General features: G+C 68.2%; 31 protein-coding genes and 1 tRNA gene. 20 read left to right on the top strand and 12 right to left on the bottom strand.

Annotated elements, in window-relative coordinates; all coding sequences use genetic code 11:
* From AB1824_06360 to rimP, 3 genes are all read right to left on the bottom strand, one after another.
* Positions 1-765 (bottom strand): translation initiation factor IF-2 N-terminal domain-containing protein (locus AB1824_06360; protein MEW5764584.1); only part of this gene is annotated, 765 nt, incomplete at its 3' end.
* A gap of 2 nt (positions 766-767) precedes the next feature.
* Entirely contained in the window at positions 768-2,063 is a 1,296-nt protein-coding gene (gene nusA / locus AB1824_06365; protein ID MEW5764585.1) for a transcription termination factor NusA, read from the bottom strand.
* 23 nt (positions 2,064-2,086) lie between these two features.
* Entirely contained in the window at positions 2,087-2,554 is a 468-nt protein-coding gene (rimP, locus tag AB1824_06370) for a ribosome maturation factor RimP (protein ID MEW5764586.1), read from the bottom strand.
* A gap of 141 nt (positions 2,555-2,695) precedes the next feature.
* On the opposite strand from rimP, the gene tpiA reads away from it, so the two are divergent.
* The 14 genes from tpiA (at position 2,696) to AB1824_06440 (ending at position 18,785) form a co-directional block, all read left to right on the top strand.
* Positions 2,696-3,430 carry a triose-phosphate isomerase gene (gene tpiA, locus AB1824_06375; protein ID MEW5764587.1) on the top strand — a complete coding sequence of 245 codons (735 nt, stop codon included), beginning with the start codon at positions 2,696-2,698 and terminating at the stop codon, positions 3,428-3,430.
* Positions 3,431-3,532: 102 nt separating this feature from the next.
* Positions 3,533-4,837: an adenylosuccinate synthase gene (locus tag AB1824_06380; protein ID MEW5764588.1), complete on the top strand. Its 1,305-nt coding sequence runs from the start codon at positions 3,533-3,535 to the stop codon at positions 4,835-4,837.
* Positions 4,834-7,080, top strand: coding sequence for an alkaline phosphatase family protein (locus AB1824_06385; GenBank protein MEW5764589.1), 2,247 nt, complete (start codon positions 4,834-4,836; stop codon positions 7,078-7,080). Before AB1824_06380 ends, AB1824_06385 begins: the two co-directional genes overlap by 4 nt.
* Positions 7,077-8,207, top strand: coding sequence for a peptidoglycan DD-metalloendopeptidase family protein (locus AB1824_06390; GenBank protein MEW5764590.1), 1,131 nt, complete (start codon positions 7,077-7,079; stop codon positions 8,205-8,207). The genes AB1824_06385 and AB1824_06390 overlap by 4 nt, the downstream gene beginning before the upstream one ends.
* On the top strand, positions 8,197-9,354 hold the full coding sequence (locus AB1824_06395) for a S41 family peptidase (GenBank protein MEW5764591.1): 1,158 nt from the start codon (positions 8,197-8,199) through the stop codon (positions 9,352-9,354). Before AB1824_06390 ends, AB1824_06395 begins: the two co-directional genes overlap by 11 nt.
* Positions 9,355-9,595: 241 nt before the next feature.
* Entirely contained in the window at positions 9,596-10,267 is a 672-nt protein-coding gene (locus tag AB1824_06400) for a divergent polysaccharide deacetylase family protein (protein ID MEW5764592.1), read from the top strand.
* Positions 10,264-11,943, top strand: coding sequence for a protein kinase (locus AB1824_06405; GenBank protein ID MEW5764593.1), 1,680 nt, complete (start codon positions 10,264-10,266; stop codon positions 11,941-11,943). The genes AB1824_06400 and AB1824_06405 overlap by 4 nt, the downstream gene beginning before the upstream one ends.
* Entirely contained in the window at positions 11,927-12,553 is a 627-nt protein-coding gene (locus tag AB1824_06410; protein MEW5764594.1) for a hypothetical protein, read from the top strand. Before AB1824_06405 ends, AB1824_06410 begins: the two co-directional genes overlap by 17 nt.
* Positions 12,550-13,458 carry a 4-(cytidine 5'-diphospho)-2-C-methyl-D-erythritol kinase gene (gene ispE / locus AB1824_06415; protein MEW5764595.1) on the top strand — a complete coding sequence of 303 codons (909 nt, stop codon included), beginning with the start codon at positions 12,550-12,552 and terminating at the stop codon, positions 13,456-13,458. The genes AB1824_06410 and ispE overlap by 4 nt, the downstream gene beginning before the upstream one ends.
* Entirely contained in the window at positions 13,455-13,790 is a 336-nt protein-coding gene (gene spoVG / locus AB1824_06420) for a septation regulator SpoVG (GenBank protein ID MEW5764596.1), read from the top strand. The genes ispE and spoVG overlap by 4 nt, the downstream gene beginning before the upstream one ends.
* A gap of 291 nt (positions 13,791-14,081) precedes the next feature.
* A tRNA-Gln gene (locus AB1824_06425) sits at positions 14,082-14,156 on the top strand.
* 26 nt (positions 14,157-14,182) lie between these two features.
* The gene (locus AB1824_06430) at positions 14,183-15,124 is read left to right on the top strand and encodes a ribose-phosphate pyrophosphokinase (protein ID MEW5764597.1); all 942 of its coding nucleotides are present in this window, start codon (positions 14,183-14,185) and stop codon (positions 15,122-15,124) included.
* A 47-nt stretch (positions 15,125-15,171) separates the two neighbouring features.
* The gene (locus AB1824_06435) at positions 15,172-15,843 is read left to right on the top strand and encodes a hypothetical protein (protein MEW5764598.1); all 672 of its coding nucleotides are present in this window, start codon (positions 15,172-15,174) and stop codon (positions 15,841-15,843) included.
* 122 nt (positions 15,844-15,965) lie between these two features.
* Positions 15,966-18,785, top strand: coding sequence for a TonB-dependent receptor (locus AB1824_06440; GenBank protein MEW5764599.1), 2,820 nt, complete (start codon positions 15,966-15,968; stop codon positions 18,783-18,785).
* Positions 18,786-18,858: 73 nt separating this feature from the next.
* Here AB1824_06440 and queG read toward each other — a convergent pair whose 3' ends face one another.
* Positions 18,859-19,941 (bottom strand): tRNA epoxyqueuosine(34) reductase QueG, encoded by a 1,083-nt coding sequence (gene queG / locus AB1824_06445; protein MEW5764600.1) that lies wholly within the window; start codon positions 19,939-19,941, stop codon positions 18,859-18,861.
* A 518-nt stretch (positions 19,942-20,459) separates the two neighbouring features.
* Complete coding sequence (locus AB1824_06450) at positions 20,460-24,359, bottom strand: carboxypeptidase regulatory-like domain-containing protein (GenBank protein MEW5764601.1); 3,900 nt, start codon at positions 24,357-24,359, stop codon at positions 20,460-20,462.
* A gap of 647 nt (positions 24,360-25,006) precedes the next feature.
* Between AB1824_06450 and AB1824_06455 the strand changes: the two genes are divergently transcribed.
* On the top strand, positions 25,007-25,489 hold the full coding sequence (locus tag AB1824_06455) for a DsrE/DsrF/DrsH-like family protein (GenBank protein MEW5764602.1): 483 nt from the start codon (positions 25,007-25,009) through the stop codon (positions 25,487-25,489).
* A gap of 3 nt (positions 25,490-25,492) precedes the next feature.
* On the opposite strand, the gene AB1824_06460 is transcribed toward AB1824_06455, so the two are convergent.
* Both AB1824_06460 and AB1824_06465 read right to left on the bottom strand, forming a co-directional pair.
* On the bottom strand, positions 25,493-26,284 hold the full coding sequence (locus AB1824_06460; GenBank protein ID MEW5764603.1) for a histidinol-phosphatase HisJ family protein: 792 nt from the start codon (positions 26,282-26,284) through the stop codon (positions 25,493-25,495).
* Positions 26,285-26,489: 205 nt separating this feature from the next.
* Positions 26,490-29,141, bottom strand: coding sequence for an OPT/YSL family transporter (locus AB1824_06465; protein MEW5764604.1), 2,652 nt, complete (start codon positions 29,139-29,141; stop codon positions 26,490-26,492).
* A 215-nt stretch (positions 29,142-29,356) separates the two neighbouring features.
* Here AB1824_06465 and AB1824_06470 point away from each other — a divergent pair, with 215 nt between their 5' ends.
* Complete coding sequence (locus AB1824_06470) at positions 29,357-31,216, top strand: M3 family metallopeptidase (GenBank protein ID MEW5764605.1); 1,860 nt, start codon at positions 29,357-29,359, stop codon at positions 31,214-31,216.
* A 23-nt stretch (positions 31,217-31,239) separates the two neighbouring features.
* Positions 31,240-31,824 carry a TIGR00730 family Rossman fold protein gene (locus AB1824_06475; protein MEW5764606.1) on the top strand — a complete coding sequence of 195 codons (585 nt, stop codon included), beginning with the start codon at positions 31,240-31,242 and terminating at the stop codon, positions 31,822-31,824.
* Positions 31,825-31,940: 116 nt separating this feature from the next.
* On the opposite strand, the gene AB1824_06480 is transcribed toward AB1824_06475, so the two are convergent.
* The 3 genes from AB1824_06480 to AB1824_06490 form a co-directional block, all read right to left on the bottom strand.
* Entirely contained in the window at positions 31,941-32,294 is a 354-nt protein-coding gene (locus AB1824_06480) for a PilZ domain-containing protein (GenBank protein MEW5764607.1), read from the bottom strand.
* Between the two features lie 133 nt (positions 32,295-32,427).
* On the bottom strand, positions 32,428-34,038 hold the full coding sequence (locus tag AB1824_06485; GenBank protein ID MEW5764608.1) for an aspartyl protease family protein: 1,611 nt from the start codon (positions 34,036-34,038) through the stop codon (positions 32,428-32,430).
* A gap of 27 nt (positions 34,039-34,065) precedes the next feature.
* A complete protein-coding gene (locus tag AB1824_06490) occupies positions 34,066-34,767 on the bottom strand; it encodes an endonuclease V (GenBank protein MEW5764609.1) in 702 nt (233 codons plus the stop codon).
* Between the two features lie 121 nt (positions 34,768-34,888).
* Here AB1824_06490 and AB1824_06495 point away from each other — a divergent pair, with 121 nt between their 5' ends.
* Positions 34,889-35,077, top strand: coding sequence for a DUF2892 domain-containing protein (locus AB1824_06495; protein MEW5764610.1), 189 nt, complete (start codon positions 34,889-34,891; stop codon positions 35,075-35,077).
* 150 nt (positions 35,078-35,227) lie between these two features.
* Entirely contained in the window at positions 35,228-36,052 is an 825-nt protein-coding gene (locus AB1824_06500) for an NYN domain-containing protein (GenBank protein MEW5764611.1), read from the top strand.
* A gap of 113 nt (positions 36,053-36,165) precedes the next feature.
* Here AB1824_06500 and AB1824_06505 read toward each other — a convergent pair whose 3' ends face one another.
* Entirely contained in the window at positions 36,166-37,554 is a 1,389-nt protein-coding gene (locus AB1824_06505; GenBank protein MEW5764612.1) for a polysaccharide deacetylase family protein, read from the bottom strand.
* A gap of 846 nt (positions 37,555-38,400) precedes the next feature.
* Positions 38,401-39,957 (bottom strand): tetratricopeptide repeat protein, encoded by a 1,557-nt coding sequence (locus tag AB1824_06510; GenBank protein MEW5764613.1) that lies wholly within the window; start codon positions 39,955-39,957, stop codon positions 38,401-38,403.
* A gap of 302 nt (positions 39,958-40,259) precedes the next feature.
* Here AB1824_06510 and AB1824_06515 point away from each other — a divergent pair.
* Positions 40,260-40,655 (top strand): ABC transporter permease (locus tag AB1824_06515; GenBank protein ID MEW5764614.1); only part of this gene is annotated, 396 nt, incomplete at its 3' end.

A 40,655-nucleotide genomic window follows, 5' to 3' on the forward strand; every position in this document is an offset into this window, starting at 1 on the left:
CGGGGGGGCGGCGGGAACGGGCCGGGCCGCCGGGGGCGGGAAGGGGCGGGTGTGGAGCATGGGTGGCCGCTTCATCCCGGGGGCCGGCGCCTGAACCGGGAGGGTCTGCGCGGCGGGGACGGAAGGCGGCAGGGGTTCCGGGCGGGCCTCGGGAACCGGCGCGTGCTCCGCATCGGGGCCGGCGGCCGCTGGCGCCGCGGCTTCCGAGAGGGGTGCGTGGGTCTCGACCTTCCGAGGGGCGGGTGGTGGCGGCGCAACCGCGGCGGGAACGACCTCCGAGCGAACGGGTTCGGGGGCCGGAGGCGCCACGGGCGGTGCGGTCTTCTCCGCCTCGGGCTCGGGAGCGGGGGGCGGAACGGGCGCGGCGGGCTTGGCCGGCGGGAGTTTGGCGCCGATGGAGGACGCGGGCCGGTGCAGGATGGGCACCATGGACCGCGGCTTGGGCGGCGGAGGCGGCTCCGGGGCGGGAGCCTTGGGAGCGGGCGCCTGCTTGGCGTGCGCGGGCGACGGTTTCACCGCCGAGGGCCGTGCTGCCGCGGGGCTTTGAGCCTGCGGCGGGGCCGCCTTGGAGGGGGCGGCCTTCGCGGTCTTGGCGGGCGGGGACGCCGCGGGCTTCTTCTTCTGCTTCAGGAGGTCCAGGACCTCCTCGTCCACGGAGCTGAAGTTGGAGGAGGCCTCCACCCCCCTTGCCTGCAGGTCTTGCAGAAGGGTGGCGGCCGGCACCCCGATCCTCTTCGCGAGTTCGTAGATCCTGACCTTCGCCATGCTCAGACCTCCCCCTGCCCGTCCGTTGGCGCCTTTTCCCCGGCAGGGGCCTCGCCGGCGTCCTCGTCCGCCTCCTCACCGGACGTCTCCCCGGCCCCGTCCTCCGGGCCAGCCCCCGCTTCAGGGCGCGCCCCGTCCTCCGAATCCCCCTCCTGGGGCTCGAGCGACTCCTCCTCGGGAACGACTTCCCCGGAGGATTCATCGTACTCCTCCGAGGAGCCCATCATGGAGGACATGGCGGCGAGGATCTCCTGCTTCTTGACCTCCTCGCTCTTCACGTCCAGCTCCCACCCGACGAGCTGGCCCGCGAGCCGGATGTTCTGGCCCCGCTTGCCGATGGTGAGGGAGATCTGGTCCTCGGGGACCACGACCTCCATCCGCCGGGCCTCCTGGTCCACGATCTGCACTCGGGTGACCATGGCCGGAGCGAGGGCCGCCTTGACGAGATCCTGCAGGTCCTCCTTGTAGGGGATGATGTCGATCTTCTCCCCCCGCAACTCCCGGGTGACCGCCTGAACGCGCATGCCGCGCATGCCGATGCAGGCGCCGATGGGGTCCACGTCCCGATCCTTGCTCACCACGGCGATCTTGGTCCGCTCGCCCGCCTCGCGGGCCACGGCGCGGATGGCGACCGTACCGTCGTAGATCTCCGGGACCTCCGCCTCGAAGAGCCTCACCACGAACTCGCCCCTGGCGCGGCTGAGGATGATCTGGTTGCCCTTGGCGTTTTCCTTGACTTCGACGATGAGGGCCCGGATCCGGTCGTTCTGCAGGAAGCGCTCGCCTCGGCTCTGTTCGGACGGCGGAAGGAGGGCTTCGGTGCGCCCGATGTCCACGATGATGCTCCGCTTCTCGATGCGCTTGACGACGCCGTTGATGATCGTCCCGACGCGGTCCTTGTACTCCTTGTAGATGATCTCCCGCTCGGCCTCGCGGATCTTCTGGGTGAGAACCTGCTTGGCCTGCTGGGCGGCGATGCGCCCCATGTTGGGAGGGGTCTCCTGGGGGAACTCCAGGATGTCGCCGGGGAGCACGTCCTTCCGGTACGTCTGAGCTTCCTGGAGGGACATTTCGATGAGGGGGTTCTCCAGCTCCGAATCCTCCACCACGCGCTTCACGGTGGCGATGGTGAACTCGCCCGTGTCCCGGTCGAGGTGGCAGACGAACACCTCCTGGGAGTGGAGCACCCGCTTGGCGGCCGCGGCGTAGGCGTCCTCCAGGGCGGCGATGACCACGTCCTTCTCGATGCCTTTTTCGCGTCCCACCGCTTCGATGGCCTGCAACAGTTCGTTGGACATTTGCCGTGTCTCCAGAGAATCCTTTACGGGAATTCAAACACGAGGCGGGCCGACTTGATCCTCTCCAGGGAGAGCCGCCGCACCTCCTCGCCCTTCTGCACCAGCACGTCGCCGCCCTCGGCGCCCAGGGACACGGCGTCGAAAGCCTGCCCCGCATCGTCTCCGCCCGGCCCCAGGACCACGTGGATCTTCTTCCCCCGGAAGCGCTCGAAGTCCTTCGCGGACCTGAGGGGGCGCTCCACCCCCGGCGAAGACACCTCCAGTTCGTAGGCGTGGGGCACCACGTCTTCGGCGTCGAGCTTCAGGGAGAGCGACCTCGACACCTCCACGCAGTCCTCCAGGGAGACGGTCCCCTCGGTCCGGTCCAGGGTGACCCGGAGCCACCACCGGCGGCCCGTGAGTCTGGTCTCCAGGTCGAAGAGATCCAGGCCGCGCTCGGCGGCGGCGTCTTCCGCGAGCAGTCTGACCCGATCCAGCCACGGAGCGGCCACGGCGCCCTCCCTGAAAGAAAAACGTGGGCTACCCCAGCCCACGTAAGACAAACATAACACAAAGATCACAGACGCGCAAGGGCATGGTATCCTTGGGCAAAGGCCCGCTCCGACTTGGAAGGGGCCGCCCGAGGAGACACGATGCCGCGCCCGCTCGTCGCCGCCAATTGGAAGATGTACAAGACCCCGGAGGAGGCCGCGGACTACTTCAGCCGCTGGGCCTCCATGGCCTTCCCTCCGGACCGCGAGGTGCTGTTTCTGCCCCCGTTCCCCCTCCTCGTCCAGGTCCGCGGCGCCCTCCCCGCCGGCCAGTCCCTCGGGGCCCAGAACCTCCACGAATTGGGCGAAGGGGCCTTTACAGGCGAGGTGTCACCGAGGCTCCTGAAGGCCGTGGGGTGCCGGTACGCCCTGGTGGGCCATTCGGAGCGTCGCCACCTCTTCGGCGAGACCGACGGGCGGCTGGGGGCCAAGTTCAGGGCCGCCCTGTCACACGGTCTTCGGCCCGTGTTCTGCGTGGGCGAGCGTCTCGAGGAACGGGAGGAGGGCCGGACCCTGGAGGTGGTCCTGGGGCAGTTGGCGGCGGGCCTGGGCGGAAGCCCGCCGGACTCCGGCTTTGACCTGGCCTACGAACCCGTCTGGGCCATCGGGACGGGGAAGGTGGCCCGACCCGAGGACGCGGCCGAAGTCCACGCCTCCATCCGGGCCTGGCTGGCCGGCCGGGGCGTTTCGCACGACGTGCGCATCCTTTACGGCGGTTCGGTGAAGCCGGACAACGCGGCGGACCTCCTGGGGACTCCCGGAGTGGGAGGACTCCTCGTGGGAGGGGCGAGCCTCGATCCGGAGTCCTTTCACGGGATCCTCACGGCGGTCTCCTGAGTGAGAGGGTGGCCGGGGACGCGCGACTCGGCGCGGGCCCTCTCGGCCCCCCGGGCCTCCCCGCGGTGGTATACTCCCTAACCGTTTGCGGAGGGGTGAGTCATGAAGATGCCGATGGTCATCGTGGGCGGCCAGTGGGGGGACGAGGGAAAAGGCAAGATCGTCAACCTCCTCTCCGAAGCAGCGGACCTCGTGGCCCGCTACCAGGGCGGCCACAATGCCGGCCACACGGTCACGCTGGGCAGCAGCCGCTACGCCCTCCACCTCGTGCCGTCGGGAATCCTGGCGGCGGGAAAGCTCTGCGTCATCGGCAACGGGATCGTGATCGATCCCGAAGCCCTCGTGACGGAGATCCGGTCGCTGAAGGCGGCGGGGATCGACGTGACCGGCCTGAGAATTTCGGACCGGGCCCACTTCATCCTTCCCCACCACGTTCTTCTGGACCAGCTCCGGGAGGCGCGCCGCGGGAGCGGGAAAATCGGAACGACGGGGCGCGGCATCGGCCCCTGCTACGAGAGCAAGTACAATCGGGAGGGCGTGCGCGCCATCTTCCTGAGGGACCCGGAGCGTCTCAAGATCGAATTGGCGAGGCTGTCGGAGGCCAAGAACGCGCACCTGAAAGCCCTCTTCGGCCACGAGGGGATCCCGGCGGAGCAGGTCGTGGCGCGGTTCCTGGAGCTGGCGCCCGAAATCGAGCCCCTGGTGACGGACACGGCCGCCCTCATCCAGGGGTATATCCGAGAGGGGCGGCGCGTTCTGTGCGAGGGCGCTCAGGGCACCCTTCTGGACGTGGACCACGGCACCTACCCATTCGTCACCTCCAGCAACAGCACGGCAGGCGGCGCCTGCACGGGCCTCGGCATTCCCCCCAACCAGATTCGCTCCATTCTTGGCGTCTTTAAAGCCTACTGCACCCGAGTGGGCGAGGGCCCCTTCGTAACGGAACTCAAGGACGCCACGGGAGACCTCATCCGGGAGCGCGGCCGGGAGTACGGCACGACGACGGGTCGGCCGCGCCGCTGCGGATGGTTCGACGCGGTGGCGGCCCGGTACTCGGTGCGCCTCAACGGGCTCGACGCCGCCGCCGTCATGCTCCTGGACGTCCTGGACGCCTTCGACGAGGTGAAGGTCTGCGTGGCGTACGAGTTCGAAGGCCGAAGGATCACGGAGTTCCCCGCGGCCCCCTGGGTCCTGGAGAAGGCCCGGCCCGTCCTGGAGACGCTTCCAGGCTGGCGTTCGGCGACCTTCGGAACCACCGATTGGGATGCCCTGCCCGAAAAAGCCAAGGCCTACGTGGGCCGGCTGGAGGAGCACCTCGGGGTTTCGGTGGCCCTCCTTTCCACCGGGCCCGATCGGGCCCACACCGTCGTGCGCGATCCCTCCCTCAGGGCGCTCCTCGAACGATGAAGCGGAATGCCCTCGCGGCCTCCATCCTCCTGGTCCTCCTGGCGTCGGCCTGGCTCCTGGCGTCTTCGCCGAGGGCACCGAAGGTCGTCGTGCTGGGGTTCGACGGGGCGGACCCCGCCCTCGTCCGAAAATACATGGCCGAAGGCGTCATGCCCAACTTCGCCCGGCTGGACAAGGAAGGCGGCTTCCAGGACCTGCGCGTGACCAATCCTCCCCAAACGCCCGTCTCCTGGGGCGCGTTCATCACCGGCTGGAATCCCGGCCGGAACCAGGTCTTCGATTTTCTGGCGAGGGACATCGAGACCTACAAGCCCCGCTTCGCCCTGATGCAGGAGGGCTCCAGGCGCTTCCTTCTCGGCCGGCACACCAAGTGGGCCTTCGCCGCCATCGGACTGCTCGCGGGGCTGGCCCTGGGCTGTTGGGCGGCATGGCTCCTGCGACGACGTTCGGTCCCGGGAGCGCGTTGGGTGCCCGCGCTGGCCGGAGTGGCCCTCGCCGCCGGCGGGTGGGCCTTCTCGGTGAACTACCTTCCCCGGCGCGTCCCGGAAGCCATCAACCACCTCAAGGGGACGCCGTTCTGGGAGAGAGCCGCGTCGGAGGGGAAGCGCTGCCTCGTCTTCCGGGTGCCCGACACCTTTCCCGCCCAGCCCTACCCGGAGGGGCGCCTCCTCTCCGGGCTCGGGGTCCCGGACATCCGGGGCCGGGTCGGCACGCCCTACGTGTTCACGACGGACCCCTCCCTCACCGCCGGGGACAACGAGTTCAGCGTGGATATCGTCCCGGTTCCGCTGGACGGGCCCCAACCGGCCAGGGTCCACATCCAGGGCCCCTTCAACAAACCCTTCTACGAATACGTGGTGGATGACGCGGGGGGATGCGCCACGGACCCGGTGGTCCGCGCAAAGCTGAGGCAGAAGGAAGAGGAGCGGCTCAAGGCCAGAGGAATCGCCCCGACCGTGGATATCCCCCTGGACCTCACGTGGGACGAAGCGGCCGGGACCTGCACCTACGACGTGCAGGGGCAATCGGCCACCCTGAAGCGGGGCCAGTGGTCGCCCTGGGTGCGCTTCGACTTCGCCCTGAACCCGCTGGTCCACGTTCATGGCTTGGCTCGTTTCTATCTGCTCCAGGCCCCCCCCGACCTGCGGCTCTACCTCTCCCCGATCCACGTCCATCCGGAGGACCACGGCATTCCCATCTCGTACCCGAGGGACTACGCGGAGCAGCTCATGCGGCGCTTCGGCGTGTACAAGACCATGGGATGGGCCATTGACACGTGGACGATTTCATCGGGCCTGGCCGACGAAGGCCAGTTCCTCTCGGACGTGGAGAACACCGAGTCGGACTTCGAGCGGATGATGGTCTCTCTGCTTGAGGACGCGGACTGGGACCTCTACGTCCAGGTCTACGAGTTCACGGACCGGGTGGCCCACATCCTGTGGCGCTACATGGATGAGGGGCACCCCCTCTACGATCCGGCCAAGGCGCCGGCATACCAGGAGGCCATGCGGAAGGCCTACATCAAGATGGACCGCATCGTGGGAAAAGCCCTGGCGGCCATGCCCGAGGACGCCGCCCTTCTGGTCCTCTCCGACCACGGCTTCGCTTCCTTCCGGCGCGCGATCAATTACAACCGATGGCTGCTCGACCACGGGTATCTCTCGCTTCAGGCCGACACGGGCGTCATGACCCTGGAGGATCTCTTCGACGACGACCGGCTCCTCTTCAAGAACGTGGACTGGTCGAAGACGAGCGCCTACGCGCTGGGCCTCGGAAACATCTACATCAACCTGAGGGGCAGGGAGCGGCAGGGGATCGTATCCCCCGGTGAGGAGTACGATGCCCTTTGCCGCAGGCTTCAGGAGGAACTCCCGAAGATCGTGGACCCCGCCACGGGGGAACGGGCCGTTCACGCCGTGTACCGGCGCGAGGAGATCTACCGCGACTTCGATCCAGACGTGGTCCCCGACCTGAGGGTGACCAACACGCCAAACTACCGCGTTTCCTGGCAGACCTCCCTGGGCGGCGCGCCCGAGTCCCTTTTCGAGACCAACGAAAAAGCCTGGAGCGGGGACCACTGCTCCCTCGACCCCTCCTTCGTCCCCGGCCTGCTCCTTTCCAACCGCCCACTTCGGCCCAACCCCGACATGCTGGACCTGGCGCCGACCATCCTGGACCTCCTCGGCGTGCCCCCGAACCAGGACCTCGAGGGGCAATCCCTGGTTCGGCCGGACCGTCCATGAGAAAAGCCCTCGCCGCGGCGGCCGTCCTCACGGCCGCCCTCTGGCCATTCGCACTCCGCACCGCCGAGGAAGTGGAGGCCCAGATCCGGCGCTTGGCCGATCAGGTCGGGGACATCGCCGGAAAGCAGCGGGGCCTTTTGGATCAGGTGGATCTGCTGAGGCGGCGAATCCGGCTCAACGAGGCGGTCCTACAGCGCCTCGCCCAGGAGAGGGCCCGGACCGCCTCGGACCTGGAAGCCGCCCGTCGAACGCTGGAGGAGACGGAGCACCGGCAGGCCCGGGCCGAGGAGTATCTTCGGGCCCGGATCCGCCAGCAATACGCCCTCGGACTCCTGCAGGAGTATCGACTCTATTTCACCGTAAACTCCACCCAGGACCTGAGGGCCGCGGGCCTCTATCTTCAGGCCCTCACGACGCGGGACGCCGCCCGCTTGCGGGAGCTTCAGCGGGCGAGGCGCGTGCAGGAGGAAACCCGGTCCGAGCTGCAGGCCCTCACCCTTCGGCAAGAGGCGCAGGCGGCGGAAACGGTGAAGGAAAAGGCCGCTCTCGAAAGCCAGCAGGCGCGCCTGTCGGTGCTCCTGTCGCGACTGGACCGGGAGCGAAAGACGGCGGAGCAGGCCCTCGACGAATCCCTTCGGGCGGCGAGGGGGATGGACCGGTACATGGAGGATCTGGCCTTTCGGAAGCGGGTGGAGATCTTCACCAAGAACATGGCCGACGCCAAGGGGCGCCTGCCCGCGCCGTGCGAAGGCGCGCGCGGGCGAGGGTTCGGCGACTACGTGCACCCGCGCTTCCGGACCCGGGTGCCCCATCCGGGGCTGGATCTCGCCGCGCCCCTCGGCACGCCCGTTCGGGCCGTCTTCGACGGCGTTGTAGAATACGCTGGATGGCTCAGCGGCTACGGGTACACGGTCATCCTGAGACATCCTGGAGGCTATTTCACGGTGTACGCGCACCTGGACCAGATCACGGTGACCACGGGCCAGAGCGTTTTCGGGCGGGAGGGCCTGGGAACCGTGGGAGAAATCCCCTCCCTGGGGCGTACGGCGCTGTACTTCGAAGTGCGCGAAGGGGGACGCGCGGTGGATCCAGCGGCCTGGCTCGAAGGGGGAACGCATGACGACTAGGTTCTGGACGGGACGACTCCCCCTCGGTGCGGCCTCGCTCCTCCTGGCAGGCTCCCTCGCCCTGACGCACGGGGTGCAAAGCCGGCCCGACGAGACGCCTCTGGATTCCGAATCGTGGGACCTGTTCCGGCGCGTGTTCGGCATGATCCTCAAGGACTATGTGGACCCGAAGGCGCCTCGGGAGATCATCCGCGGGGCGCTCCAGGGAGCGGCGGCGGCGGCGGGCCCCGAGTCGGCCTACATCTCGCCGGAGGAGGTGGCGGCCTACCGGTCCCTTGGCGCTTCCACCGGGTCCCTTCCCCTCTACGTCACGAAGGGAGAGGATTTCGCCCGGATTCTGGCGGTGTACCCCGGAAGCCCGGAGACCCTCCGGCCGGGGACGATTCTCCGGTTCATCGGTTCGGCCTCCACCTACGACCTCACCTATCCGCAGGTCCTCTCGGCCCTCAGGGGGAAGCCGGGGGAGGCCGTCTCCGTGACGCTCATGGATCCGGAGACGTGGCAGTCCCAGACCCTCTCGGTCACCCGACAAGCGCCCCTGCCCCCCCGGGTCCTCGGCCTCCCGGGCGGAGCGGCGGCGCTGGTCCTCCCTTGCCTGGAGGCCGCCCCGTCGGACGCGGTTCTGCAGGCCCTGGCGAAGGCGACCGGGCCCGTTCTCGTGGATCTGAGACAGTGCGCCTCTTGCGACGGGGCCGCCGCCGCCCGCTGGGCCGGCGTTTTGCTCGGCCCCGGAAGGGGACCCCGCTTCAAGGGGCCCGGCGGCGGCGAGAGGCGCGAAGAGACCACCGGCCCTGGAGTGCTGGCTGGAAAGAAGATTCGGGTTCTCGTGGACGGCAGCACCGCAAGGGCGGGAGAGGCCCTCGCCGCGGCTCTCGTGGAGGCGGGGGGGCTCCTCGTGGGACAGCCGACGTACGGGACCGCCGCCCGGGTCGAGGAGTTCCCCCTGTCCGACGGCGGCCTCCTCCGCATGGCCACGGCCTACTACCTGGCGGCGGACGGCACCCTCCTCGAGGACAAACCCATGCACCCGGCCCTCGCGTTGACGCCCGCTCCGGGGGAGCCCCTCGAGCGAATCTACGCCGCGGCCCTGAAGGCCCCTCCGGCCCCGGAGCGCCCCCAGGATGGCCACCCGAAGCCGGGCACGTAAGCGGCCCCGGGGCTCCGTCCCACCCTGGGTTTTCCTCCTTCTGGGCGCACTCCTGGTCGGTGCCCTTCTCCTCCGCTCCAAAGTCCATCCCCCCCGGCCGCCGGAGGAGAGTCCGCCGCGGGACTCGTCCTACGCCGATCCTCCGAAGGGCCGATCTCCAAGGTCCGGAGAGGCGCGTCCTCTCCTCCGGAAACCGACCCCGTCCGGAACGGGAGTTCCCTCCGCTCCTCGCATCGGCAGGGTGGGCCAGGCGGTTCTGGCCGTCGTGCTCGACGACGTGGGCCAAAGCCTGGATCTCGCCGAAGCGGCCTCAGGGCGGCTCCCGGCCCCGGTGACCTTCGCCGTGATCCCCTTTCTGCCGGCCTCCGAAAGCTCCGCGCGGCTCCTTCACGGCCGGGGCTTTCCCGTCATCCTCCACGCGCCCATGGAACCGCTCGGTCCGCGCCGCTGGCGTGCCACCCCCGGCACCCTCCTGACGGGGATGGCCGCCTCCGAAGTGGAGCGGATTCTCCTGCGGGACATCGAGGCCGTTCCCCACGCGGAGGGCGTCAACAATCACATGGGCTCCCGCGCCACCCAGGATGCGGACCTGATGAGGGTCGTCATGGGGGTTCTGAAGGAGCGGGGGCTGTACTTTCTGGACAGCAGGACCTCGCCCCTCACGGTGGCCCACGAGGCCGCCCGGGAGGCGGGAGTCCCGAGCGCCTCCAGGGCCGTCTTCCTTGACGGAGAGGACGACGTGGGTGCTATCATGGCCCAGCTGGATACGCTCGTGGCCCGGTCGAGGAAGGAGGGAGCGCTCGTGGGCATCGGTCACCTTCGCCCGAATACGGTGGAGGCCCTCGCCCGGCGCATGCCTTACTGGTCTTCCCGCTCGGTCCGGTTCGTCCCCCTGAGGGAGGTGGTTCGGTGACGGCCCAGGGAACCCCGGGGACTCTCCCCACGGCCATCGGGAAATACCGCATCGAGCGCGTCCTGGGTCGGGGGGCCATGGGGGTCGTGTACCTGGGGCGGGACCCCACCATTGACCGCCCCGTGGCCATCAAGATCGTGGTCCTTCCCGACGGACTCGACGCCCACAAGATCGCCGAATTTCGGGAGAGATTCCTCCGCGAGGCGCGGGCCGCCGGCCGGCTCAGCCACCCCGCCATCGTGACCGTGTACGAGGCGGATGACGGCTCCGCTTCGGGCGTGCCCTTCATCGCCATGGAGTACGTGGAGGGGCTTCCCTGGAACTACAAGGTGCGCCAGGGCATCAAGCAGGATCCCGACGCCATCCTGCCGCTCTTCAGGGAGATTGCCTCCGCCCTCGACTACGCCCACAAGAACGGGGTCGTCCACCGGGACATCAAGCCCGCCAACATCGTGCAGACGCCGGACGGCCACGTGAAGCTCATGGATTTCGGCATCGCCAAGGTCCCCACCTCGGAGCTCACCCGGGAGGGCCAGTTTCTCGGAACGCCCGCCTACATGTCTCCCGAGCAGGTCATGGGCAGGCCCGTGGACGGCCGGGCCGACCTCTTCTCGCTGGGAACCGTCCTCTACGAGCTGCTGACCTGCAAGAAGCCCTTCCCGGGCGAGGACATCAGCACGGTCACCTACCGGATTGCCCGCGACGAGCCCGAGCCCCTCCTCGAGCTGAATCCGAGCCTCCCCCCGGAAGTGGTCCAGATGGTCCGCCACCTCCTCGAGAAGGACCCCCAGCGCCGGTACGCCACCGCGGGCGAATTCGTGGAGGACATCGACGCCTACATGGCGGGCGCGGCCCTCCCCCACGCGGGGACGGCCCTCGACAACGCATCGGCCGGAGTCGCGGAGCCGACCCTGGTGGCGAACGGTCCGAAGGCCCTCCCGCCGAAAGGGGCCCCGGCGCCCGTCCGAACCCCGCCTCCGCTCGCCCCGACGCCGCGGCGGCGTCTTCCCCTCGCCGTGGCCGTGGGCGGGGCCCTGCTGGGCCTCGTTGTTCTGGGGGCCGTGGTCCTCGGTGCGGCGGCGCTCTGGTCCAAGGCCCGATCGGGCGGACCGACCGGGCAAACGGCGGAGCCGGCTCCTGTGGCAAGCCAGACCCCCGCCACGACGCCTCAGGAAGCCCCTCCCGGTCCGGCCTCCCCTCCCGCGGCTCCCGCCTCCGGCGGTACCGTGCAGGAGCCAAAGGAGACCCAGCCGGTCCAGCCGGTGAAGCCCAGGCGGCCGCCCCCCCCGAAGACGGAGCCCAAGCCCGAGAACGCGGTCCCGGTCCGGCCCGCCGAGCCGGCGACGCATCCCGCCGTCAAGCCCCCGGAGCACGCCCTGGTTGCCTACACGTTCACGAGCAAGATCCTCAAGGGCGGGTTCAAGATCAAGGTGGACGGGAAGGACGTGGTGGCGCGGGACATCCAGCGGAAATTCACACTGAAGGACGAGACCTACACGGGGACCTTCACGGTGCCTCCCGGACCGCACGAAGTGTCCTTCGAGATTCAGACGGACATTCAGAACGTCTCGGGGTCCCACGCCGAATCCCGCACCTTCGAGGCGGGCCAGCGCCTCACCCTCAACATTCGAATGACCCGGCTCAACAAGGAGCTCAGTTTTGCGTGGGTGGAGTAAGGCCCTCGCCGTCTTCCTTCCGGTGACGCTTTTCGGCTGTTCGGCGAGGCTGGCCCCCCAGGACTGGCCCGCGGCGGGGAACTCCTGGTCGGGGCGGGGGAGGTTCATCCTGAGCCGGGGGACCCGCGGCTTCACGGCCCCGTGCGCCTTCGCGCTGGATCCCTCCTCGGGGGCGCGGGTGGAGGTCCGGGATCCCTTCGGGGCCACCCGTCTGCTCCTCTTCGTGGGCCCCAGCGAGGCCACCGTGGTGGATCCGGCCACCGGCCGGTTCGGACTGTGGCGGGGCTCCTCCGACGCCTTGCCCTGGTCCCCCTCGGACCTCTGGTCGGCCATGACCGGGCGGCCCCCTGCAGGAGCCCGGGTCCTCCGCCGGGAGGGCGGTCTGGAGGCTGCGTGGAGCGGCCGGACGGGAAGGATCAAGGCCCTCCTGCGGGAGCCCGTGGAGGGGACGGGGGAATCGGTGCTCCGGGCGCGTGGAGGAGCCGTGCTGACCTTCCGCGTGGAGGGGCTATCAGGCGCCCCCTTCGATCCGGCGGTCCTCTTGCCCCCCGGAGAGCTGTTGCAGACTCCCGCCGATCCGGCCGAACTGCTCTGGGGCCTCGCGCCGTGAGCCCCCTTCGGGTCCACGCCTGCGCCAAGTTCAACCTGGGCCTTGAGGTGCTGGGGAGGCGCCCGGACGGCTTCCATGAAATGCGGACGGTGATCCAGTCCCTCGCGCTGTCCGACGTCCTCGACGTCTATCCAGCCCCCTCGGGTCTCGCCCTGGAGTGCAGCGATCCGTCCCTTCCTTCCGGGGAGGAGAACCTGGTGATGAGGGCCGCCCGAATGCTTCAGGAGGCCTTCTCCTGCAGGAAAGGCGCACGCCTTCGTCTCCTCAAGCGGATACCCGTTCAGGCCGGCCTGGGCGGGGGGAGCGCCGACGCCGCCGCGACCCTGCTGGCCCTGTCGCGGCTGTGGAGGCTGCCCGGCCGTCCCGCGGACCTGATGCCACTGGCGGCGAATCTCGGGAGCGACGTGCCCTTTTTCCTCTGCGGCGGGACGGCGCTGGGCGTGGGACGAGGGGAGGAGGTCTACGCCCTGCCGGACGCCCCCCGCCTGGAGGTCGTGATCGCCCTGTCCCCCCGCGGGATGCCCACCGCGAGGGCCTATGAACAGCTCGACGGTCGGTTGACACGGGCAAACAGGGTCCATACAATACAAGAGATCGTTCAGGGCATCGCCGAAGGGAAGGTGGGAGAGGGGCTTCTGTTCAACCGCTTTGAGGAGGTGAGCGGGCAGCCGGAAGGGGACGCCGCGGCGCTCCGCCGCGCTCTGGAGAAGGGCGGGGAGGGGAGGCTGTTGCTTGCGGGGTCGGGTTCGGCATGGCTGGGGCTCTTCTCCAGCCGGGAGCCGGCCCAGGAATCCGTAAGGAGGATGTCGCACCAGGGCAGCAGGGGAATTCTCACGCACACGCTCACGCGGAAGGACTACTGGGAGTTGACGATTCCGAGCCAGGAAAAGGAGAGTCTGAGATGAAAATCACCGACATCCGGATCTTCCCAGTGGACGAGCCCAAACTCAAGGCGTTCGTCTCCATCATCTTCGACCAGAGTTTCATCGTCAGCGACATCAAGATCATCGAGGGCAACAGCGGCCTGTTCCTGTCCATGCCGAGCAAGAAGCGGAAGGACGGGACCTTCAAGGACATCGCGCACCCCCTCAATAGCGAGACGCGGAAAATGATGGAGGACGCGGTGATCGCGGCCTACAAAGAATCCGCGGGAAACAAGCCCGCCATGTCCGCTCACGCGGCCGAGGAGGCCTCGTTCCCGGAGGCGGATCCGGCCATGGCCTCGGAATCGCACTGAGAAAGCCAGCCAGGGGAAGGCGAGAGGGGCCCGCCGGGCCCCTTTCTTTTTTCCCCCCCGAGGTCCGTCGGCGATCCGCGCTCCTCCGACGCGGTCCGGCCCCGGCCGCCGGATCCAGCGCCGCCGTTCCTTCGCGTTTCGGGACGAGGTCATTGCCCGGCATGGGACCGTTCCTTCCTGGTACATTGGGGCGGGCTCCAAAGCGCCCCTCGCTCGCGGAGGTTTCCGCCCTCGCGTTGCCTCCGGAGAAGAATGTGGGTACCCTTGCCTTGGGGTAGGCTCCGACCGGTTTGGGGAGTCGCCAAGCGGTAAGGCACCGGTCTTTGGAACCGGCATGCGGTGGTTCGAATCCACCCTCCCCAGCCACCCTCACGTGGGAGAAGGGAAAGGCGATGGACGACAAGACCGTGGTCTTCTCGGGTCGTGGCAACCCCAAACTCGCGGACCGGATCGCCGATTACCTCGGCATTCACCTCGGGAACATCAAACTCACGGACTTCTCGGACGGGGAGAACTACTGCCAGATCCTGGAGAACGTGAGGGGGCGGGACGTCTTCGTGATCCAGCCCACGTGCCAGCCCGTGAACGACAACCTGATGGAGCTCCTGCTCATCATGGACGCGCTGAAACGCGCCTCCGTCCAGCGCGTGAACGCCGTGATCCCCTACTACGGGTACGCCCGCCAGGACCGGAAGGACAAGCCGCGCGTTCCCATCACCTCGCGGATGGTGGCGGACCTCCTCGAGGCCGTGGGGATGGACCGGCTCATCTGCGTGGACGTGCACGCGGCGCAGATCCAGGGGTTCTTCAACGTCCCCGTGGATCACCTCTTCGCGGCCCCGGTGCTGATCGCGCACATCGCCAAGATGGGCCTTCCCGACCTGACGGTGGTCTCCCCGGACGCCGGCGGGGTGGAGCGGGCCCGGGCCTACGCCAAGCGTCTGGGCACGCAGCTCGCCATCGTGGACAAGCGGCGCGAGGTGGCCAACGTGGCCGAGGTGATGAACGTCATCGGCGACGTGAAGGGAAAGAGCTGCTTCATCGTGGACGACATCATCGACACGGCGGGCACCTTGTGCGAGACCGTGAAGGCCCTCATGGGCAAGGGGGCCCGGGCCGTGTACGCCGCCTGCACGCATCCCGTGCTGTCCGGTCCGGCGGTGGACCGGCTCAACGCCTCGGAGATCACGCGCGTGCTCGTCACCGACACGATCCCCATCGGAGACAAGATCGTGCGCTGCCCGAAGATCGAGGTTCTTTCCGTGGCCCCCCTTCTCGGGGAGGCCATCCACCGCATCCACGACGAGTCCTCGGTTTCTTCTCTCTTCGTTTGATGCCGCCGCGACCCGCAGAGCGGGTCCCGCCTCGGGGGGGCTTCTGGATGACCGGTCGTACCGCCGCCGCGGGCGCCCTCGCGGCCTTCCTTCTCGGCGCCATGGCGATGGACGTCCGCGCCCGGGAGGGGAGCCCGGCGGAGGGGGGCCCCCACGGGGTTCGGATCGGCTGCGAGGGGCATGTCTTCCCCGGGTATCCCCTTCCCGTTTCCTGGGACCCCTTGCCGGCGGACGTGGAGGAATACGAACTCCTCCTCGAGTGCGGTTCCCCGGCCTGGGGAAGGTTCCGCCTCACCGAATCCGACAGTCCTCTCCAGACCCACCGGGTCCTCTCCCTCCCGCGCGTCCCGGGGGAGGTGGCCCGGATCGTCCTGCGCGTGGGGCGAGGCGGCCGGGAGGATACCTGGGCGACGAGCCGGGTCTTCCGGGTTGTGGGCGACCGCGAATCGCCGGCGGCCCGAGCGGTGTGCTCCAGGGGCGAACTCTGGCTCCAAACGGACGGCGCAAGACCTTCCGGCGCATTGGAATCCGCCGGCGCGGGGCGGATCCTCGACCCCTCTCCCGCCCTCACGGGCGCCACCGTTCTTCCCGGTCCGGGCGGCCCGCAGGACGGGCGGGAGGACCGGCGGCGCGCGGCCCGATCCGAGCGACGGAAAGCCGCCCTGTCGGCCCGCGACCCCGTCGGCCGAACCCCCCTCCTTCTCCCCCTCCGGATTTAGTATCCGGCCCGCTTCCCGCGCCAAGTCGTTTCCATCGAACCCGCGATCGGGGCGGACGGCCTTCCGCCCGAGACCGCTGGTATGGACTGCACACCGCCGAGAACACATGGGAGGAGGCGGTCATGATCCATTCCGCGCAAAGCGAGGCGGGGAAGGTCCGTTTTGTGGTCCTTCTCCTGCTTGCATTCATGGTTTTCCAGGGACTGGCGGCGCAAACCACCGTCGGTTCCTTGTCCGGATTCGCCTTTTCGCCCAACGGGACCCCGCAGCCGGGAGTAGTCGTCGTCTTGAGCGGGCCGGCGCTCCAGGGAGAGCGCACCGCCGTCACGGACGCCGGGGGCCGGTTCCTGCTCCCGAACTTGCCGCCCGGCACGGATTACCGTCTTTTGGCCACGGCCGAGGAGGGCGCGCGCCTCTCCCTCTCGGACATCGTGATCACCTCCGGGACGGCGAGCACACTGAACGTCTTTCTCGGAGCCGGGAGTACGGAGATCACCGTGGACGGATTTCGGCCGGTCACGCCCAGGCAGGCCGCCGTTCCCGCCACGCTCACGAGGGAGGAGACGGTATCCATGCCCGTTCTGGGCGAGTTTCAAGACCGCTCCTACCAGACCTTGCTCTATTTCGCGCCCACCGCCACCCACTCCCGCCTCTCCGGGAACCCGGCCGTGGGCGGGGCGACGGGCATCGAGAACGTGACCGTCATCGACGGCCTCACGCTCAACGACCCCGTGACCGGCACCTTCGGAACCCACCTCAACCACGCGTTTCTCTACGAATTGAGCACCGAGGCCTTCGGGGTGGAAGCCTCCAAGGGAACGTCCACGGGGGCCTTCATCAACCTGCTCACGCGGTCGGGAAGCAACGAGTTCCACGGCGAGGTGTTCGGCTGGACCACCGGGGCCGGCTGGACGGCGCGGGAGAATTCCAACGACTTCGAGATCACCGAGGGACGGCCGTGGCGGGCCGTGGACGCCGGATTCAGCGTTTCCGGCCCCATCGTGAAGGACCGCCTCTGGTACTACGTGGGCGCCAACCCCTATTTCAAGAACGAGGAGGACAGGGGCCAGGACGTCCTCCAGAACACCCGGGACGGCAGGGTCTTCGGGGTGGCCTACGACTACGACAAGACTTGGCGCACCACCACCTTTTTCGGAAAGCTGACCTACCGGCCGCGCGACGGCCACAGCCTGGAGTTGAGCCTCTTCGGAGACCCCTCCCGCCAGCACCTCAACGAGGGGACCGCCGTCACGCTCTTTCCTGAATCCCGGAAGAGCCGGAGGTTGCAGGGGTCCGCCAACGCGGTCCTCCGCTGGACCGCGACCCTTTCCCCGCGCCTCTTTTTGGACGCCCACGCGGGAGCGACGCACCGCCGGGACGATCTGAAACCTTGGGACTCCGGGGCCGATGGGTACGGCCGCCCTCTGTACGTGAGCCAGGACTGGGATCAGGATCTGGGTGTCTCGGCTGGCTTCGGACGGTTCACGATCGACGACCGGCGCACCCGGCAGATCGGCGCCGCCATGACCTGGACGCCCGAGGGCGGTCGGCTCGGATCCCACGAGTGGCTCGCGGGCTTCGAGGCCGACCTGGCCACCTGGAGCCAGACCAGCGGGTACACGGGCGGGTTCTTCGTTCAACTGAGAAAGCAGATCTCCCCGGACCTCACGGACCCGGACGCCTACCAGGAGCTGTACGTCAACTACCTCCAGGACCCTTCCATCCGGGAGAGGGGTTTCTACGGGGCCCTGTTCCTTCAAGACCGCTGGAATCCCGTCGAGGACGTCACGGTGACGGCGGGTTTGCGCTGGGAAAGAAACCGTCTGGACAGCGAGAGAGGGAACGATCTCTCCTTGACGAACCTCTCCCCCCGGGCGGCCGTCTCCTGGGACTTCACGGGCGATGACCGATCCAAACTGTCGTTTTCCTGGGGGCGCTACTACGAGCGCGTCCCCCTGTACCTGTCCAGGGTCCTCGACGCCGGCCACGCCACCTACAAGGATACGTACGTGAACGGCGTAAAGACCGCCCACGCCATCTACAGCGATGTCCCCGCCTTCGCTCTCGGGGGCGTGAAAAACCAGTCGCAGGACGAGTGGACGGTCACGCTCCAGCACCAATTCGGCTCCAACCTTGTCCTCGGGGCGCGGGCCGTGTACCGGGACCTCAACCGCCTTCTGGAGACCGTGGGCTACGTGGATCCCTCCACGGGGGCCATCCGGCTCATGGTCATGAACCCGGGCCACCAGAGCACCCCCCTTCTCGAGACCTGGAGGAGCGTCCTGCCTGACTACGTGCGGTTTCCGAAGCCAAGGCGGCGGTACGGGGCCCTGGAACTCCTCCTGGACAAGCGCTTCGCGGACCGCTGGTTTCTCCACGCGAATTACACGTGGTCCCGCCTGAGGGGCAACACGGCCGCGGGGTACGATCGCGGGATCCCGGAGTTGGCGCCCAACGCCACCAAAGAGTGGGACATCCCCTCCGCGGCCTGGATCGCCAACCGGTACGGTTACCTCCCGACGGACCGGACCCACCAGTTCAAGGCCGTGGCGGGGTACCGTTTCGACGGCGGGCTCCTCGTGGGGGGGACCCTGCGCTTCGACACCGGACGGCCCATGTACAAGATCTACGACTGGCCCAAGAAGGAGGTCGGGTACGGAAAACTGCTCCAGGTTCCGCGCGGCACGGCGGGACGCCTCCCCTCGGCGCTGACCCTCAACCTCCACGCCGAATACACCTTCCAGATCAAAGGCTCCACCCTCACGGCCTTCGTGGACGCCTTCAACGCGTTGAACGACCAGGTCGAATTCCGGGTGGAGGAGACGTACTACGACACGCGGAGCACCTATTCGGAGCCTCTCCGGCGAAACCCTGGCTGGGGCAAGACCAGGTCCCGCACGGAGCCGAGGGCGCTGGCCGCGGGCTTCCGCTGGGCGTTTTGAAAAGAAGGTGAGTAGGTGAGTAGGTGAGTAAGTGAGTAGGTGAGTAGGAAGGTCGGTAGGGGAAGGGGGGGGCTCAGGCCCCCCCGCTTCCTTTCTGGGGAACCGTTCTCCTCCGCGCCTCGGCCGAGAAACCGGGCGACGAAGGGGGAGCCCGTTCCTCGAGGATGCGCGCGGCGTTCCGTCGCAGTCCCTCGAAGCCGGCGCGGCGGAGGGCCGAGCCGGCGGACCGGGCTTCCCACTCGGAACGGTCGAAGCCGAGGACCTCCCCCGGCGGGGGCGCCAGGAGGCCCTGGTTGGGGAGAAACTCGGGCTCCTCTGCAAGGGGCGCCTCGAGGTTGAAGGGACAGACCTCCTGACAGCGGTCGCAGCCGAAGAGGTGCCCCTTGAGGCGGGGCGCCTCCCTCGGGAAGGCCCCCCGGTGCTCGATGGTCCAGTAGGAAAGACAGCGCCTGGCGTCCAGCACGTAGGGCGCCGCGAAGGCCCCGGCTGGACAGGCGCGCATGCACCGCTCGCACCCCCAGCAAACATCCGGCAAGGCCCCCGTGTCCTTCGTCGGCAAGTCCGTGACGATCTCCCCGAGGAAGAGGTAGGAGCCCCAATCAGGGTGGATGAGGCATCCGTTCTTTCCCACGAAGCCCAGCCCGGCCTTGACGCCGTAGGCACGCTCCAGGAGGGGCGCCGAATCCACGCAAATGCGGGTCCGAAAGCCGCGGGATTCGAGGAGTCGCGCCGCCGGACGGAGGCGGGAGACCATCACGCGGTGATAGTCGCGCCCCCACGCGTAGCGGGAGACCCAGGCGCCCCCCTTCCGGATGGCGTGGGCGGAGAAGGCTTTCGAGGTGTTGTAGGGGAGCGCCGCCACGAACAGGCCCCGGGCCCAGGGAAGCCACTCGGGGAGCGAGGCACGCCAGGCCGCCGTCCGGGCCATGTAGCCCATTCCTGAATACCGTCCCTCCGACACCCAGCGGTGCAGGGCCTCCCGGTCCCGGTCTGGAAGGTCCGGCGTTGCCGTCCCCGCCAGAGGCAGTCGCGATGATCTCAAAGTGGTGAGCACCTCTCGGATCAGACCTTCCATGAAGAAAATATAGGGCGCGTTGCGGCAGGAGGCGCGGAGGACCGGGGCCCGCGCCATGCACTCCAAGTGCCAGCCGGTCAAGAAAAAAGGCTCCTCTCGCGAATCTGTGCGTCTCGAAGGGCGGGGCATGCCGCCCAAGCGCTGGGTGCGCCTGGCTTTGGGCGGGAGGCGCCGGTCCGAAAGGCGTCCCCTGCTGCCCTCCTCACCAAGGGCCTCTTCGGAGGGCATCGCAGGAGGGCCATCAGGCGGTCTTCCCTGCGCCTTTCCTCCCGGCGCCTCTCCCGCCCGGCCGCCCTTCGGGCGGGCCGGCCTGCCTGGCTCGGTTCCGTTCGCCTCCCCCCCACTCTAATGAGCGCGCCGGCGGCGTCGGACCATCTGCTTTGTCAGGTTTCGCGGGCGGACACGCTCCACGTACCCAAGTACGAGTCGGTGTCCGCCCGTTCGCCTTTCGCGCATCTGGCTCACCGGCGCCGGGACGCCGCCATCCGCCTTCAGCGGACGGCGATTCAGCTCAGGGGCCTGCACAGATTCTCCAGACGAGCCAGAAAAAAAGGGGCGCCCCGAAGGGCGCCCCTTTTCCATTCAGGCGGAGGCGCGGTTTACTGCGCCACCACCGTGATGTCGTCGAGGTACATGTTGTTGCCGTAGGCGCTCGTGCCGAGGAAGGCCACGCGCAGGCTCGTCTGGCCCTTGTAGGAGGTGATGTCCACCGAGTGCTGCTTCCAGCCCGTGGAGCCGTCGTAGCGGTTGATGGCGGAGCCCACGTTCACCCAGGTTGTGCCGTTGGTGGAGACCTGGGGCTGAACCTTGTCGGCGTAGGTCGAGTAGCCGGTGTCGTGGTACATCCAGAACTTCAGGGTCACGGTCGTGTAGGACGTGGCGATCGCGAAGCCCGTGGTCCGGTAGTACCGCGTGGCCGAGCCGCTGGCCGCCGTATAGGAGTTGAACTTGGCCATATAGGTGCCGCCGTGAACCGAGCAGGTGGGATAGGTTCCGGAGGTCACGCGGGACCAGGTGCCCGCCGTGCCCGAGGTGTCCACCTGGGCCCAGCCGGTGCTGGATTCCCAGCCGTCGGAGAAGAGGGTCACCTCTCCGCCCGTGGCGGTGGCCGTGAAGTTCTTGCCGGTCTGGTTGGCGCCGCTGATGGTGACGGCGATGCTGGTGGGCGAGAAGGTGTAGCCGGACTTGCTCGGCGTCACCGTGTAGGAGCCGTTGGCGAGGCCGCTGAAGGTGTAGTTCCCGCTCGTGTCGGTGGTGGTCGTCGCGGTGGCGGCTCCCGTGAGGCTCATGGTCACGCCCGAGGCCGTGGCGCCGCTCACCGTGCCGCTGATGCTGTAGGTGGCGGAGGCGGTGGTCACCGTGGCCTTGACCGTGAAGGAACCGGCGGCGTAGCCGTAGGCGGCGATGTTCCAGGTGCCGGCGGCGGGGCTCGTGTGGGTCAGCAGTTCGCTGGTGGTGCTGCTGTTCCAGGAGCGGCCGGTGTAGCTCGACGTGGTGGGGTTGCCCAGGGTCGGGGAGCCCGTGTAGAGGTCCACGTCCGCCGTGAGGTTGTAGAGCTCCACCTTGAGTTCGGTGGCGCCGGTGGGCACCGTGATGTCGTAGTGGGCGTAGGCCTGGTAGGCCACGGAGCCGTTCACGGCCACGCCGCTGGTCAGGGGCGTGTCGCCGGCCACGGCGGTGGCGGTGAAGTTCTTGCCGGTCTGGTTGGCGCCGCTGATGGTGACGGCGATGCTGGTGGGCGAGAAGGTGTAGCCGGACTTGCTCGGCGTCACCGTGTAGGAGCCGTTGGCGAGGCCGCTGAAGGTGTAGTTCCCGCTCGTATCGGTGGTGGTCGTCGCGGTGGCGGCTCCCGTGAGGCTCATGGTCACGCCCGAGGCCGTGGCGCCGCTCACCGTGCCGCTGATGCTGTAGGTGGGAACCGCCGTGGCGGTGAAGTTCTTGCCCGTCTGGTTGGCGCCGCTGATGGTGACGGCGATGCTGGTGGGCGAGAAAGTGTAGCCGGACTTGCTCGGCGTCACCGTGTAGGAGCCGTTGGCGAGGCCGCTGAAGGTGTAGTTCCCGCTCGTGTCGGTGGTGGTCGTCGCGGTGGCGGCTCCCGTGAGGCTCATGGTCACGCCCGAAGCCGTGGCGCCCGACACCGTTCCGGAGATGCTGTAGGTCGCGCCCGCCGAAGGCGTGGCGCTCTTCACCGCGGCGAGGGCGCTGAAGCAGGAGGCGTTGGAGCCCACGGCCTGGATCGTGTAGTAGTAAGTGATGCCCGGGGCCACCGCCGTGTCCGTGTAGGAGGTCGTGGTGGGCTTGGAGATGATCGTGAAGCCGGCGGTGGAGGACATCTCGTTGCGCATCACGTAGTAGGTCGACGCGTTGGTCACGGCGCCCCAGGAGAGGGCCACCGATCCCGAGCCGGCGGTGGCCGTGAGGACCGGCTGGCTGAGGGTGGGGCAAGAGGAAGAGTTGGTGTTCACCACCGTGGAGCAGCCGATGGCGTGGCGGTTGAAGGCGGCGTAAATGGCGGCGGCGTGGGGCGTGCCGTTGGAGAGGTTGCCGTCCTCGTCGTCCACGACGCGGAAGACCGTGAAGTAGTGGGAGGTGCCGCACCCGTCCGAGGCGAAGGTGGAGGTGTTGCAGTAGAAGGCCGCGCCGGCCGTGGAGCGGGTGAGGTAGAAGAGCCGGTCCGCGATCTGCCAGGAGGTGGCCGAATCGAAGCCCGCCGCGGGCAGGTCACGCGCCGCCAGGTCCCAGATGGCCTCGCCGCCGATGTACCCTTCGCAGTGGCCTTCCTTGCCGCAGGGGCCCTTGTAGGTCGAGGAGGTGGGGCACTTCGTCTTGATGAAGTTCAGCGGGGTGTGGGGCGTCGCGGAGACGTGCTTGGCGTAGTCCACGTCGCGGATGCCCGTGCAGGTGGTGCAGGCGTCTCCGTAGCCGGAGCACTTGGAGCCGTCGGTGAAGAAGCCGGTCCCGATGCACGAATCGTGGGTCATCAGGAAGGCCACCGAGTCGCCGTAGGTCTCGCCCGTCCCTTTGTCGGGGGAGAAGCCGTTGCCGTCGTTCGTGTCCAGGCCGTGGCCGGCCTCGTGGAGGAACACCGTGGGGAGTTCGCCCGTGTTGGCGCACCCGCCGCCGGACTTGAAGAAGTTGACCGTGGAGCCGTCCCAATAGGCGTTGCAGGTCTGGTTCAGGTTGACCTTGTCGGTAAGCTGGGCCTGTAGCCACGTGTTGGAGGGAAGCCAGCCCTGGGCCTTCACCTTCCAGTTCGTGAGGTGGTAGTAGGTCGAGCGCGCGGCGTGGGTGTTGCCCGCACCGCCCACGCCCGGCGTGGTGCAGTCGGTCCCGGTGGACTTGGACCAGGCCAGGTCGCCGGGGGCCGTGGAGGTGCTCAGGGACGAGGTTCCGCAGGAGTCGGTGACCTTGATGTATTTGCCCGTGAGGGCCGCCGTCGCCGTGCCCGTCGTGAAGGCGTAGTTGCCTCCCAGGTCCGTGTACTTCGTCGTGCCGTTGGTCACGGTGATCCACGGCAGGGGCCGGATCACCTCGGTGTCGAGGTAGGAGTTGGGGTAAATGCCGCCCGTGACGGAGCCGTAGGCGTTCGCGTCCTCGAAAAGGAGGATCTCGCCCGTGTGGGCATCGATCTTGGCCTGCCACGTCCCCATGACGCCGGGGCGACGGAAGGCCAGCGTGTAGACGAGCCTCCAGGCGACGCCGTCGCCCGGCTTCCCGTTGAAGACGCCCTCGTCGGAAACGGGGGCCGCGGGAAGGATGCTCAGGGTTCCGTCGTTGACCCACTCGTCCCCGTCTTCAAAGCCGCCCACAAAGCCGGCCAGGATCTCGCGGGCCGTTTCGAGGGACACGTAAGGGGTCGTGTCGAGGGTGATGGGCCCGAGGAACTCCCCGCCGAACTGGACCAGGTTCCCGTGGTTGACGCGAAAGACAACGTACGACTTTTCCACCGGGAGTCCGGCGTAGGTGCGGTCAAACTGCACGAACCAGAGGTAGTCGGCCGGGTGAGAAGTGGCTCCCTCGTTGAGGACCAGTTCCTGATTGGGAACGGTGAGGAGTTCGGGATACCTCTCGAGGAAGGCCCGGGCCTGGCGAACCAGCGTCTGGCGGGTGACCTTGCCGTTGGCGCCGAGGATCTCGCGGATGTCCGATCGGCGGAGAGAGTTGCCCTGGCCGGGAATCCACGGGATTCCCTGCCCCTCGATGGAGGCGAAGGCACCGGTCCGGCGCTCCACATAGCCCGTCCAGGAGGTCCCGTTGTCCGAAAGGAATCGGTCCCATCCCTCGAACAGGGGGACAATGCCCGGCTCCGCCGCGAGGATCGGGTCCTGACGGACCGCGTCCACGGGCATCAAGAGGGGCTGGACATGGACCTGGCCGGCCGACATCTGAAGATCGTCCAGGTAGTGGTTGCCCTTCTTGAGGGCCTGGGCCGGGGTCCACAGGGCTGTGAGCAGCCCGACCGCCAAACACACGACGACTAGGATGCGACTCCTCCGCATGTGCCTTACCTCCCCTTTTTGACGCCACCTCTTGTGAATCGGAATGGTAGACTCCCCAACGCCGAAGAATAAGCAATGGGTGTGCCAGAGCGGGTGGCCGTCTAACCTGTTGATAGATAAAGAGGAAGCTCGCTTGGAGAAAGTTGGATGGTGAGAACGGTGTACGCGGGGCTCCGACCGGGTCCTTGAGTCCGAACCTAACAGGCTGAAAATAAACCGATTTGGGGCTGTGTCCGCAATTCACCCCGGAAAGTGTACGGGGTACACGGGAGGCCCAGGCCCCCAGACCAGCGTTTGCCCCAGGCTGGCGTTCGCCAGGGCAGATGGGCGCTCGGTGGCGCCAGAGCAGGTCCTCACCACAGGAATTCTTTTCGGCTCCTCCTGCGAGCCGTCGGGCCTGGAAGAGCTGAGCGGGCCACCCAAGCCCATCCCGCGTCGGGGTTCGAGCAGAGACGCCGTTCCGGCTCGTGGGCCCGCAAGACCTCTCCGGGCGAACCGCCCTTTCTTTTGGCAAAGGCTCACGCGCCGGACCAGGCTCGACCGTTTCCTCACGGAATCCGGGTTGGATCCGCGCCTTGTCAAAAGGGGCCGGGACCGGCAGAATCGGTGGCGCGGTCCGCGTTTCCCCGGTCCGCCCGGAGGTGTTCATGGAGGTCGCCCGACCGCCTCTTGTCCTGCTCGTCCTGTCCGGAGACCTCGAAAAGGGCCTCGCGGCCTGCAACCTCGCGCTGGCGGCGGCCTCCTCCGGGCGCCCCGTCTGGCTGTTCTTTTCCTTCTGGGGGCTTAACTTCTTGAAGCGTCCCGAAGCCCGGCCGTCCGGCCCCCTCCTCGCCCGCCTCCTGGGCCGGGTCAACCGGGATCACTCGGGGCGCCAGCGCATGGGCCGGTTCAACCTGGCCGGCTTTGGCCCGTGGGCACTGGGCCGGATCCTCGGGCGCCGAGGGGTCTCGTCCGTGGAGGAGGGGCTCCGCGCGGCCCGAGGACTGGGGGCCCGGGTCGTTGCCTGCTCCACAACCCTGGAACTCATGGGCCTGGACCGGACGGCTCTGATCCCTGAGGTGGACGAGGTGGCCGGGGCGGCCGCGGCCCTCAACGCAGGCCTCGGCGGGCAGATCATCACGCTGGGATGACGTTCAGACCACGCCGTTCCGCACGGCGAGGCCCCTCCGGGCCAGTTCCCGGACGACGGCCCCGTAGGCCGTCGCCACGTCGTCGGGGCGATGAGCGTCGGAGGAGAGGACCACCTCCCGGCCCCCCAGGTCCCGGTAGGCGTCCAGGATGGCCCATCCAGGGTAGGGCTCGCTGAATCCCTTCCTGTAGGCCCCGGTGTTCACTTCGAGAAAGACGCCCATGTCCAGGCAGGCCGTGAGGGTCTCGCGGATGGCCCTCCCGTAGTGTTTCATCCAGAATTCTCCCGTCACGACGTGCTTCCGCCGGGAATAGCCCTTCGGGAAATCCAGGTGGCCGAGGCAGTCGTAGAGATTGCTCTCCACGGTGCGCCGGCAGGCGCGGAAGTAGTCCGCCAGGCAGTCCTCCAGGGGGATCCCCTCGCCCTCCGCCCGGGCCACGAAGGTGCCGATCTCCTCGCGCCCCATGTAGTGCACCGAGCCGATGACCCAGTGGAAGCGCCGCTCATGGAGGAACTCGCGGATCTCGGGCAGGGCCCGATCCTGGTGGGTCACCTCGGCGCCGAACCGGATCTTCATGTCCGGCACGACGGCCACGGCCCCCTCCCAGGCCTCCCGCGCCCGGTCGTAATCGTAGGCGCCGAAGCCCGGGTCGAGGGGGTCGAATTCCACGTGGTCCGTCAGGACGAACCCGCCCACCCCCACGCGGCGCGCGGAGGCCACCAGGTCCGCCAGCCTCGACTCGCTGTCCCAGGAAAACCGGCTGTGTACGTGGTGGTCGACGAAGGCCTCGTACATGGCATCGAGTATAGCGGTGAAGGCGGGCGCGGGGAAGGGAGACGCGAAGAGATTCTGAAAGGTGGATTTCGGATTTCGGATTGAGAGGACAAATCAGCAAGACGGGAAGGCCTCCGGATGAGTGAATACCCGGATCGGGCTTCCCCCAGGATATCTCCACCTGAGGCGCAGCCGCCCTCGGTCGCGCCGGCGGGCCGCTTCGAAATCAGCCCATGAGGCCGAAGGCGATGAGCATGGCGACGCCGATGCCCGTGAGGCTCTCGCCGGCGATGAGCCCGGAGGCGACGGGAACGGTGTAGGCCTCCCCGAAGGCGGGGCGCCGCTTCTCCAGGATCCAGGCGATGAAGGCTCCCAGGAACATGCTTACGGAGTTGAAGGCCGGAATGACGAAGGCGATGCCCATGGCCGTCGGGGAGGGCATGAACCGCCGGGCCTTGGGGAAAGCCCTCTCCAGGAGGGTCAGGACGATGCCCAGCAGCCCCCCCCAGAACAGGCCCCAGCGGGCCGAGACCGGGAGGGCCTGGAGGCCGTTCGAGAGCAGGAGCGCCACCCCCGCCCAGGTCTGGGCGGCGGGCGCGGGCAGTTTGTCCGTGCCCAGGACGTCCGCGCTCGGAATCAGGAGATTGTAGACGGGCGCCGACACCAGCGAGCCGACGGCCACCCCAAGGAGCATGCCCAGGAATTGCTTCCGTGGGCTCGCGCCCACCATGAAACCGCACCGCAGGGCCTGAAGCAGGTCGGCGGAGGACGTGGCGGCGCCCGCCGTCACGTTCGCGGTCATGAGGTTGGCGCTCATGTTCCCGGGGGCGATGGCTCCGTACATGAGCTGGGTGATCTTGCCCATGGCGCCCACGGGCGTGATGTCCGTTTCGCCCGTGGCCCGGCAGGCGACGATGGCCAGGAAGAAGGACATGACGACGGCGAGGGCCCCCATCCACCAGTGGATTCCGAAGAACCACACCTGGAGAAGGACGGCCACGAGGCCGGCGGCGAGGAACCCCATCGCGAACCACGACCCGGGGACCTCTACCGACGCGAGGGGGTCGGATGGCCCCGAGGCCGCGCCCTTCGGCCGGAACATGGCCGCGAGCCCCGAGAAGGCCCTCAGGACCGTGCGCCACTGCATGAAAAAGGCGAGGAGGCCGGCCGTGACCATCATGGCCACCCCGGGCCACATGAGCCACCGCACGATGTTCCGGAACCCCCCGTAGGGCACGCGGTGGGCCTGTCCCGCCTCGAACCCCAGCAGGCGTCCCCCGTCCGTGTCCTGGGCCTCGATGGAGGCATCCCACGTCCGGAAAGCCGTGGCGCGGGCCACGAGACGCCCCCGCTCCATCTCCATGGCGATCTTCCCGTGAAAGGGGTTGTCGCGGCCGCAGGGGAGTCGCTCGGCGTTCAGGTCCGCCAGCAGGGCCTCTCCGCTCTCGTAGGTGCGGTCACGGTTCCAGCCGAACGTGAGGATCTCGGTGCGAACTGGACCTCTCGGGCCTTCGGCCTGGCCCGCGGCGAAGGCGAGCCTGGCGTTTGCAGGCACGGTCAGGGGAAATCGCAGGACGCGCGCGCCCGCTCCCGGTTCGAAGGCGAGGGCCGGTCTCTCCGTCGCCGCGGCGACGCGCAGAACCGCCGGGCCGGAAAGAGGGGAGGCAAGGGCCGCCCGGAGCCGGTTGGCGGTCCGGTCCAGCGTCACGGTCACCACGCCGGAGAGCGGATTGGGCCCGCCGTCGGCCAGGAGCGGCGCCGAGAGGTCCGCCTCCAGGGCGCGCGCGTCGCCATACTCCGAGGGAGCGGTCCACGTTCGCGCCACCAGGAGGGAGGGGCGGCCCGGCTCCTCGATCTCGAAGGCCAGGGTCTGTCCGGCCTCCACCCGGAGCGGGAAGACGGCGTCCTCCGAGGCGAGGATGGAGGGTGCGCCCTCGAAGGCCGCCGCCGCCGCCAGCGTCGGCGGATCGTGGGGGATGTCCCCTTTCGCGATGTACCGAGGAGCCAGGAACCCGTACCCGACCACCGCCGCGAGCAGGAGGCTGGCCCCCGCCCGGATGCCCATGATCGCGCCCGCTCCGACCATGATGAGGCTGCCCTCGAAGGTCAGGGTGAGGCGGCCGAGGGGCATTCCGAAAAGGGACCAGGAGGGAGGGACCAGCGTTGCGGGAATGATCTGGGGCCAGCCCCGCCACTGCCAAACGCCGAACTCCTTGACCACGTGTCCGCCGACGATCTTGGGGAATCCGAGGACCCCGTCCCTCAGCCACGCGATGACGACGCCGACTCCCAGGGCGCCGAAGAGAGCCCGGGCCTTCTTCACGGCGTCCCCGCCCGCGGCGTACATGCCCTTGAGCACTTCCGAGGTGGCGTAGCCCGTGGGGAACTTGAGGTCCTCCACGTTGATCATCTGGCGTTTCATGGGGATGGCCATGAAGAGGCCCAGGAAGAGGATCGTCGCCACCCACAGCGCCAACTGCCAGGTGGGGAGCGCCTTGCCCGAAACCATGAGCAGGGCCGGGACCGCGTTGGACAGGCCCGCCGAAGCGATGAAGGCGCAGGCCGAGGCGATGGTCACGAGAAAGTTGGTCTCCAGGATGCCCATGTCCTTCTTCACGAAGAAGGGGAGGGCCGTCCGGATCGCCTTGAAGAGGGCGAAGGCCATGATGGCCGCGGTGATCGTCACGCCGAGGCTCCATCCCGCCTTGAAGCCCACGTATAGGTTGGAGAGGCACATCACCGCGCCGATGAGCGCCCCGAGCAGGATGGACCGGACCGTGATCTCCCTCTCCTGCCCCCCCCGATAGACCTTCGCGAGCCATTCCCGCTCCCGCGTCTCCGCCGCCTCCGCCGTCGTGGACAGGGGTTTCTCGGCCATCTCGTCCCTCCCGCTTCCCAGAGTCACGCGCCCTAGCATACCTCAACCCTGGGAGAAACCGCGAAATCCCCAATCCCCGATTCCCCTTCTTCATCTTTCGCCTTTCGCCTTCCGCCTTCCAACTCACAAATCCGAAATCCGAAATTCGAAATTCGAAATTCGAAATGCCCCTCTCCTCCTCCGTGCTACAATTTCGCCTCACGTGGAGGCTCGCCATGAAAGCGCTCTGGCTCACCCTGGCCCTCTTCGGGCTCACCGCCGCGTCCTACGCCGCACCCGCCTTCGATCCCCTGCCCGGGGGACAGCGCCAGGCGTACCGCTTCGACCTGTCCAGGATGTACCCGGACGAGGCGGCCTGGGGGGCCGATGTGGAGCGCGCGCGGGCCCTCGCCGCCTCCGTGAAGTCCCGCAAGGGAAGGCTCTTGGCCTCCCCGGGGGACCTGCTCGGCGCCATGGAGGCCCACCGGGACCTGCGGGACGTCCTCGTCAAACTCTACGCCTACGGGGAGTTCCGCGCCGCCGTCAACACGTCGGATCGCGCGGCCTACGAGGCTTTCCTCGCTCTCCAGGCGGAGGCGGGCGCGCAGACGAGTTTCCTCCAGGTGGAGCTCAAGGCCCTCACCCCCGAGGCGCTGGAGGGCATGATCGCGAAGGAGCCCCGCCTCGCGGCCTTCCGCTACCAGATCGAGGACATCCTGCGCCAGGGCCCCCACTCCCTCTCGGATTCCGAGGAGGCCCTCCTGAGCCGCCTGGACCCGGACCTCAATTCATGGCAGCAGGTTCTCTTCCAGAAGGTCTTCGACCGGACGGCCTTCGCCGAGATCTCCGCCGACGGCAGGACCTACAACGTCCACCGCGACTTCGAAACCCTCATCCGCCACCCGGACCGCGACGTCCGCCGGAGGGCCTACGAGTCTTACTACGCGGCTTTCGCCGAGATCCGCGACCTGGTGGGCTTCGCCCTCCTGCGCGAAATGAAGACGCTCAACGCCCAGGCGGCCTTGAGGGGCTTCCCGACCTACTACCACCAGACCCTCTTCGACCGGTACCTGACGCGCGAGCAGGCCGACAACCTCTACGCCCAGATCGAGGCCCAGGCCGGCCTCTACCAGGCCTACCAGCGCCTCCGGATGGAGCGCGTGCGGCCCCGGATCGGCGGCGCGGAGCCCGAAATCTGGGACATGGACCTGGCCTCCGGCGACGGTCCCGAGCCCCGCTTCACCGCCGACGAGGCCGTGGCCCTCATCAGCGACGCCCTCGGCGTGCTCGGCCCCGAATACCTGGCGGAACTCAAGGCCCTCCTCGATCCGAAGAACGGCCGCATGGACATCGTGGGAGGCCCCAACCGGGACCAGGGCGCCTTCTGCGAGGGGTACCACGGCTTCTTCCTGGACAACTACCAGGGGCTTCTCACCAACGTCTCCACCATCGCCCACGAGGCGGGCCACGGAATCCACGACCAGCTCGTTTTCAACAACAAGAAGAGCGTCCTGTACGGAGAGGGCCCCGGATACATGACCGAGTCCTTCGCCATGTTCAACGAGTGGCTCCTGCGCGACCGCCTTCTGAAATCCTCCGGCGACGAGGCTCTCAGGCGCTACGTGCGGGAGGACGCGCTCAACGAGATGATGTACCTGTGGGAGATCGCGAGAAGGGCCAAGTTCGAGATGGTGGCCTACGACCGCGTGGCCTCGGGCGAGATCACCGACGAGGCGGGCTTCGGGAAGGCGTGCGTGGACGTGGGGAAGGCCTACGACGTGTGGTTCCAGAAGTACCCCTGGCTCGAGGACCACTGGATCCGCAAGCACCACTACTGGAGCGTGCCCACCTACTACGTCAACTACGTGGTGGCCCACGTTCTCGCCCTCACGTACTACCAGCGCTACCTGGAAGACCCGGAGGGCTTCTCCGCCAAGTACACCGCAATGGTCCGCAACGGCTTCGACCGGCCAGCGGCCGCCCTTCTCAAGGACTTCCTCTCCATCGACCTGAACGACCCGAAGGTTCTCCAGGGGACCTTCGACCTCATCGGCCGGACCTTCCGGGAAACCGGAGAGCGCCCCGTCAAGCCATGATCCGGGCCGGGGAGAAAGGCGGAGTGGACTCGGTCTGCGTCTTCTGCGGCTCCAGCAAGGGAGCCAACGGCGTTTACGCCGCGGCCGCCGCGGAGCTGGGCCGGCTCCTCGCGCGGCGGGGCCTGGCCCTCGTCTACGGCGGGGGCAACGTGGGACTCATGGGAACGCTGGCGCGGGCGGCCCTGGAGGAGGGCGGCCGCGTGGTGGGCGTCATCCCCGAGCACCTCATGACCTTCGAGGTGGCGCTCCCCGAAGCCACGGAAATGCGCGTGGTCTCCTCCATGCACGAGCGCAAGGCCCTCATGGCCGACCTGTCGGACGCGTTCGTGGCCCTTCCCGGAGGCCTCGGCACCCTCGAGGAACTCTTCGAGGTGTGGACCTGGGCCCAACTGGGCCTCCACCGCAAACCCCTGGCCCTGCTCGACGCGGGGGGCTACTTCGCGCCCCTCGTCGGCTTCCTGGATCACGCCGTGGCCGAAGGCTTCCTCAAGCCCGTCCACCGGGGGATGGTGCTCGTGGAGCGTGAGCCCGCCGCGCTCCTGGACGCTCTGGTCGGATACCGGATTCCCGAGGAGGCGCTGGACCTCCAGAGGTGGATCGAACGGTAAGGGCGTGAAGGGAGGCGCCCGGCGGCTCTCCTCACGGAGCGTGAGGAGGAATGACACGGCCGTCCTTTGGCGTCCCGGGCGGCGAACCGACGGGCCTGCTCCCCTGCCTCGCTTCCTCACTCGCCTTGGAGCAGGGCGTCGAGTTTGGGCTTGTCCGAGGGGTGAATCTCCACGAAGGCCACCCCGATTTCGTAGGTCCCGTTCTTCTGGGGGATTTCGTAGGTCACGCGGCCCGTGGCCTCGATGATGCTTTTCTTCGGGAGGATGGAGAGCCGCAAGAGGGCCCCCACGCCGTAGGCCGTGCGGCTCGGGAAGGAACAGCCGCCGAGTCCCACCTCGCGGGTCGTGGACGCCGTGGGAAACGCCGCTTTTCCCGAGGCCGTCTTGACCACCACTTCGCACCGCGTCGGGATCCGGGGAAACCGCCTCCGGTCCGTTCCCGCCGCTTCCGTGGCCTCCGTCGTCTCCATGATCTCCTCCCTGCCCTCTCCGCGCGCGCCGGCCCCAACGTTCCGGCTGGGTGACCCTTCCAAGGCGCGCGCAAGGTCATCATCCTAAAGAAGTAAGGAGATTTTGGCAAGACGGCCGGGCGTGGGGGCCGACTCAGGGAGAGGCCGGACGAAGCGCCGCGATCCCAAAGGTCCAGTCGAGGTACAGGACGAAGAGATCGAGGGCGTCCCGCCCCAGCACCCCCGCCGGGGCATCCGGAGCGTCCCCCAGGTCCATGGCCCGGGGGGCGGAGAGCTTCAGTTGAAGGGAGCCCGCGGTCAGCGGAAGGTCCTCGAGCACCGCGCAGGATTGGACCCCGAACTTCCCCGCCTCCACCCGGTCCCTCTCCATGCCCCTTCGGCGGGACAGACCCAAGGCGTCCAGGCGCCCCAGGTGAAGAGAGGAGAAGGGGGAGCCCACGTCCAGAAGGACGTTCAGGTTTCTGCCCTCGGGCGCGCCCAGGGCGGCGCGGAGCCCCGCTCCCGTCCAGAGCGCGGGAAGGCGTGCGGCGCCCGCGCCCAGGGCGGCCTCGGGCGGCGTCCCCGGCGGGTGGATGACGAGGGACCCGCGGGAGGGATCCACGGCCAGCCCCCACCGGCGCAAGAGCCAGAGCGGGAGGACCCCCGCGGCGGTGCCGGCGGCGTCGGGGCCCGACAGGATGAAAGCGGGGACGCGGCGGAGACTCACCGGACCCACCTCCAGGCGGTCCACGAGGGTCCACCGTCCGCGCAAGGTCCCGTCCAGCCCCACGGCGGAGATCTCCCCCTCGCCCAGCGGTTTGAGGTCGAGGGCTTTGGCGGTCCCGGAGGACAGGAGCAAGAGCGAGGCGGACGAATCCAGGGCGAGAGCGTAGGGGCCCTTGCCCTCCAGGCGAGCGGAGACCACCAGCCGGCGCACCGCCGATTCCTGAGGAAGCCCCGCCCCCGAGAAGGCCATGACCTCCGGGGGCATGGGGTTGTACAGCCCGTGGTCGTAAGCCTGGGCCGAGGGGGCGGGTCCCTTGGGCTGGCGCGCGCCGGGCGTGGCGATGCCGTAGAGGTCCACGGGGTCCGACAGGGTCTGGAGGGGCAGTGTGGCGGGAAGGAACCCCTTCGCGGAGGCCTCGCACAGAGGACCGCGGGCCGCCCGGAGGACGGCCGGTGGAGGGACCATCCCGCCTGCGTCGGGCGGTTTTCCCCCGCCCCCGCGTTCCATCAGGCCCAGGGACAGGGCGGGGTCGTCCAGGAGCGAGGCGGCGAGCGAGACCAGCCCGGGCGGTGGCGCCGGCAGGCGCTCGAGGGCCTCCAGGGCGAGGACCCTCGCCTCCTCATGGCGGCCCGTCCCGTCCAGGCCCGAAACGAGCCGCTCGTAGGCGGGACCCGCCCACTCCGGGTCCGCCCGCAGGGAGGACCACACCTGAAAGGCCTCCATGTACCGCCCCATCTCGAAGAGGCAGGCGGCGGAGGCGAAGGCCATGTCGGGCCGGCGGGGCCGGAGGGGGAAGGCCACGTCGGCGGCCTCCTTGAACCGGAAGAGGCCCATGAGCGCACGCACCCGGATGTTCAAGAGAGCCGGGTCCCGGGGGGAGAGGGCCAGCCCGGAATCGGCGCAGGCCAGGGCCTCCCGCCAGCGACCTTGGCCGGCGAGGGCATCGCAGGGCGGCGCGGAGGAGGGCGCCTGAGCGGCCGAAGGGGAGGCGGCCGCGAGGGCGGCGGCCATCCAGAGCGTGCGGACGAAGGCGGGCATGGTCGGCCTCCTCGGAGGAGGCGGGGGTTATCGGGAGGGCCGTCCCTCCCGGCGGGCGGCCCCGCGCCGCGCGCCGTTCACGAGATCGTGGGCCCTCCGGATGGGTTCCGGTACTCGCCACCGCGGCGAACACCGCAGGACGAGGTCCAAACACGTGGGGAGGTCGCTGAGGTGGCCCGGCGACACGTAGACGGGCTTCACCCCGGCCCGCGTGCGCAGGACGGCGCCCACGGTTTCTCCGTCCAGGAGGAGGGGAGTAAAGGCCCCGCGTTCGGGCCCGGGCTCCCTGTGCTCTCCGCAGAGGCGGCTCTTGGCGCACCCCACCGTGGGCACGCCGAGGGCCACGCCCAGGTGGGCCGCCGACCCGAAGCGCCGGGGATGGGCCGTGCCTTGCGCGTCCACGAGGACCGCGTCGGGGCGAACGCGAAGGAGCGCAAAGGCTTCCGCCAGGACGGGCACCTCCCGGAAAGCGAGCAGGCCGGGGACGTAGGGGAAATCCACCTCCATCCGCACGACCGCCGAGTCCGCCACGGCGAATCCCTCCTCGATGTCGCAAACGGCGTAGCCGCCCCAGAAAGTCCGCCCCCGGAGGCCGCAGGAGACGTCCGCGCCGGCCACGTAGCGAATCTTCCCGGGCAAGGGCGCCTCGCGGCGCAGGGCGCGCAGGCGCGCCTGCTCCATGAGGGCCTGCCGGAACCGGGGATCCGATGGCGCCGCAAGGTCGTTCACGAAGGAAGTATACGCGGAGCGTCCCCGAGGGGTTCCGGGAGGCCGGGGATCTCTTTCACCCCGCCCGGCCTCGAATAGGGGCAAGGCCCCCGGTGTTTAGAGGGCGAGTGGGAGGTGTGGAATGACCGTCAACATCCATCCGATCGAGCGAGCGGTCCGGGGCGTGGTGGGCGTCGTCCTTCTCGGCCTGATCTTCGTCGGCCCCAAGACCCTCTGGGGCCTCGTGGGCGCCGTGCCCCTCTTCACCGCCCTCTCGGGCTGGTGCCCCCCTTACTCCCTCCTCGGCATCAGCACCTGCCGCGAAAAGTAAAGGCCCCGCCGCCCCGAAATACCCTCTCGGGGATGAGACTTGGCCGTCTCCCGGCTCCGACGCCTCCCTCGGCCCGGCCCAGGGAGGTCCCGCCCCGTTTGCCTTCCGGGTCGGGAAGGGGTTATCTTTAGGAATCGAAGGAGATACGACGTGCAAACCGCCTATTCCGACGCACCGCCCCGGATCGCGCTTTTCATCGATTTCGACAACGGGCAGCTCGACATCAACCGGATCCTTTACGCCCTCCGCGAGAAGGGCATCATCATCCTGAAGAAGGCCTACGGCGATTGGGCCAAGTTCACCCAGTTCCGCAAGGTCCTGGCGGAGAACGGCGTGGACCTCGTGGAGCGGCCCACCATCCACGCCGGCGGAGACAAGAACGGCGCCGATATCCAGCTCGCCGTGGACGCCCTCGACGCCTGCCTCACCAACGCGCACATCGACGTCTTCGCCATCGTCTCCGGAGACAGCGACTTTCTCCCCCTCATCTCGCGCCTGCAGGCCTACAACAAGAAGGTCGTCATCATCGGAATGCGGAAAACCACCTCCTCGGTGGTCATGCGCAACTGCAACGAGTACCTCGCCTACGACAACATCCCGGCCCCCGGCGAGGTCTCCGAGGACCACCCGGCCCGCACCACCGGCGCCGACCCCAAGGACCTCCCCGGTGCCTTCGCCCTCCTCACCCGGGCCATCGCCCTCCTGGAGGACGAGGACCGCGCCGTGGACTCCTCCCTCCTCAAGCAGAGGATGATCCAGCTCTCCCCGACCTTCGACGAGAAGACCTTCGGCTTCGGACAGTTCAAGGCCTTCCTCGCCGAAGCCCAGAAAAATCAGATCATCCACATCGGCAAGAAGGTGGACGGCATCTACCCCATCAGCCTCGGCCGCAAGGGCCGCGACCTGGAGGAGGCCGAGGAGGCCGAGCCCATCCCCGAGCCCAAGATCGCCAAGCGCAAGCGCCGCCGCCGCTAAGCCCGATCCGCTCCGGGCGCCGTGCGGTCCCTCCGCGCCCGTTGCTCCTTCGGCCGGGCTGGTTCTTTCTCTTTCATTTCGAAATTCCAAATTCCAAATTCGAATTTTCTCTTCTAGGGTCCCGCCCGGTCCACGGTGGCGAAGCCGTACCCTCGGGCCTTGAGGGAGCGGATCATCTCGGGCAGGACCGAGTCGGCCCGTTCGGCGGACCCGCGCTCGGTGCCGAGGTGCATCAGGAGAATCCCCCCCGAAACGCCGTCGGGACCCCGCCCCGCCTGTCTCAAGACCCCCTCCAGGATCTGCCGCGGGCTCCGGTAGAGGGGGTCCTCGGGCGAGGCCACCCAGTCGAGCGTGTCGAGCCGGGGCGTCCAGTATACGTGGCGGTATCCCGCGGCGGCCCCCCACCCCAAGATTTCCCGGTTGAACTCGCCGAAGGGCGCCCGCCAGTAGGGGGCGAAGCTCTTGCCCGTGATGAGGCGGTAGAGGTCCTCGGCACGGGCCAGCTGGTTCTTCAGGAAGGCCTCCGTGACACCCGAGAGGGTCCCCTGCCTGCCGTTGAAGGAGAAGGAGGTCAAGTGCGGGTGGCTGTAGGTGTGGTTTCCGACGAGGTGCCCCTCCCGGTCCATGCGAAGGACCAGTTCGGGATACCGGCGCATGTACTCGCCCGTCAGGAAGAAGGTGGCCTGGAGGCCCTCGGCCTTCAGGGTGTCGAGGATGGCCTCGGTGGAATTGGCGTTGGAGCCGCCGTCGAAGGTCAGGTAGACCTCCCTGCGGTCCGCCGGTCCCCGGGATAGGTTCAGACCGTTGAGGGGGATCTCGCGGACCACGGCGGTCTCCACGGGTGCCGCCGCGGGCCGGGCGCCCAGCTCCACGAGGACCGCCGGGCTGAAGGAGGAGTTCCCGCGGTTGTCGAAGTAGCGGGCCTGGAGGAGGCACCTCCGGTCCGTGAGGGGGACTCCCTCAAAGCGCCAGCGCCCGTCGGGGGCCAGCTGGACGTCCACCTTGCGGCCGTTCACGTAGAGGCCCACCATGGCCTCCTGCGGGGCCGTTCCCTCCACGGGGATGAGGCTCTCCTGGAGAACGAGGCCGGGGGCCGGGGCGGTGATGGCCACGGCGCCCGGGGAGTCCCAGTTCGGGCCCTCCTGGTCGAGGCCGCGCTCCTTGAGGCCCTTGAAGACGGGGAGGGGCGGCTCGGGCGCTTCCACGAAGCGGTCCCAGCGGCTCGAGAACCAGATGAGGGCCGCGCCCGCGGCAAGAAGCGCAGCCAGTCCCAGGAGGCGGAACCACCGTCCCGCCAACGCCGTGCGGTTCAGGCGATCGAGCCGGCTGAGAAGGGTGCGACGCCGCTCCGCCTTGGCGCACGCCTCCGAGCAGAAAATGTGGCCCTCCAGCCGGAGCTGGCAGTCGGGGCAGATGGGCTGGCGGCAATGATAACAGCGGCGGCGGGCCGGGCGCGTGGGGTGACGGTGGCAGTGCGGGGTCTCCCGGGGCTCCTTCGCCATGGGCCGAGCATACCAGGGTCCCCCTGAGCCGCGGAAGCCCGCCTAGGTGAGAGGCGTCGCCCGACGCCGAGGTCCTGCTCCTTCTCATTCCCACATCCCAATTCCCCATTTCCAAATGCCCCTGCCTCCGCCCCATCCGGCCCGGCGCCTTCGGCGCCTCCTCCCGAGGTCGGGTTCGCGAGTCGAAAGACATATCTTTCTCCTCGCGTCCCTCTCCCTCGGTCCGCCCTTCGGGCGGGCAGCCACCACGTTGACGATCAGCCCTACCTTCGAAGAGGCCCTACGGGGGAGCGGCGCGGGTCTTGGTTCCAAGGAGCCCCGGCGGGACGCCCTTCGAAGGCGCCCCGGATGCGCCACCGACGGCGACGGCCCCATTGCGGCGTCAGGCTTCGGCGCCCGCGTCCTCAACGTACATCCAGTACGCCTCCGGCGCGGGCGCCTCGCCTTCCTGGCCCTAGGCCCATCGACGTCGGGACGCGCCTCCCTCCCTCCGGTCGGTCGGCCAATGGCGGCCACAAACCTCCACACCCCGCCGCTCGCGGTGTAGGGGAGGGCCTCCGCGCCCTCCCCCTTTCGAAGGCCCCCACTGTGGCGGCCCGTGCTCGCGAGCACCGGCCCCTCGGCCGATGCAAGCATCGGCCGCTAAGCAGGCAACCCCGCGGTCCTTGCCCCTTCCGCTGGCCCCGAGACGTGGCCTTACCCTGGCGCCACCGCTGCCTTGACTCCCTTTTCTTTCAGGCGGTACGCTCAACCTGTCTTTGGGAACCTAAACCACCGGGAGCGAAGTAATCTGTTCGGGTACAATGTGGCAATACAAGACCTGACCCCGTTCCTCCCTATTGATCTTCATCGCTCCTTCCAAGTCCGGGCAGCAAGTTCGCCTGCCGCAACCTGCTCTGCGGTCATTTGAGGAAGCAGGTCGTTAAGAAGGACCGTAGCTTCCTGGTCATGGCGCTGCTCTGCGAGCCTGAACCACATATAGGCTTCTGGCAGGTTTGCAGGGCCTCCCCAACCGTTTAGGACCATCTTCCCCAAGAGGCGCATAGCGCGGGGATCTTCCCTGACGGATGCGTATTCGAAGCACTGGGCAGCCATTGCCCAGTCCTTGGCCACCCCCTTGCCCTCCATGTACAAATACCCCAAGCTCACCGCCCCTGAGGGATGTCCTGTGCGGGCTGAAATCTGGTACAAAGCGACGGCTCTATTTATGTCGGGTTCAACACCTTGGCCCGTTTCATAAGCATCCCCGAGATCATTCACCGCTCCCATTTCCTGCGCTTCAGCAGCCAGGCGCAACCAGTAAAGTGCTTCTGCTGGATTCCGGTCTACCCCGAATCCTGTATACAAGGCGTTTCCCACGTTTGCCATGGCAAGGGGGAACCCTGTCAGAGCCGCTTGACAGTTCAGGCGGTAACTTTCCCGGAGGTCTATGGGTCCACCCTGTCCCCTCGCATACAGCCCTGCAAGTTCCACAGCAGCATTAGGGTTGCCCAGGTCCGCGGCCTTTCCGTACCAGAAACGGGCTTGGGCGAAATCCTGCGACGTACCCAAACCCTGCCTATACATGTATGCGAGCAATTCGAAAGAGAGTCGGTGGCCACCTTCTGCTGCGCCTTTGAGAAACTTGAACGCAAGCGACATGTCTTTTTCGGTGCCAGAACCGTAGTAGTAGCAAAGGGCAAGGTTGTACTGGCCTCTCGGGTATCCCTGGTCAGCCGCCTTCTGAAAACAAGCAAGGGCTTTGCGGGGATCTGCTTTCACCCCGAATCCGACTTGATAAAAGACTCCGAGCGTGGCCTGTGCTGAGGGTCTTCCGGCGTCAGCCGCCTTCTTCATCCAGTGGGCGGCTTCGCTCGGATTCTTCGCTGTACCTATTCCTTCTTTGAAGCACCACGCGACCGTCTCTTGTGCTTCCGGCACTCCCGTTCGTGCTGCCTTCAAACCCCATTGAAAGGCCAGTGTCCTGTCCTGGCGCACACCCTTCCCCTGCCAATAAAGGCTGGCAAGGTTGGATTGCGCCCACTTGTTCCCGTGGCTGGCAGACCTGTGAATCCAGAGTGCGGCTTTTGCGTGGTCCTGCTCGACTCCGAATCCCTCTGCGTAAATCAATCCCAAAGCGAGTTCTGCGCCGGGGTGTCCTTTTGCGGCGGCTTCCTCGAACCACTGCCGCGCTCGCTCGGGATCCGAACACATCCCCCTTCCTGAAATGCTGTCTAGGCCCCGTTGATACATCTCTTCAGCGGTCTTCTCACTGGAGGTTGAGTGTTCAGAGATCGTGCCCTGAGACGTTCTACCGCCGATCGAAAGCGAGGCAGGCCTTTGTCGGCCCGAACAGCCCTCCAAGAGCAGAAACGAAAAGGCAACGAGGACACAATGCCTCAGAAACCTCCGCATCTTCGGCATACCCCCTCTCAGTAAAGCGGGACCACCTCATTCTGTTGCCACGTTTGCCATTGACTGCCTTCTCTGTACGCGATGGCTCGGCCGCTTGAAAGCAAGTCGAGCGTATGTCTCCAAAGAGTACAGAGTCAAGGTGGCTGTGGCGACCTTCGGCGCGGCCGGTGCTCGCGCCGGTCGATGCCTCCCCAGGGACGGAACCAGGGAAGGAGCAAATCAGGGAAACAGGGCGAGGGGAGGTCGGGCCGGTTCCACGCCCCCGTCGTTCCTCCTCGGGCTTCGCGATAGACTTGAGGGGCGGAGGGCCGATGCGGGGGTACGTGGCGGGGCGCTTGCTCTTGTTCCTCCCGGCGATGCTGGGGGTGGTGACGCTCGTGTTCTTTCTGGGGCGGGCGCTTCCGGGGGACCCGGTGGACCTGATGCTGGGCGAGGGGGCGCCGGCGGAGCGCCGGGAGGAGCTTCGGCGTGCGCTTCACTTGGACGATCCCCTTCCCATGCAGTACGGCCGATACCTCTGGGACCTTTCGCGGGGCCGCCTGGGCGTCTCGCTCCGGACGCGGCGGCCGGTGGCTGAGGAGCTGGCCGCGGCCTTGCCGCAAACGGCGCGGCTGGCGGGAGCGGCGCTCGGCCTGGCGGTACTCCTGGCCCTTCCGGCGGCGCTGGCCTCCGCGCGGGGCGGGGCGGCGCGGCGCTGGGTTCGGGCG

Source organism: Acidobacteriota bacterium (assembly GCA_040752915.1).
Taxonomy (GTDB): domain Bacteria; phylum Acidobacteriota; class UBA4820; order UBA4820; family DSQY01; genus JBFLVU01.

Excerpts from the sequence above, each read along its gene's own strand:
- nusA (MEW5764585.1), bottom strand. The coding sequence starts at position 2,063 with ATGTCCAACGAACTGTTGCAGGCCATCGAAGCGGTGGGACGCGAAAAA.
- tpiA (MEW5764587.1), top strand. The coding sequence starts at position 2,696 with ATGCCGCGCCCGCTCGTCGCCGCCAATTGGAAGATGTACAAGACCCCG.
- AB1824_06380 (MEW5764588.1), top strand. The coding sequence starts at position 3,533 with ATGAAGATGCCGATGGTCATCGTGGGCGGCCAGTGGGGGGACGAGGGA.
- AB1824_06385 (MEW5764589.1), top strand. The coding sequence starts at position 4,834 with ATGAAGCGGAATGCCCTCGCGGCCTCCATCCTCCTGGTCCTCCTGGCG.
- AB1824_06390 (MEW5764590.1), top strand. The coding sequence starts at position 7,077 with ATGAGAAAAGCCCTCGCCGCGGCGGCCGTCCTCACGGCCGCCCTCTGG.
- AB1824_06395 (MEW5764591.1), top strand. The coding sequence starts at position 8,197 with ATGACGACTAGGTTCTGGACGGGACGACTCCCCCTCGGTGCGGCCTCG.
- spoVG (MEW5764596.1), top strand. The coding sequence starts at position 13,455 with ATGAAAATCACCGACATCCGGATCTTCCCAGTGGACGAGCCCAAACTC.
- AB1824_06430 (MEW5764597.1), top strand. The coding sequence starts at position 14,183 with ATGGACGACAAGACCGTGGTCTTCTCGGGTCGTGGCAACCCCAAACTC.
- AB1824_06435 (MEW5764598.1), top strand. The coding sequence starts at position 15,172 with ATGACCGGTCGTACCGCCGCCGCGGGCGCCCTCGCGGCCTTCCTTCTC.
- AB1824_06440 (MEW5764599.1), top strand. The coding sequence starts at position 15,966 with ATGATCCATTCCGCGCAAAGCGAGGCGGGGAAGGTCCGTTTTGTGGTC.
- AB1824_06450 (MEW5764601.1), bottom strand. The coding sequence starts at position 24,359 with ATGCGGAGGAGTCGCATCCTAGTCGTCGTGTGTTTGGCGGTCGGGCTG.
- AB1824_06455 (MEW5764602.1), top strand. The coding sequence starts at position 25,007 with ATGGAGGTCGCCCGACCGCCTCTTGTCCTGCTCGTCCTGTCCGGAGAC.
- AB1824_06460 (MEW5764603.1), bottom strand. The coding sequence starts at position 26,284 with ATGTACGAGGCCTTCGTCGACCACCACGTACACAGCCGGTTTTCCTGG.
- AB1824_06465 (MEW5764604.1), bottom strand. The coding sequence starts at position 29,141 with ATGGCCGAGAAACCCCTGTCCACGACGGCGGAGGCGGCGGAGACGCGG.
- AB1824_06470 (MEW5764605.1), top strand. The coding sequence starts at position 29,357 with ATGAAAGCGCTCTGGCTCACCCTGGCCCTCTTCGGGCTCACCGCCGCG.
- AB1824_06480 (MEW5764607.1), bottom strand. The coding sequence starts at position 32,294 with ATGGAGACGACGGAGGCCACGGAAGCGGCGGGAACGGACCGGAGGCGG.
- AB1824_06485 (MEW5764608.1), bottom strand. The coding sequence starts at position 34,038 with ATGCCCGCCTTCGTCCGCACGCTCTGGATGGCCGCCGCCCTCGCGGCC.
- AB1824_06495 (MEW5764610.1), top strand. The coding sequence starts at position 34,889 with ATGACCGTCAACATCCATCCGATCGAGCGAGCGGTCCGGGGCGTGGTG.
- AB1824_06505 (MEW5764612.1), bottom strand. The coding sequence starts at position 37,554 with ATGGCGAAGGAGCCCCGGGAGACCCCGCACTGCCACCGTCACCCCACG.
- AB1824_06510 (MEW5764613.1), bottom strand. The coding sequence starts at position 39,957 with ATGCCGAAGATGCGGAGGTTTCTGAGGCATTGTGTCCTCGTTGCCTTT.